This window comes from Pseudopedobacter beijingensis, assembly GCF_042678145.1.
Lineage (GTDB): Bacteria > Bacteroidota > Bacteroidia > Sphingobacteriales > Sphingobacteriaceae > Pseudopedobacter > Pseudopedobacter beijingensis.
On the sequence record NZ_JBHUDG010000017.1, the window covers coordinates 57,672 to 115,342 of the forward strand.

Annotated in this window: 42 protein-coding genes (2 of these 42 cut by a window edge); 38 read left to right on the top strand and 4 right to left on the bottom strand. The window is 36.6% G+C overall.

Translation table 11 applies throughout. The annotated features are described in order from the left end of the window. The 24 genes from ACFSAH_RS11345 to ACFSAH_RS11460 form a co-directional block, all read left to right on the top strand. Window positions 1–303, top strand: partial view of a phospholipase D-like domain-containing protein gene (locus tag ACFSAH_RS11345; protein WP_379662854.1) — the end only. The gene continues 1,458 nt to the left of window position 1, outside the view; only the last 303 of its 1,761 coding nucleotides appear in the window; the start codon falls outside the window, past its left edge; its stop codon occupies window positions 301–303. Window positions 304–409: 106 nt separating this feature from the next. After that, on the top strand, window positions 410–997 hold the full coding sequence (locus ACFSAH_RS11350) for a hypothetical protein (RefSeq protein ID WP_379662855.1): 588 nt from the start codon (window positions 410–412) through the stop codon (window positions 995–997). Between the two features lie 31 nt (window positions 998–1,028). Further along, window positions 1,029–1,916, top strand: a complete 888-nt coding sequence (locus ACFSAH_RS11355) for an endonuclease/exonuclease/phosphatase family protein (RefSeq protein WP_379662856.1) — start codon at window positions 1,029–1,031, stop codon at window positions 1,914–1,916. A 303-nt stretch (window positions 1,917–2,219) separates the two neighbouring features. Next, complete coding sequence (locus ACFSAH_RS11360) at window positions 2,220–2,804, top strand: RNA polymerase sigma factor (RefSeq protein ID WP_379662857.1); 585 nt, start codon at window positions 2,220–2,222, stop codon at window positions 2,802–2,804. A 199-nt stretch (window positions 2,805–3,003) separates the two neighbouring features. After that, window positions 3,004–4,242 carry a FecR family protein gene (locus tag ACFSAH_RS11365; protein WP_379662858.1) on the top strand — a complete coding sequence of 413 codons (1,239 nt, stop codon included), beginning with the start codon at window positions 3,004–3,006 and terminating at the stop codon, window positions 4,240–4,242. Window positions 4,243–4,441: 199 nt separating this feature from the next. After that, on the top strand, window positions 4,442–7,747 hold the full coding sequence (locus ACFSAH_RS11370) for a TonB-dependent receptor (RefSeq protein WP_379662859.1): 3,306 nt from the start codon (window positions 4,442–4,444) through the stop codon (window positions 7,745–7,747). Window positions 7,748–7,777: 30 nt separating this feature from the next. Then, window positions 7,778–9,235, top strand: a complete 1,458-nt coding sequence (locus ACFSAH_RS11375; RefSeq protein WP_379662860.1) for a RagB/SusD family nutrient uptake outer membrane protein — start codon at window positions 7,778–7,780, stop codon at window positions 9,233–9,235. A 102-nt stretch (window positions 9,236–9,337) separates the two neighbouring features. Next, window positions 9,338–10,207, top strand: coding sequence for an endonuclease/exonuclease/phosphatase family protein (locus ACFSAH_RS11380; protein WP_379662861.1), 870 nt, complete (start codon window positions 9,338–9,340; stop codon window positions 10,205–10,207). Window positions 10,208–10,216: 9 nt separating this feature from the next. Continuing rightward, on the top strand, window positions 10,217–10,801 hold the full coding sequence (locus ACFSAH_RS11385; RefSeq protein WP_379662862.1) for a hypothetical protein: 585 nt from the start codon (window positions 10,217–10,219) through the stop codon (window positions 10,799–10,801). After that, window positions 10,791–11,486, top strand: coding sequence for a hypothetical protein (locus ACFSAH_RS11390; RefSeq protein ID WP_379662863.1), 696 nt, complete (start codon window positions 10,791–10,793; stop codon window positions 11,484–11,486). The genes ACFSAH_RS11385 and ACFSAH_RS11390 overlap by 11 nt, the downstream gene beginning before the upstream one ends. Further along, window positions 11,476–13,932, top strand: coding sequence for a DUF5689 domain-containing protein (locus tag ACFSAH_RS11395; RefSeq protein WP_379662864.1), 2,457 nt, complete (start codon window positions 11,476–11,478; stop codon window positions 13,930–13,932). Before ACFSAH_RS11390 ends, ACFSAH_RS11395 begins: the two co-directional genes overlap by 11 nt. Continuing rightward, the gene (locus tag ACFSAH_RS11400) at window positions 13,916–14,893 is read left to right on the top strand and encodes an endonuclease/exonuclease/phosphatase family protein (protein WP_379662865.1); all 978 of its coding nucleotides are present in this window, start codon (window positions 13,916–13,918) and stop codon (window positions 14,891–14,893) included. Before ACFSAH_RS11395 ends, ACFSAH_RS11400 begins: the two co-directional genes overlap by 17 nt. A 51-nt stretch (window positions 14,894–14,944) precedes the next feature. Then, window positions 14,945–17,179 carry a right-handed parallel beta-helix repeat-containing protein gene (locus tag ACFSAH_RS11405; RefSeq protein WP_379662866.1) on the top strand — a complete coding sequence of 745 codons (2,235 nt, stop codon included), beginning with the start codon at window positions 14,945–14,947 and terminating at the stop codon, window positions 17,177–17,179. A 216-nt stretch (window positions 17,180–17,395) separates the two neighbouring features. Beyond that, complete coding sequence (locus ACFSAH_RS11410) at window positions 17,396–18,481, top strand: SGNH/GDSL hydrolase family protein (protein WP_379662867.1); 1,086 nt, start codon at window positions 17,396–17,398, stop codon at window positions 18,479–18,481. A gap of 545 nt (window positions 18,482–19,026) precedes the next feature. Then, window positions 19,027–20,706 carry a GMC oxidoreductase gene (locus tag ACFSAH_RS11415; protein WP_379662868.1) on the top strand — a complete coding sequence of 560 codons (1,680 nt, stop codon included), beginning with the start codon at window positions 19,027–19,029 and terminating at the stop codon, window positions 20,704–20,706. A gap of 22 nt (window positions 20,707–20,728) precedes the next feature. Further along, window positions 20,729–21,301: a gluconate 2-dehydrogenase subunit 3 family protein gene (locus tag ACFSAH_RS11420; RefSeq protein WP_379662869.1), complete on the top strand. Its 573-nt coding sequence runs from the start codon at window positions 20,729–20,731 to the stop codon at window positions 21,299–21,301. Between the two features lie 3 nt (window positions 21,302–21,304). Next, window positions 21,305–22,453 carry a Gfo/Idh/MocA family protein gene (locus ACFSAH_RS11425; protein WP_379662870.1) on the top strand — a complete coding sequence of 383 codons (1,149 nt, stop codon included), beginning with the start codon at window positions 21,305–21,307 and terminating at the stop codon, window positions 22,451–22,453. A 124-nt stretch (window positions 22,454–22,577) separates the two neighbouring features. After that, the gene (locus ACFSAH_RS11430; RefSeq protein WP_379662871.1) at window positions 22,578–23,630 is read left to right on the top strand and encodes a sugar phosphate isomerase/epimerase family protein; all 1,053 of its coding nucleotides are present in this window, start codon (window positions 22,578–22,580) and stop codon (window positions 23,628–23,630) included. A 17-nt stretch (window positions 23,631–23,647) separates the two neighbouring features. Next, the gene (locus ACFSAH_RS11435; protein WP_379662872.1) at window positions 23,648–24,031 is read left to right on the top strand and encodes a c-type cytochrome; all 384 of its coding nucleotides are present in this window, start codon (window positions 23,648–23,650) and stop codon (window positions 24,029–24,031) included. A 2-nt stretch (window positions 24,032–24,033) separates the two neighbouring features. Beyond that, the gene (locus ACFSAH_RS11440; RefSeq protein ID WP_379662873.1) at window positions 24,034–24,723 is read left to right on the top strand and encodes a 3-keto-disaccharide hydrolase; all 690 of its coding nucleotides are present in this window, start codon (window positions 24,034–24,036) and stop codon (window positions 24,721–24,723) included. Window positions 24,724–24,781: 58 nt separating this feature from the next. Then, a complete protein-coding gene (locus ACFSAH_RS11445) occupies window positions 24,782–26,008 on the top strand; it encodes a nucleoside permease (protein WP_379662874.1) in 1,227 nt (408 codons plus the stop codon). Window positions 26,009–26,020: 12 nt separating this feature from the next. After that, window positions 26,021–26,893 carry a hydroxypyruvate isomerase family protein gene (locus ACFSAH_RS11450; RefSeq protein WP_379662875.1) on the top strand — a complete coding sequence of 291 codons (873 nt, stop codon included), beginning with the start codon at window positions 26,021–26,023 and terminating at the stop codon, window positions 26,891–26,893. Window positions 26,894–27,340: 447 nt separating this feature from the next. Next, a complete protein-coding gene (locus tag ACFSAH_RS11455) occupies window positions 27,341–30,103 on the top strand; it encodes a TonB-dependent receptor (RefSeq protein WP_379662876.1) in 2,763 nt (920 codons plus the stop codon). 98 nt (window positions 30,104–30,201) lie between these two features. Beyond that, complete coding sequence (locus tag ACFSAH_RS11460; RefSeq protein WP_379662877.1) at window positions 30,202–31,521, top strand: hypothetical protein; 1,320 nt, start codon at window positions 30,202–30,204, stop codon at window positions 31,519–31,521. Window positions 31,522–32,312: 791 nt separating this feature from the next. Here ACFSAH_RS11460 and ACFSAH_RS11465 read toward each other — a convergent pair. Beyond that, a complete protein-coding gene (locus ACFSAH_RS11465) occupies window positions 32,313–33,617 on the bottom strand; it encodes an OmpA family protein (RefSeq protein ID WP_379662878.1) in 1,305 nt (434 codons plus the stop codon). Between the two features lie 393 nt (window positions 33,618–34,010). On the opposite strand from ACFSAH_RS11465, the gene ACFSAH_RS11470 reads away from it, so the two are divergent. Further along, window positions 34,011–38,096 carry a hybrid sensor histidine kinase/response regulator transcription factor gene (locus ACFSAH_RS11470; protein ID WP_379662879.1) on the top strand — a complete coding sequence of 1,362 codons (4,086 nt, stop codon included), beginning with the start codon at window positions 34,011–34,013 and terminating at the stop codon, window positions 38,094–38,096. Window positions 38,097–38,149: 53 nt separating this feature from the next. Here the strand turns inward: ACFSAH_RS11470 and ACFSAH_RS11475 are convergent, their stop codons facing one another. After that, complete coding sequence (locus tag ACFSAH_RS11475; protein WP_379662880.1) at window positions 38,150–39,172, bottom strand: endonuclease/exonuclease/phosphatase family protein; 1,023 nt, start codon at window positions 39,170–39,172, stop codon at window positions 38,150–38,152. Between the two features lie 194 nt (window positions 39,173–39,366). Here ACFSAH_RS11475 and ACFSAH_RS11480 point away from each other — a divergent pair, with 194 nt between their 5' ends. From ACFSAH_RS11480 to ACFSAH_RS11500, 5 genes are read left to right on the top strand one after another with little or no spacing between them, the layout of a single operon-like run. Continuing rightward, window positions 39,367–40,881, top strand: a complete 1,515-nt coding sequence (locus ACFSAH_RS11480; protein WP_379662881.1) for a sulfatase family protein — start codon at window positions 39,367–39,369, stop codon at window positions 40,879–40,881. A gap of 1 nt (window position 40,882) precedes the next feature. Further along, entirely contained in the window at window positions 40,883–43,927 is a 3,045-nt protein-coding gene (locus tag ACFSAH_RS11485; protein WP_379662882.1) for a chondroitinase family polysaccharide lyase, read from the top strand. A gap of 2 nt (window positions 43,928–43,929) precedes the next feature. Next, window positions 43,930–45,330 carry a sulfatase-like hydrolase/transferase gene (locus ACFSAH_RS11490; protein WP_379662883.1) on the top strand — a complete coding sequence of 467 codons (1,401 nt, stop codon included), beginning with the start codon at window positions 43,930–43,932 and terminating at the stop codon, window positions 45,328–45,330. Window positions 45,331–45,380: 50 nt separating this feature from the next. After that, on the top strand, window positions 45,381–46,856 hold the full coding sequence (locus tag ACFSAH_RS11495) for a chondroitinase-B domain-containing protein (protein ID WP_379662884.1): 1,476 nt from the start codon (window positions 45,381–45,383) through the stop codon (window positions 46,854–46,856). 12 nt (window positions 46,857–46,868) lie between these two features. After that, complete coding sequence (locus ACFSAH_RS11500; protein ID WP_379662885.1) at window positions 46,869–48,953, top strand: polysaccharide lyase 8 family protein; 2,085 nt, start codon at window positions 46,869–46,871, stop codon at window positions 48,951–48,953. Between the two features lie 1,173 nt (window positions 48,954–50,126). Here ACFSAH_RS11500 and ACFSAH_RS11505 read toward each other — a convergent pair. Beyond that, complete coding sequence (locus ACFSAH_RS11505) at window positions 50,127–51,677, bottom strand: M20/M25/M40 family metallo-hydrolase (protein ID WP_379662886.1); 1,551 nt, start codon at window positions 51,675–51,677, stop codon at window positions 50,127–50,129. A gap of 297 nt (window positions 51,678–51,974) precedes the next feature. Here ACFSAH_RS11505 and ACFSAH_RS11510 point away from each other — a divergent pair, with 297 nt between their 5' ends. The 6 genes from ACFSAH_RS11510 (at window position 51,975) to ACFSAH_RS11535 (ending at window position 54,758) form a co-directional block, all read left to right on the top strand. Then, on the top strand, window positions 51,975–52,160 hold the full coding sequence (locus ACFSAH_RS11510) for a hypothetical protein (RefSeq protein ID WP_379662887.1): 186 nt from the start codon (window positions 51,975–51,977) through the stop codon (window positions 52,158–52,160). 8 nt (window positions 52,161–52,168) lie between these two features. Continuing rightward, the gene (locus ACFSAH_RS11515; RefSeq protein WP_379662888.1) at window positions 52,169–52,555 is read left to right on the top strand and encodes a hypothetical protein; all 387 of its coding nucleotides are present in this window, start codon (window positions 52,169–52,171) and stop codon (window positions 52,553–52,555) included. A 178-nt stretch (window positions 52,556–52,733) separates the two neighbouring features. Next, window positions 52,734–53,072 carry a TM2 domain-containing protein gene (locus ACFSAH_RS11520; protein WP_379662889.1) on the top strand — a complete coding sequence of 113 codons (339 nt, stop codon included), beginning with the start codon at window positions 52,734–52,736 and terminating at the stop codon, window positions 53,070–53,072. Between the two features lie 3 nt (window positions 53,073–53,075). Continuing rightward, window positions 53,076–53,489, top strand: a complete 414-nt coding sequence (locus ACFSAH_RS11525; protein WP_379662890.1) for a DUF2752 domain-containing protein — start codon at window positions 53,076–53,078, stop codon at window positions 53,487–53,489. Further along, window positions 53,490–53,921 (top strand): magnetosome magnetite crystal formation protein family, encoded by a 432-nt coding sequence (locus ACFSAH_RS11530; RefSeq protein ID WP_379662891.1) that lies wholly within the window; start codon window positions 53,490–53,492, stop codon window positions 53,919–53,921. It begins immediately after the preceding gene. Between the two features lie 3 nt (window positions 53,922–53,924). Beyond that, entirely contained in the window at window positions 53,925–54,758 is an 834-nt protein-coding gene (locus ACFSAH_RS11535) for a M48 family metallopeptidase (RefSeq protein WP_379662892.1), read from the top strand. A 140-nt stretch (window positions 54,759–54,898) separates the two neighbouring features. On the opposite strand, the gene ACFSAH_RS11540 is transcribed toward ACFSAH_RS11535, so the two are convergent. Further along, a complete protein-coding gene (locus tag ACFSAH_RS11540; RefSeq protein WP_379662893.1) occupies window positions 54,899–55,582 on the bottom strand; it encodes a phosphoribosylaminoimidazolesuccinocarboxamide synthase in 684 nt (227 codons plus the stop codon). A 169-nt stretch (window positions 55,583–55,751) separates the two neighbouring features. On the opposite strand from ACFSAH_RS11540, the gene ACFSAH_RS11545 reads away from it, so the two are divergent. Together ACFSAH_RS11545 and ACFSAH_RS11550 are read left to right on the top strand one after the other, a co-directional pair. Continuing rightward, the gene (locus tag ACFSAH_RS11545; protein ID WP_379662894.1) at window positions 55,752–56,396 is read left to right on the top strand and encodes a TetR/AcrR family transcriptional regulator; all 645 of its coding nucleotides are present in this window, start codon (window positions 55,752–55,754) and stop codon (window positions 56,394–56,396) included. Window positions 56,397–56,407: 11 nt separating this feature from the next. Next, window positions 56,408–57,671 carry the 5' portion of a TolC family protein gene (locus ACFSAH_RS11550; protein ID WP_379662895.1) on the top strand. It continues 122 nt past the right edge of the window, so the window shows 1,264 of its 1,386 coding nt (coding positions 1–1,264); the start codon lies at window positions 56,408–56,410; its stop codon lies beyond the right edge, outside the window.

Sequence of the window (57,671 nt, forward strand, 5' to 3'; positions counted from 1 at the left end):
GTACCTAACGGAGCGTCTAAAGTTTCTTTCTATTATGGAACCTGGGGAAATCAGTCCGGTTCATCTTTAGTAGGAACTCCATCTACTTTCCAACTGGAGTATTCTACCAATCAGGGAACTACATGGACTGCCATTGGAAATCCGGTAACGGAGGCGGCATGGGTGCCTAAATTGCTGACTTATGATGTGGATATTCAGGGAGCTGTGAGATTTAGGATCCATCGTAAAGGGCAAGCTGCAAATGGTACCGGAAATGGACGGTTAAATATAGATGATTTTTCTGTTTACCAGCGGGCTCAATAATCAAAGAAAATATTTTAGAAAACTATTCATCATTTCAGATTTCAAATCTGAAATGATGAAATTTTGAATATTAGACTTAAATAGCGTTATACAACATTTTTAGAATATGGATAATAGATATAATAGATATAATAGGATATTAGCCCTGTTTTTTGTAGTAATGACAGGTGCTTTTGTAAGCAAGGCGCAGGATAAACTATACCCACAATATCCGGAGAGTTTTGAGACCGGTAATAAAATGAATTATCGGATAGATGATATTGATTTGCCTACCGGACGATGGAGACTGGATAATGCAGTTATACAAAATCAGAAATATGATGGAGCGGTATCAGGAGAATATGCCGTACGTATGATATTTAACAATACAGCTTCTGCTTATTTACAAATGATGTACGATTTACCCAAGGGTGCTTCTAAAGTGGAGTTTTGGTATAAAGGCTTTGCTTTGGATAAGCCATGCATGTTCCAGTTAGAATACTCTACAAATAAAGGAAAGAAATGGCAACCCATAGGAGATTTGATTGTAGCAACCGATAAGCAAAAATATACAAAGGCAGAGATTGATATGGATATTGATGGCCGGGTAAGGTTCAGGATTAACAAAATTGGTTTGGGAGACGGAGCTAAAAATCCTGAAATTTCAAATGGTCGTTTAAACATAGATGATTTTGCCGTTTATTACAAAGAATAATATAACTATATTAAGCCTAATCATATAAAAAATGAAAAGAGTTTTATACTTTATGATTGCAGCTATAAGCTTGCAATCCTGTAAAAAAAATGAAGACGAGGAGGAGAAAAAATGGCATTCTCCCTTAAAAATAGCGAGCTATAATATCCAGTATGATAATACAGTTCAGGCACCTGCAAGTGAGTGGAACAATAGAAAAGATTTGTTTAAACAAATGGTAGAAAAGTATGATTTTGATATTATTGGAGCTCAGGAACCTTATTTGAGTCAATTGAATGATATTAAAAGCATGTTGCCCGGCTACGATTATATAGGGATAAGCATTAATGGGGAAACAACGGCTCTTAAAAAGCATTATACACCTATAATCTATAAAAAAGATAAGATTGAAATATTGGATTGGGGAACATTCTGGTTTTCGTCATCAAGTTCACAACCAGGTAGTATAGGTTGGGATGCGCAATCTCCCAGAATATGTACCCGGGCGTTAATTAAGGATAAAACTACCGGTAAAATATTTAATTTTTTTAATGTTCATTTAGATCATATAGGTACTATAGCCAGAGATATGAGTGTACAAATGTTATTATCGCTTGTACCTGTTGCATCAGCCAAATATCCCAGTATTGTAACGGGTGATTTTAATCTTAACCAGAATAGTGCGAATTATAACAGAATAGTGAGTTCAGGTGTCTTGAGGGATAGTTATAAGATGGCACAGGAAAATATTAATGCTGATTATGGTACTTTTAATGATTATGTATTCAATCAAAATCTGGGAACTCGTATAGATCATATTTTCTTATCTACGGGTTTACCCCTAAAAGTGAAAAAACATCATATTATTACTGATGATTTTAATGGTAAATATCCATCAGATCATTATCCGGTAATGATTGAGCTACAGTTACCCAAGTAGCTATCTATTAAAAAGTCTTGTAAAAGGGAGGTGAAGAGAAGTATTTCTTTTACCTCCCTTTTTTGTTTGTTCCATATTTTTAGATCTAACATCATTGTTACATGGATAAATGCAAGAACCATTTTTTTAACATAAAGGTAACTTTTGGTTTTTATTTATGTAATATTATCGGCCCTATTTTGCATTAACGTATAATGAACGTTTTTTGTGAAATGGTATTATTTTTATAATTTAGTTCAGGGTCTATGGGAATTGTGTTATTCAGAGTCCCGATAACCATCATAGATCTTAAATCAATTATATATGTTTTCGGATAAATCTGACAAAGCTAGTTTACTGAAAAATTTTCGTGATGGAGATGAGAAGGCCTTTAGGGTATTTTATGACCAGTACCATCGTAAAGTTTATCGGTTTGCCTATTCTTTTCTGAAAGAAAAAGAACAGAGTCAGGAAGTATTACAGGAAACATTTATAAATCTTTGGGTTAACCGAGAAAAAATAGATATCAATAAGCCTATAGAACCTTATTTGTTCGTAATCTGTAAGCGATTGGTGTTGGATGCTTTTCGAAAAGCAACAAGTACAGATGCTTTACGAGAAGGTCTTATGCGTAAAATATCAGGAGTAGATAATGGAACCGAAGAAAAAATTATTTATACCGATATTATGCATTATGCAGAGACCGCTATATCTAAATTACCTAAACAACAACAGCTGGTGTTCAGGCTTAGCCGGTTTGAAGGGCTTTCTTTTGATGAAATAGCCGAAAGGTTAAGTTTGTCCAGAAATACCGTTAAAAACCATTTGGTTGTTGCTTTAAAAACCTTGAGAACTCAATTAGAGAATCAGCAAGTACTTTATGTGTTTATCTTGTTTTTAATGAGCTAACTTTTTCTTTCTGTATTATACATTTACATGCGTGAGTATTAGGTCAGGTTCGCTATGTTGTTAGCTTTATAAGTGGTTTTTATGTGAATTAAATTATCTGTAAATCAGTATTTTATGTTTTTTGTCTAAAAAAGATGAAGATCAACTAGTCCTTTTTATCCCTCCACACGTAATCTATATATAACCGTATATAATACACTTGGCACAAGAAACTAATATATCGAAAGAACATTTACAGTATCTTCTTGATGCGTTGACAGGAAATACCATTAGTAGGGGTGAATTGGAGGAGCTTACTGGTTATCTTCATAGCCTGAAAAATGAAAACTTACTGGATGCTTCATTAGAGCAGGTGTGGGCTAATATTTCGAATGGAACGGATCATGAGGAAATCAACAGTAATCTGTTGTATGAGAATATTATCTCAGATTCACGTTTTAGAAAATCTGATCATCAACCGCAAAAAGTATCGGTATTGTGGACTTCCAGGATATTACGTTATGCGGCCTCATTGATTTTATTGAGTAGTTTGGGAATATGGTTTTTTCTGAATAAAGACAAACAGAAAACAACAGAGCCTGAAGAAATTGTTACTAGCCTCAAACAGGATACTATTGCACCAAATCAGCATGCGGTGCTGTTAACTTTAGCTGATGGTTCACGAATAGTGTTAGGAAAAGATTCTGATGGAACTTTAGCGCTACAAGGTGATTCGCGTATTGAGCAGGAAGAGGGACAGATAGCTTATAAAGATATAGGTTTGGGGATTTTGGGAGTAAAGCCTTTGATAAATACGGTTACAACACCTAAAGGAAGTGATTTTAAAATTGTATTACCGGATGGCACTAAAGTTTGGCTTAATACCCTGTCCACTATAAGTTACCCTGTTGTATTTGATGGAAAAGAAAGAAAAGTAAAAATAATTGGTGAAGCTTATTTTGAAGTAGCCAGGAATCCTTATCAGCCTTTTATTGTTGAAGCAAACGGAACGGAAGTACGGGTGCTGGGAACGCATTTTAATGTAAGTGCTTATTCAGAAGAAAATACGGTGAAGACTACATTAATAGAAGGAGCGGTAAAAGTAACCAATAAAGGACAAGCTGCTTTGCTAAAACCAGGAGAGCAATCTATAGCCTCTTTATCTAAAAGTAATATAGAAGTTAATAACATAGATGTAGAGGAAGCTCTGGCGTGGAAAAACGGATACTTTTTGTTTAATAATGAAAATATAAAAACAGTTATGAAAAGCATAGCCCGGTGGTATGATATTACTGTTGAGTATGAGGGGAATGTGGGACAAAAAACGTTTGGCGGTACAATAGAAAGATTTGCTACTATAGAGCAGCTACTTAAAAGTATGGAAATGACCGGAGCAATACATTTTAAAATCTTACCATCTGAACCAGGAAAAGAAAGGAGGGTGGTGGTGATGCCATAAGTATAGAGCGTATGAAGTGGAGTAATGAAAACAGGAGCGCTGCAACGCCCCTGGATATTCTAGTACTCGTACTAAAAAAGGTTTCAAATTAATCTTACAGAATCAATCAATTTAGAAAAACCTATATCAAATGTATAAAAAAAATATTGCACTTGTTAAAAAGTGCCCTCCCTCTTTTTTGTCAAAATTTTTATTAATCATGAAGCTCTCGATAATCATACTGCTAGCTACGCTTATGCAGGTCAATGCAGCAGCTCAGAAAATTAATCTGAAACGAGAAAATACCTCATTAGAAGATGTTTTTAAACTCATTAGAAAGCAAAGTGGGTATAATATCTTTTATAACTCGGATATGCTGCGGGGTACAGGCGTTATTTCTGTAAACTTTGTTAATGCTTCTTTAGAGGATGTATTAAATAAGTGTCTGGAAGGTAAAAGTCTCAGTTTTAGGATTGTAGATAAGAATATTATTATCTCAAAAAAAAATGAGAATTCGGCTAATCAACAGGTTAAAGAAATTACTATTACTGGTAAAGTTACTGATGATAAAAGTATTCCACTGGCGGGAGTTAGCGTAAGGATAAAAAATAGTGCAACGGGAACAGTAACCGATCCCTCTGGAAACTATAGAATAAAAGTGCCCGATGCCAATACTGTTTTGGTCTTCAGTTTTTTGGGATTTGCTCCTCAGGATAGAATAGTAGGAAATAATACGAATATCAACATAGCGCTGAAGGAGCAAAATCAAGGATTGAGTGAAGTAGTTGTTGTAGGCTATGGAGAGGTTAATAAAAGAGATCTTACCGGAGCGGTGGCTTCTGTAAATATGAAAGATATAGAGAAAATACCGGTAGCCAGAGTAGATCAGATGCTACAAGGTAGGATTGCCGGTGTCGATTTAGTCTCTACAGGAGGTGAGCCTGGGGCGGGAACTACAGTCCGAATTCGTGGAACAAGATCTATCAATGCCGATAATGAACCGTTGTACGTCATAGATGGAATTATAGACGCTGGAGATTTGAGTGATATTAACCCCTCTGATATAGAATCTATTCAGGTTTTAAAAGATGCTTCGTCAACAGCAATTTATGGATCAAGAGGAGCTAATGGTGTAGTTATCATTACTACTAAAAAAGGTTTACCGGGCAAAGATGTTTTTAGGTATAACGCTGATATGGGGTTTGCCGAACTACCTCGTTACCTGGATATGATGAACGCTACCGAATACGCCCAATTAGTAAATGAGAATTATTATGTAGGTAATCCAAATGGCATAAATCCTCCTTATCCTGATCCGGAAGCATTAGGAGAGGGAACCAATTGGACTAAAGAAGTTACCCAACGAGCAGCTTATCAGAATCACACATTATCTGCATCGGGAGGAAACACCGGATTGCGCTACTACTTTTCTGGTAATTATGCCAATCAACAGGGAATTATTAAAGCCTCAGGATTTGAACGCTATCAAGGTAGGTTAAATCTGGATAAAAACTTCTCATCAAAACTAAAAGGGGGATTAAAAATTAATTACTCCAATACAGCTACTGATAATAACAAAGTAGATATAGGTTCAAATACGGGATGGTGGAACTCTACACTTGCTTTGCCACCAGTCATGAACATTTTTGATACAAACGGTAGCTTCGAAGCCTGGAATCCGGGTTGGTATGCAGGTGGTGTTATCAATAGTCCTGTAGCTTTAGTAGAGAGTGTAAAAGATATTACTTATCGCAAAGTTTTATGGAGTAATATGTTTCTTGAGTATGAAATTCTAAAAAACCTGAAGCTAAAAACATCTTTTAGTAACACCGTTTCTAATTTAAATATTAATAGATACCAGCCCAGTACCTTACCTCGTCGCGATTTTCTAGAGCAGGGTGGATATGCTTATAAATATGGGAACAGATACAATAGTATATTAAGCGAAACCACATTAAGTTATGCTAAAAGCTGGAAAAATAATCACAGGTTAAGTTTATTGGGTGGTTGGACTGCGCAGAAAAAAACATTTGAAAGCCAAACCCAAAGTGGCAGCGGTTATATGCTGGATGAATTGCAGGAAAATAATATGCAGGGAACAGCAACTTCAAAAACATTTGTATACTCAGATCTTTGGCAATCTACCATGTTGTCGGTACTTGGCCGCATTAACTACGATTATAGAAAAAAATACTACCTTACTTTTACAGGTCGTACCGATGGAGCCTCTAACTTTTCGGCAAACCATAAATGGGCCTTCTTCCCTTCAGGTGCTTTTAAATGGGTTTTACTGGAAGAAGATTGGATGAAACCATTAAAGCGTGTACTTAGTGAAGCATCGTTACGTTTAAGCTACGGTATATCGGGTAATCAAGCTATACCTGCTTATGGTTCGTTGGCGAAATTAAATGCCAGTAACAATGGGTATTTACTAGATGGAGCAATACCTTTGGCATATAATCCTGCCAATATTGCTAATGATAATTTAAGTTGGGAAACTTCTCAACAATGGAATGCGGGTTTTGATTTTAAGCTGGCAAACAACAAATTGTCTATCACTTTAGATGCCTATAATACCATTACCAAAAACTTGTTACTTAATGTACAGTTACCGCACCAAGTGGGGTACGCCTCACGGTTAGTAAATTTAGGAGAAACCCAAAACACCGGATTGGAGCTTTTGATTAATTCGGTAAATATCCAAAACCTTTCAGGTTTTAAATGGAGCAGTTATTTAACTTTTTCAACTAATAAAAACCAGGTGCTTAACCTAGGTCCAATGACCCGGGTAACTACAGAGGCTAATTATGCCGCTCCGCAATACTATATGTATGCCTATGAAGTAGGACGTCCTATATCTGGTATATATGGAGTGAAGTATGCAGGTACATGGAAATCACAACAGGAAATTAACGATTTGAGGGGACAATATGTTTCTATGGAATCCTTTTACTCACCCGGACGTCAACGTTATATTGATACCAATGGCGATGGTGTATTAAGTGAAGCTGATGAAGTATATCTTGGCCAAAGTGATCCGAAGATATATGGAGGGTTGGGTAATACTTTTACCTGGAAAGGCTTTGATTTTGATGTTTTTGTACAATACTCATGGGGTGCAAAAATGTACAATCCTTTAGAATTTAAACAGGGAACAGGTTATGTAGGCCCTAATCAGTTCAGGTATATGATAAACAGATGGAATGCGGTAACTAATCCGGATTCGGATATACCAAGGGTAAACTCGCAGGATTATGTAGCTACCGACCGTTTTGTACACGATGCTTCATACTTGCGTTTGGCTACCGTACGTTTAGGCTACAATTTTAGCAAAAAAGATATGCCTATTAAAGCTCTGCAAAACATGAGCTGTTATTTAACAGGAAACAACCTGCTATTGCTGACTAAATATAATGGTTATGATCCTGATGTTAGCAGTAATTCATCATCAACAGTACGCCGTAAAGATGATGGAGCTTATCCTAAAAACAGAACGATAGCCCTAAGTGTAGCACTGAAATTTTAAATCAATCCAAATTTTAATACAGAAACAAACATGATAAAGTTATTTAAAACCGTAATATGTCTGGCATTTTTGACCGTAATGGGTTCCTGTTCTAATTTTTTGGACGAAAACATTAGGAATAGTGCCACTCCCTCCAGTTTTTATAATACTGTAGAGCAAAGCCAAACAGCAGTAAATGGTATATATTCCGTACTGTATGATCTGTTTACAGATATTAACTTCTTTATATCGGCAGAAGGAGCAACCGACTTAATGATAACCAACAGCACGGCATTGCTTACGGGGACTTTTGGTTACTCGGCATCTACTCCAATTGCCGGACAAAATATATGGCAAAGCTCCTATAAAGGGATTATGTACGCCAATAATGCTATAGAGGGTATTAATAACAGCTCTTTAACCAGTACAGAAAAGAAGCCGTTATTAGCGGAAGCTATATTTTTGCGCAGTCTTTATTATTATTTTCTTACCTCTACTTTTAATGATGTACCCTACTGGGAAGAAGCGGTGACTACGGAAGAAGCTGTTCAGCGCGTACAATCGCTTCCACGTACCGATGCTACTTTTATACGCAACAAACTTATAAACGATTTAGAAATATATGCTCCTTTTTTAGTAACCACAAGCAGAGGAAGAGGTACCAAGGGAGCTGCCTATGCTTTGATGGCGCGTATAGCCTTGTTCAACAAAAACTGGGAAAAAGTAGAATGGGCAACAGAACAGGTAATCAATAGCGGTACTTATGCTTTATTGGCTGATTATGCAACAGCAAGCAGCACCAAAAACGGTAAAGAGTCTGTTTTCGAAATACAGTTTACTTATTCGCCAACAGGTACACAGCGATCTAATATTATTGCGATGTACTGTATGCCTACTCCTAAAAATGACACCTATTACGATGGTGTAAACATGGGAAGCAATACGGCTAATACCTATGGTACTATTTTACCTACAAGAAGGCTTATTTCATACTATGCCGTTAATGATAAGCGAAGAAACATAGTACTGGGGTATTCCTATAATGGGCAGGAGTTTAACCGCTACATCAATAAACAATTGCCCTGGCTTGGTCCAAAATTCTGGGATTTTAATGCTGTTAATGTGGCCAGTGGAAAAAACCTGATGTTTATACGTTATTCGGATGTATTATTAATGATGGCTGAGGCGCTGGTTGAGCAGGACAAACTGGACGACGCCAAATATTATTGGGACTTGGTTCGTACGCGGGCAGGTTTAAGTGGTATTCCTGTTACCACTCAGGAAATAATGCGCGAAGAACTGCATAAAGAACGAGGTAGAGAACTTGTGGGTGAATATACACGCAGGTGGGATATTGTGCGCTGGGGAAGTTTTTATCAGGACATTAAATCGGTAGCGTTGGATTATCCTATAGCGGCAAACAACGTACAGCCCTACAATTTGTATTATCCTATTCCATCTTTAGAGATAGCTAAAAATCCGGAGTTGACACAAAATCCAGGGTATTAGTAAAGAAGGTGGAAAGTAAAGAGTTAAAAGTTTGGCACTTGATCATCTACAGCAGATCTGCTAACAAATAACGATTAACGAACAATGACTAACAAACTAATAATGAAACAAAAAATATATCTCGTGGCTTTATTACTCCTTGTATTTTCAGGTAGTGGGGTAATGGCTCAGAAGACTACAGGAGGTGGAGAACTTAAGGTGATGACCTACAATGTACTGAAGGGGTTTAGTGGAGCACAATCGCTTAAAGATAAATTTGTAACATGGATTTCAAAAGATGTTCCTGATATTATAGTCTACGAAGAGCTTTCAAGATTTAATGATGGAATGCTGAGTGACCTTTGCAAGGAATTTGGACACCGTTATACCGCATTCTTTGATACTAAAAGCGGTTTTCCTGTTGGTATCTCCTCAAAATATCCTATTAACAATATCCAACGGATTAAAGAAGATTTCCATCATGGTGTGATGATGGCAAAAGTGCTTGATTATAATATTGTAGTACTGCATTTATCTCCTTTCAGTTGGGAAAAACGTTATGACGAAATAGGCAAGATTGTACAAAGGCTACAAACATTACCAGCTGGCGAAAAAACATTGGTTATGGGAGATTTTAATGCCCGGTCGCCTTTAGATAGTATGGTTTATAATGCTAATCCTGAAGTACTGGAACGAGCGGTAAAAGCCAAAAGCAAAAACATAAATAATGAAGGTAAATATGACTATACCGTAATAGAGCAAATGTCCAAGGCGGGTTTTATAGATTGTCTTAAGCAGCTAAATTCCGCTTTTGAATACACTTGTCCAACCCCTCTTTATGCCAGTGCAAGTATAGATGGTCGCTCAAGAATAGATTATATCTGGGCAAGTCCGGCTTTAAAATCCCAACTAAAAAAATGTGAAGTCAGCCGTAATTGGTACACCGATTTCCTTTCAGACCATTATCCTGTATTACTTACTCTAACTCATTAAAATCACAAGATGAACTTAATAAAGATAAAGTATTTGCTGTTGGTTGTAATAACCTTTATATGGACAATGCCATTACTTGCCCAAAACAATCCCAAGACTCCTAAACAGAAAAGAATATTAGAAACATTTCTTGATGGGCAGAATAAACCTGTATATCCTCCTGCGGATGTTTATACCCCAACAGGATACTGGTTTTTTGACGGAGCTTTGAATACACCCAATGAAAAATCGGATATACGTCCCAAATCTCCACGGGTATTAGCCAGTAACGGAACTGATGAAAGTGGTTTCATTAGTACAAACTATGAGATAAACGGTTTACAAAAAGTAAAGGTAGGTTTTATTGGATTTAAAGCCGATAACGGACCGTTTGCTGTAGAAGTTTTGGTTTCTGCAGACAAGGGGAAAACATGGAAGTCTCTGGGCACTAAAGCTGGAGATCCAACCAAAGAAGAAGAAACCATTGCCGAGTTTGTACTAGATAAACCGTCAAAAGGAAGCTATCGTGTGAAAATAGCTAATGCATCAGCACCTAAACCTAACAGATTAAACCGTATAAACATAACCGAAGTACAATTGATATATGAAGAATAATATGAAAATAGGGACTACCTATAGAAGTCACATTGAGCGGAGTCGAAATGTGTTTGTTCAGTGCAGTTCTGTTGGAGATTCTTCGACTGCGCTCAGAATGACAAAGGGTACTATTAACAAAATCTTAATTTACGCCCGGTTTATCATCTGCCTGATGGGGGGGATAACATTAAACACGCAGGCATTTGCTCAAAAAATTATTACTGAGACTTTTGAAGAAGCAAGTGGAAAAGGTCTTTATCCCATTGGTAAAGTAAATACCCCATTAGGTACCTGGACTTTTGATGGCGCTTTGGTTACAGCTAATGAGCCTACTGATTTCAGACCCAAAGCACCTCGTATGCTGGCGTCTTCTACTCCCGATGAACCAGCAGGGAGTATTACTTCCGATTTTGATATCCCAAATCTTAAATCTGTAAAAGTTGGCTTCATTGGTTTTAAAGCAGATCCCGGTTATTTCCAAATAGAAGTATCGGTATCCAGAGATAAAGGTAAAACATGGGAAAGTTTAGGAACCAGTCGTGGGCGTTACGATAAAGCGGCAGAAACCTTTGCTACTTTTCAGGTAAAGGACGAGGGTAAAAAACAATCGTACAGGTTACGTATCAGTAATGATTCGGCTCCACGCCTTACCAGATTTAACCGTATCAACCTCACTTTAGTAGAAATAGAATATGGAAAATAAAGTAAATCCTATTATGAAGATAAGAAGCATGTTTAGAAAATGTATTTGGAGCAAACTACTTGCTTTTATAATATCAGTGAACTTGTTTTCCTGCAAAAAAGCAGAAATACAGGATAATGTCATCAACAGTTTTTCACGTTTTGGGTCTAATACTACTATTAGTAAAGTAATAGCAGGTAATAGCAATACAGCAAAACCAGTGTTTTGGGCATTTGTAACCGCTAGTGGTGCTGCACAGAATGCGTCTGGTATGATATGGCTACAGGATGAAACAGCAGGTATAGCGATAAAACTAAAAGAAAACCAAAGTACACGGTTTGTTCCCGGCACACTGGTATTGGTACAAACCGATGGCTTAAAGGTGAAACGTGAAGGTTCCTTTTACCTGTTGGGTTTACCAGAAGGTGATAATATTAAAGCACTTAGCGAAACAGAATTAGCAGATTATGTTACTGTTGCTGCGCAGGAACAGTTGGTAGGTATACCCCAAATTACACTAGATCAGGTGGATGCATCCTATAACCAAAGAGTGGTAACCATAAGCGATATTGAGGTTGTTGATGAGCACTTGACCGGGAATTTCGGATCTGATACAGAACAGGAAAAAGCAGTTGTTTTCCAAGATTGTTCGGGAAATGAAATTACGCTGGTCACAAACATAGATGCTGAACTGGCTCCAATAGCTATTAAAACAGGGCATGGTAATCTGACTGGGTTAGTTACCCTTAATAATGGCGTAAAACAAATAAGATTGCTGGATGCGGCGGCAGCAGATGTACTAAAAGGGGCGCGTTGTACCTATTTACAATATGCTGATAAAAAATATTTTGTAACCCCAAATGGAAATGTTCTTAACGATGGAAAAAGTTGGGCAACGGCAAAATCTTTAGAAGCAGCCATTGCCGCTGCTGTTAGTGGCGATAGCATTTTTGTAGCTAAAGGAACTTATGCTGCCGTCAGTGGTAATGCTTTGATTTCGCTTAGCGCTGCAAACGATGGTATTAGATTGTACGGAGGCTTTGCCGGTACAGAAACTTCTCTGAAACAAAGGGTGTTTGGTACTACTGCGGCTGATAGTACTATTCTGGAAGGTAACAATAATAGAGTAATCTTTAATAATGCTACCCCTGCATTACCTATTACCGATATTATTTACGATGGTTTTACTATTACTAATGGTCTTGCTACCGGAAGTACTTCAGGAGGCGGTATGTACAATTATTATGCATCTGTTACTGTTAACAATTGTATTTTTAAGGATAATAGGTCAGGTGGTAGTGGCGGCGGTATGTATAACACATATAATACCATTACCGTAAGCAACTGTAAATTCTACGGTAATATTGCAGATGCAAATGGCGGAGGCGCATTACTTGCCTCTACAGGTTCAAATGCCGTTATTGATAACTGTGTGTTTGATAGTAATGCAGCAACCCATACTTCCAGCGGTATCGGAGGTGGCGTATCTACTTATTCTGATGCCGTTCCAACTACAGTGACTGTTACCAACAGTACTTTCAATCGAAATTCAAGTGCTAGTAGAGGAGGGGGAATGTTCAATTCCAGAAATGTAACTACTACTATTTCGGGCTGTACTTTTACGAACAATACAGCAGTTAACGGTGCAGGAATGTACAACAATACTGATTCTGCTCCTAATATCAGCAATTGTACTTTTACAGGCAACATTGCAACTACATATGGAGGGGGAATGTACAACTTTACGAATTCTGCTCCTGATATCAGCAATTGTACTTTTACAAGTAATGAAGCAAACAGTGCAGCTAGCACTACTGGAACAGGTGGCGGAGGATTGTATAGTGTTGATGCTAATCCTACTATTATTTATTGTGTCTTTTTGGGCAATAAGGCGGCTAATGGCGGAGGGGTGAATATTTCCAATGCTGGTACACTGAAGTTTATTAATTGTCTTTTAGCAGGCAATAAAGCTAATAATGCAGGCGGTGCTGCCTATATTACTAATACTGCAGGTAAAACCTGTACACCAACTTTTATTAACAGTACCATTGCAGGCAATAATGCCAATACAGGTGGGGGAATGTACAATACCGGAACAGCCAGTTCAAATGGTACCAATGCTGTAATTACTAATTGTATTATTTATGGTAATACTACAGGTATAATAAATAGTGCTGCTGCGGGAGCTACGGCTACTGTAACCTATAGTAATGTACAGTATACCGGGGGAAGCGAAACAAATTATGCCAGCGGTACAGGTAATATTAATGCCAATCCATTGTTTGTAAGTTCGCCTGCATATAGCACAGCGCCATTTACCGGGGGGAATTATGCTTTACAGGGAGGAAGCCCGGCAATTAATGCAGGTAATAATAGTGCCATTAATGGCTATGCTACCGACCTTGCTGGTAATCCACGGATTAAGAACACAACCGTAGATATGGGAGCATATGAGTATCAGAATTAACAAAGCTTATCTGATCCCTGTTTACCTAATAATAGGGTTATTGGCTGTTTGCTGTAAAAAGCAAACGGCCAGTATTCCTGTGCCTGTACCGGGTGGTAAAACACCAGAAGAAGATAAGATAACATGGTTAAGTCCTTTGAAAGTAGCGTCATACAATATCGAGTATGACCATGACAATCAGGTAACGGATAATTATTGGACAGATCGTAAGTTATTGGTGAAAAAAATGTTCGATAAATATGCATTTGATATTGTAGGTGTACAAGAACCTTATCTCAGCCAATGGCAGGATATGGCCACTCTGCTGCCTGGTTATGCTCGTATAGGTCAGGCTGTAACCGGAAGTACAACAATTGATAAGAAGCTTACTGTAAATATCATGTATAAAAAAAGCAGGATAGAAGTTTTAAAGCAGGGTGTTTTCTGGTTTTCGGACACGCCGTCTGTTCCGGGTATAGCTGCATCCTGGGGAGCAGAGCAATGGCGTATTTGTACCTGGGCTTTGGTAAGGGATAAGCTCACCAATAAGCAATTCTATTTTTTTAGCGTACATCTGGATTTTATACCTAAAGAACCCGAGTACAAATCTGTGGCAAGTACAAAAAGTGTTGAGCTGTTGTTAAAACAGATTCCGACAATAGCCAAAGGTTATCCTGCGGTGCTTGCCGGTGATTTTAACTTTAACCAGAATACGCTGTATTACCAGCAGCTTACCGCAGGAAATGTGTTTAAAGACACCTATACGTTAACTGATAATATAGCCAATGCTGCGAGAGGAACCTTTAATAATTATGATCCCAACCGGGTAAATGCAAGTCGTATTGATCATATTCTGGTGAATACCACCGAAGAGGTAAAGGTGAATAACTGGGCAATATTACCTGATACTTTTATTGGGAAATATCCGTCTGACCACTCTCCGGTTAGTATAGACCTATGCTTTCAGGAAATAATAAAATGATAATAAAAAATGAATCCAATAATTTTTTAATCCTTAATAAAATTTAACGTTATGAAAAAATTGTACTTTTCGTTTATCGTACTATTTGCGATAACATGGACACAGGTAGTTGCACAAACTACTTATTATGTAAAAACAGACGGTAATAACAGCAATGATGGCCTTAGTTGGGAAACAGCTAAAGCAACGATTGCTGATGCTATTGCACTTGCCAATCCGGCTAATGGCGATATGATTTTTGTAGCCAAAGGAACTTATATCGCCTCTGGAAATAATGCTGTTATTAATCCGGGTGCAAAAGTTGGACTTAAATTTTACGGTGGTTTTGCCGGTACAGAAACTTCTCTTGCCGAAAGGGTATTTGGTACTACCGCTGCCGATAGTACCAATTTGGTAGGGAATAATTATAGTGTTGTTGTTAACTATCTTGCTGGTGGGTCAACTATTACTACTACCCTTTATGATGGTTTTACTATCAAAAACGGTAATAGGACCGGTAGTGGTGGTGGTATGCATAATAATATATCCCTTACTGTTAATAACTGCATTTTTAAAGAAAATATATCGTCTGCTAGTGGTGCTGGTATATACAACAGTAATAACCAAATTACCCTTTTAAATTGTAAATTTTACGGCAACAAAGCGAATACTAACGGTGGTGGTGGGATACTGGTATCTTCAGGTTCATCGGCTACTATTACTAACTGTTTGTTTGATGGCAATATAACAGCCTCTGGCCATGGTGCCGGTGTATCAACTTATCATACCGATGCTAATAATCCAACTACTGTTAATGTGAGCAACTGTACCTTTATACGCAATGAGGCCACAGGCACAGGTGGCGGTATGTACAACTATCAAAATATTAAAATTAGTATTTTGGATTGTACTTTTGCAGATAATACAGCAACTACTAATGGTGGTGGTGTATTCAACAATACTTCTGCCGATGCCACTATTACAAATAGCACCTTTACGAGCAATATAGCAACTTTAAATGGTGGGGGTCTATACAATTCTGCTTCTTCTAATGGCGCTATTACCAATTGTACTTTTACAAGTAACATAGCTAATAATACAACAACCGCTACTGGCGGAGGAGGTTTATTCAGTACCGGTGCCGGTCCTACTGTTAGCTATTGTAAGTTTATGGGCAATAAAGCGGCTAATGGCGGTGGTATGCTACTTACTAACGCTACTGCTACAACCCAGTTTGTTAACTGTCTTTTTTCGGGCAATATGGCAACTAATGCAGGTGGTGCTGGGTATATTAATAATAGTGGTACAGGCAGCTCCAGTACCCCGTCTTTTACTAACTGTACCATTGCGGCCAATTATGCAAAGAATACTGGTGGGGGCCTATACAATACAGGTAGTAACAATGGCACAACTGTTACGGTTACTAATAGTATTATTTATGGCAATAGCGGAGGTATAGCAAATAGTGTCCCCGCCGGGGCTACCGCTACGGTTTCCTATAGTAATGTACAGTACACCGGAGCTACTAACGAAGTAGATTACAATGGTGGTACAAATTTTAACGTTGATCCTAATTTTACCAACTTGCCTGCATTTAGCAGCACTGCGCCTTTTACCACAGGCGATTACACGTTGAGTAGCAACAGCGGCAGTGTTATCAATAAGGGTTTTAATGATGCTATAAATGGTTATAATTTTGATATAACAGGTGTTAATCAACGTATTTATGATACTACGGTAGATATGGGAGCTTACGAATACCAAAGTGTTTTACCCATTAAACTAAGCTCCTTCGAAGCAAGGTATCAACATAATCATGTGCAGTTAACCTGGAAAACAATTTCTGAAAGTAATAATTCACATTTCGAAATACTGCGTTCAGACGGAGTCGCATTTCAAGTAATAGACCGTGTAAAAGGAACAGGTGACAGCAATCAGGAAATAACTTATCACTACACAGACTATAACCCGTTAAGCGGAGTGTCATATTATCAATTACGGCAGGTAGATTTTGACAATCAATCAGAGCTTTCTAAAATTATTCCGGTAAGTATAGCTCCTAAGCAAACTGAAATAAGAATATATACCGGGGAATCGGGAGAAATTACAATTGGTGTTTATGCAATGAAATCGGGTAGAGCCAATATAATCATTACTGATATAAGCGGACATAAGTTGTTAAATCAATCTGTAGAAATAAAAGAAGGCTATAGCACATTTGAAAATCATATCGGATTAAAACCGGGTGTTTATGTTGTCAGTCTACAAATGGAGGGTGAAACTGTAAGTGCCAAATTTGTGAAATAGAGGGATGGGCTTGTATCAAAAATAAAAATTTGTCATTTTGATGAGTACAGCGAAGAGAAATCTTCTTCTTGAGTACTTCTGAAATAGATCCCTCGATTCCGCTCGGGATGACGGAAAAAAGAGGGGGCTGGGATGACAATGCTCTTTTGATACAAGCCCTCTCTTTTGTGTATTTATTAATAGAATTCAGTTTAACAAACCAAAAACAAACAGTAAATGAAAAATACCCTCATTATTTTTTGGGCAATGATGTGCTTATGTGCCTGCAACAAGACAGATAGCTCAGTACCAACCAATAAGCAACAGAACCATACGACCATAAATTTTGATAATAGCAAAATACAATATGAGGGTAGGGTAGAAATAAAGCCCAATGATGCCGCTTATTTATACTGGACAGGTACAGCTGTGAGGTTACGCTTTAATGGTACAGGGATAAGTGTTTCCATGCAAGATTTTAGCACGGGTAATGATAACTACTTTTACGTTATTGTAGACAAGCAGATAAAAGGGAAAATAAAAATAGAAAAAGATTTGCGGTCTTATACCCTTATACAAAATCTGCCAGAAGATAATCACGAAGTTGAACTCTTTAAAATAACCCATATGCACCCGGGGTACAAAAGAAGTTATTCAAAACTTTATGATTTCGAGTTGTTGGGTAAGGGGGAGATATTAGATCCGCCCGCTCCTAAAAAAAGGAAAATAGAATTTTATGGAAACTCCATTACCTGCGGTCTGGCTAATGAAGATGATAGCGGTGCAGACAGGAATGCTAGTATCTACGAAAATAATTACCTGACTTACGGAGCGATTACCGCCAGACATTTTGATGCACAATATTACTGTATTGCCCGCAGTGGTATTGGTTTAATGGCAAGTACATCAAATTTGACTATGCCGCAAATGTACAATTTGCTAAACCCATTCGATACGAAAAGCAAATGGGATTTTACCAAATATACACCTGATATTGTGGTGGTAAATCTATTACAAAACGATGCTTCATTATTGGTTAATCCCGTAACAGGAGAAGTTGTTGAAAACTATCAGGATTTTATTAGAAAAATAAGAACTGTATATCCACAAGCACATATTATTTGTGCATTAGGCAATATGGGGGCTGTAAATATTCCAAAATGGCCACAAATTATCAAAGATGCGGTGGAAGGACTGAATGATAATAAAGTATATACTCATTTTTTTACCTATCGTGGTAAATCAGGACATCCTTCGGTAGCAGAGCATGAAGATATGGCTAACAGTTTGATTAATTTTATAGAAAGCAATATTGAATGGTAAATATAATGTTGATTTCTTTATTTGTCTTTCAATGTATCTGATATAACTACATTTTAATGATTCTTATTATGTAACGGGTATCAGAAATATATCTCATTTTTTAATCTTAATGATTTTATTCTCCTTTAGCAATAAAGGAGAATTCCTGTTTCTAAATAGTATAGTTTATACCTTTCTTTAACTGAAAACCGATCACAATACCTCATATTTAGTAATAAAATAATAAAAACTTAACGGTATGCTTATTAAGAAAGGGTTTTCTTTTGTGATTTTTATGGTTCCTTTTGTTTTTATTTATTTTTTATTAATTTGATTTTTTATTTCTTTTCGTTTTTAAGCTGTTTCAGTCATGTTTTTTGTGGTTCTGTAGGAGAAACCTTCGCTGAGATAATAAATATAGAAGGTTTGTTCTGGTCTGTTTAAAAGAATATTGCTATTGAAAAATCACAAATTCAAGATACTTATTGTAAAAAGTACACTTAGTGTTTTATATTTCATGAATAATTTTCTAACTTCAAAAATTCTAATAAAAAAACCTAAATATAATGGCAAAAAATGTTTATGATGCGATTGTAGTTGGATCAGGTATTTCTGGCGGGTGGGCTGCAAAAGAGTTGACCGAAAAAGGTCTTAAAACTCTGGTTTTAGAGAGAGGCCGAAATATTGAGCATATCAAAGATTATACAGCTGCAACAAAGGCGCCTTGGGAATTTCCGCACCGTGGCCGAAGAACACAGGAGCTTATAGAAGCTTATCCCGTATTAAAGAGAGATTATCCTTTAAATGAGAAAAGTCCTGATTGGTGGGTGAATGAAAAAGAGTCGCCTTATGTAGAGGTGAAAAGATTTGATTGGTATCGTGGTTACCATGTAGGTGGAAGATCCTTGATGTGGGGAAGACAATCTTATCGTTTCAGCGATCTGGATTTTGAAGCTAATTTAAAAGAAGGAATTGCTACTGATTGGCCTGTAAGGTATAAAGAAATTGCTCCATGGTACAGTTATGTAGAGAAATTTGCTGGAATCAGCGGATCTAAAGAAGGTATTCCTCAATTACCTGACGGTGATTTTTTACCAGCAATGGATATGAATTGTGTGGAGAAAGATGTTGCCGCGAGAATAAAATCGCATTATAAAGGAAACAGACACATGATTATGGGGCGTGTAGCACATGTTACCGGGCCGTTGAAAGGTAGAGAGAACTGTCAGTATAGAAATAAATGTGTATTAGGTTGTCCGTTCGGAGGTTACTTCAGTACACAATCATCTACATTGCCAGCAGCAATGGCAACAGGGAAGTTAACCTTAAGACCTTTTTCTATCGTTACCAAAATCCTTTATGATAAAGATACCAAGAAGGCAACAGGAGTAGAAGTATTGGATGCTCAAACCAATGAAACCATAGAATATAAAGCAAAAGTAATTTTCTTATGTGCTTCTACATTAAACTCTACCTGGGTTTTAATGAATTCGGCTACCAATGTATGGGAAGGCGGATTGGGAAGCAGCAGCGGTCAATTGGGGCATAACCTGATGGATCATCACTTTAAAATTGGTGCTTCAGGTATAGCAGAAGGCTATGATGATAAGTATTATTATGGCAGAAGGCCAAACGGAATCTACATTCCACGTTTTCAGAATGTTGGAAATGATAAACGTGACTATCTCAGAGGTTTTGGTTATCAGGGAGGTGCTAGTCGTGATGGATGGAGCAGAAATGTTGCAGAATTAGGTATTGGTGCCGAATTAAAAGAAGCACTTTCAGAACCTGGAGCCTGGAAAATAGGAATGACAGGTTTTGGAGAGATATTGCCTTATCATGAAAACAAGATTACCCTTGATAAAGAAGTAAAAGACAAGTGGGGGTTACCAGTGCTTGCCATAGACGCAGAGATTAAGGAAAACGAGATAAAAATGCGTAAAGATATGGGAGAAGAAGCCAAAGCAATGTTGGAAATGGCAGGTATCAAAAATGTGAAAATTCACGATTCGGGTTATGGATTTGGTCAAGGAATCCATGAAATGGGAACAGCGCGGATGGGACACGATCCAAAAGATTCAGTTTTGAATAAACATAATCAGGTTTGGGATGCGAAAAACGTTTTTGTTACAGATGGATCATTTATGACTTCAGGTGCTTGCGTTAACCCATCATTAAGTTATATGGCGTTTACAGCAAGAGCTGTAGATTATGCCGTATCTGAGTTGAAAAAGAAAAATTTATAGTCCATTATCCAAAAATAAAATCATGAATAGAAGAGAAGCTATATCATCAGTAGCATTCCTTTTGGGAGGAACGATATTGGGTAGTCAGGCTTTCGTTTTGTCAGGCTGTTCATCTTCTGTAAAAGAAACCAATGATCTGTTTTCGCAAAGCGATATTGCCTTAATGGATGAAATTGCAGAAACCATTATCCCAAAAACAAATACTCCGGGAGCAAAAGATGCTAAAACAGGTGCTTTTATAGCAGTAATGATTAAAGATTGTTATACACCTGAAGATCAGAGAGTGTTTATTGATGGGCTTAAAAAGATAGATGAAGAGGCCAAAAAAGATTTCTCAAAAACTTTTATAGAGTGTTCACCCGAAGACCGTAAAAAGTTGTTGGAAAGAATAGACGCCGAGCAGAAGGAATATCAGGATAAAAAGGAAAAGGAAGACCCCAACCATTATTTCAGAATGATGAAAGAGTTGACCTTATTAGGCTACTTTACATCAGAAGAAGGAGGGAATAATAACTTAACCTATGTTGAAGTTCCCGGAAGGTACGATGCGTGTATACCTTATAAAAAAGGAGACCCGGTTTATTTAAACCCATAATAGATGACTAAGAAATTAAGATATGCGATGATTGGCGGCGGTCCTGGCGCTTTTATAGGTGCTGTACATAGGATTGCCGCCAGAATGGATAATTTGTACGATTTAGTAGCCGGATGCTTTAGCAGCTCTATGGAAAAATCTACAGAAACGGGAAACGAGCTGGGGATAGCCAGTAATAGAATTTATGCTAACTATCAGGAACTGATAACAAAAGAAAATGCGCTTCCCGAACAGGAACGGGTACAGGTAATTTGTATAGTAACACCAAACCACTTACATTTTGCCCCGGCTAAAATGGCATTAGAAAATGGATTCCATGTGATATTGGACAAACCCATTACGCTAACATTGGCAGAAGCAAAAGAATTAAAGATATTAAAAGAAAAAAGCGGAAAAGAGCTTTTGTTAACCCATACCTATACCGGTTATCCAATGGTAAAGGAGGCGAAACAACAATTGTTATCCGGAAAGTTAGGTGAAATCAGAAAAGTTTATGTAGAATATCCTCAGGGTTGGTTAAGTAATGCGGTAGAAAGCAAGCAAGCTGACTGGAGAACAGATCCCTCAAAAAGTGGTATAGCAGGCGCTATGGGAGATATAGGTACTCATGCATTTAATCTGGTAGAATACGTAACATCCCTGCAGGTTGAAAAAATTTGTGCAGATATTAATACGGTGGTTCCTCATAGAAGATTAGATGATGATGGTGCTGTTTTGCTAAAGTTTAACAATGGGGCCAGTGGCGTGTTAATGGCAAGTCAGGTAGCTGCAGGGGAAGAAAATAAGGTGAAGATAAGAGTATATGGAGAGAGTGGAGGTTTGGAGTGGCACCAGGAAGATGCGAATTCTTTAGTACTTAAATATTTGGATCAGCCCGCTCAGATACTAAGGACCGGATCGGGTTATTTAAGTTCATTTGCTACTCATAATACCAGAGTACCTGCAGGGCATCCGGAAGGTTATCTGGAGGCATTCGCCAATTTGTACAGAAACTTTGCTTTAACCGTACTGGCTAAAGAAAACGGAGAGCAAGTAGCTGTAGAATGTCTGGATTATCCGGGAGTGGAGGAAGGAATAAGAGGGATGGCATTTATAGAAACAGTCATTTCTTCCGGTAAATCTGATCAGAAATGGATTAAAATGGAAATCTGAAAAGATATGTGAATATGAGTTCAGTAGAACTTAATTGAAGCAGAAGCATTAAAATAGTAAGAACTTAAAAGTACCAGCTGGTTTATTTACTCTTTAGAAAAAGAGCCAGTGGTTAGGCACAAATATGAAAACAATAAAAGGACCCGGATTATTTATCGCCCAGTTTATTGGAGATAAAGCGCCATACAATACTTTGGATGGAATTTGTAAATGGGCAAAAGATTTAGGTTTTGAAGGTTTACAGTTACCTACATTAGACAATAGATTTATAGACCTGCAAAAAGCAGCTGAAAGCAAGACTTATGCAGATGAATTAAAAGGTAAAATAGGCGAATACGGTCTGGAAATAACAGAGCTTTCAACCCATTTACAAGGACAGTTGGTAGCGGTACATCCTGCATATAACGAACTTTTTAATGCTTTTGCTCCAGAACAATACCACAAAGATTTTAAAGCAAGAACAGCATGGGCTATACAGCAACTTAAATATGCCGCCGCGGCATCCAGAAATTTAGGCTTAAAATCTCATGTAACATTTAGTGGGGCTTTATTATGGCCTTATGTATACCCTTGGCCACAAAGATCTCCGGGATTGGTAGAAGATGGTTTTGATGAGCTGGCCAAAAGATGGAAACCTATTCTTGATGTATTTGACGAACACGGGGTAGACCTGTGTTACGAGTTGCATGCAGGAGAGGACTTACATGATGGTGTAAGCTTTGAAATGTTTTTAGAGAGAGTCAATAATCATCCCCGTGCCAACTTACTATACGATCCTTCGCATTTCATTATCCAATGTCTGGACTATTTGGAATACATAGATATCTATCATGAACGTATAAAAATGTTCCATGTAAAAGATGCGGAGTTTAATCCAACAGGGAGACAAGGCGTTTATGGCGGTTTTCAGAATTGGGTAGATCGCGCCGGAAGATTCAGATCTTTAGGAGATGGTCAGGTAGATTTTAAATCTATTTTTTCTAAAATGGCACAATACGATTTTGATGGATGGGCCGTTTTGGAATGGGAATGTGCATTAAAACACCCGGAAGATGGAGCTAAAGAAGGTGCTAAATTTATAAAAGACCATATTATCAGAGTAACAGAAAAACCGTTTGACGATTTTGTGAAGTCGGGTGGAAACAGTGATTTTAACAAGAAACTATTAGGAATTTAGAAAATACAATCAATAAAATGAAGAAGAATATTTGGGCACTTTCATTAGTAGCAGTTTTTGCAGTGGCATGTGGTGGCAATCAGAATAATCAGACACAAGCAGATAGTACAACACAAGACGTTACCACAAAACAAACAGCGGAAGAGCCTTTAGGTAAACAATTGATGTCAAAAACAGATTGTTCTGCCTGTCATACAGAAAAATCTAAGATAGTGGGGCCATCATATGTCCAGGTAGCCGAAAAGTACGAAAACACAGAGGCTAATATCACTATGCTGGCAGATAAAGTAATAAAAGGAGGAGTAGGAGTTTGGGGAGAGGTTCCAATGACACCACACCCACAATTAAGCGAGGCAGATGCTAAAGAAATGATAAAATACATATTCACCTTAAAGAAATAACAATGAGAAATCTCATGATAGCCTTGGTAATGATGTTGGCTACAACATCTTGCGCCTCAAAGAAAAACAACGAAGGTTGGGAGAATCTTTTGGCCGACGGAACCAAAGCATGGCATACCTACGGAAAAACCACTGTAACTAGTGCCTGGGCTTTAGAGGATGGCGGAATATTACACTTTAGTCCAAAAGGGAAAGTTAAAGCAGATAAGGGAGATTTGGTTACCAATCAGGAGTTTGAAAACTTCCACTTACAATTGGAGTGGAAAATATCTAAAAAAGGGAATAGCGGAATTATGTTTTTGGTAAATGATGATTATGCCAAATACAAACAGCCCTACCTTACTGGTCCAGAAATGCAGGTTTTAGATAATGATGGGCATCCGGATGCTAAGATTCATAAACATAGAGCAGGAGATTTATACGATCTTATTCCATGTAAGCGAGAAACCGTAAAGCCAACAGGTGAATGGAATAAAGCAGAGATTATTTTAAACAAAAGCAAGTTACAGCTTATCCTCAATGGAGAAAAAGTTGTAGAAACAATGCTTTGGGATAAAAATTGGAACGAAATGGTTGCTGCCAGCAAGTTCAAAAACATGCCTGACTTTGCTAAATATAAAAAAGGAAAAATAGCCCTTCAGGATCATGGTGACGAAGTATGGTATAGAAATATCAGAATTAAAAAGTTATAACTTTAGTATCAGGTCTTGAGAACTTAAAATATAAAATCAACTAAACCAAACCAAAATTATGACAAGTACCACCCGATTTAAATTGTCTTTCATGATGTTCCTGGAGTTTTTTATCTGGGGATCATGGTTTGTTACCCTGGGAACATTTCTGGGGAGCAATCTACAGGCTACTGGCGCGCAAACCGGCGCAGCTTTTTCAACACAATCTTTTGGAGCTATTATAGCACCATTTATTATCGGTTTAATTGCCGATAGGTTTTTCAATGCCGAGAAAATTCTTGGAGTATTACACTTGATAGGTGCTTTTTTGATGTATCAAATGTTTAATACGCAAGATTTTACTGCATTTTATCCTTATGTGTTTGCTTATATGGTGGTTTATATGCCAACGCTGGCATTGGTAAACTCTGTGTCTTTCAATCAGATGGGCGATCCTGAAAAGGAATTTTCCAATATCAGGGTATGGGGAACCATAGGCTGGATTACTGCAGGCTTGATGATTAGTTTTATATTCCATTGGGATTCTGCAGAAGGTATTAAAGAAGGGTTTCTGAAAAATACGTTTATGCTGGCGTGTGTAGCCTCTCTTATCTTGGGTGTTTTTAGTTTTATCCTACCCAAAACACCTCCTAAAGTAAATAAAGGAGAGAAAGTAACCGTAAGTGGAATTTTAGGTTTAGATGCCTTAAAACTATTAAAGAGCTCTGATTTTCTGATATTCTTTCTTTCTTCCATTTTAATATGTATACCCTTGGCGTTCTATTATCAAAATGCCAATCCGTTTTTAACAAACATAGGGTTAGAAAATCCTACCGGAAAAATGACGATAGGGCAAATCTCAGAAGCATTTTTCTTATTGCTTTTGCCTGTGTTCTTTAAGAAATTTGGTTTTAAGAAAACCCTGATGGCAGGTATGCTTGCCTGGGTAGTTCGATATACACTTTTTGCTTATGGTGATGCAGGAAGTTCGTCATGGATGCTTATTCTGGGGATTGCATTACATGGAATCTGTTATGATTTCTTTTTTGTTTCGGGACAAATTTACACCAATGCCAGAGCAGGTGAAACTGTGAAAAGTGCCGCTCAGGGAATGATAACCCTGGCAACGTATGGGGTAGGTATGCTAATAGGTTTTTGGGTAGCCGGTGAAATAACAGATAGCCATAAATTGGCGGAAGGTTCTTTTGACTGGAATATGATCTGGTTAATTCCTGCAGGTATTGCAGCCGTAGTATTAATCCTTTTTGCAGTTTCTTTTAAAGAGAAAAAAGAACTGAAAGCCTAGTAAATGTGTATTATGACAAATAGAAGAGAAGCCATAAAAAATGTAGTAGGTGGAGCAATAGCAGTAGGTGCAACAGGTTTGCTTTCATCATTCGATACCAAAGAACAAAAAATAACAAAGTTGAAAGGTAATGTCAATCACTCCGTTTGTAAATGGACTTATCAATATCTTGGATTGGAAGAGCTTTGTATTAAAGCCAAAGAAATAGGTATTAAAGCTATTGATTTGGTTGGACCAAACGAATGGGATATTTTAAAGAAACATGGTTTGGATTCCAGCATGTGTAATGGAGCCGAGATTAATTTGGTAGATGGTTTTGCTGAACCAAAGTTTCATCAGAAACTAATAGATAGTTATACCGATATGATTCCGAAGGTAGCCAAGGCAGGTTATAAAAATCTGATTTGCTTTAGCGGAAACAGACGTGGTATGGATGATGAAACAGGGATAAACAATTGTGTCGAAGGATTAAAAAAAATCATCTCGCTTGCCGAAAAACACAATGTAACGTTAGTTATGGAGCTGTTAAATAGTAAAATAAACCATAAAGATTATTTTGCCAGTAAAACACATTTGGGCGCCGAGATAGCCAAGCGTCTGGGCTCAGAGAACTTTAAGCTGCTATACGATATTTACCATATGCAGGTTGATGAAGGAGATGTAATCAATACAATCCGAACTTATCATCCATATATTGGACATTATCATACAGCAGGTGTACCTGGAAGAAATGAGATCGATGAAAATCAGGAACTTTATTATCCTGCAATTATGAGAGCAATTGTAGCTACAGGATTTAAAGGATACGTGGCACAGGAATTTATTCCCAAAAAGAAAGACAAGCTGGAATCGTTGAGAGAAGCAATTCGGATTTGTGATGTTTAGAATAATTTAACCGCAAATGACGCAGAGAATACACAAAGTATGCAATGCAAAGTCCTAATGTTCTTTGTGAAAAGCTTAGTGCTCTTTGTGGTTTTCTAGATATTAAGATAATATTTAGGGGTTGTATCAAAAGGACCTTGTCATCCCGAGCGTAATCGAGGGATCTCTTTCAGAAGTACTTAGGGAAGAGATTTATCTTCGCTATACTCATCGAAATGACAACGTTTTTATTTTTTGATGCACCCCTTTTTTTTCATTATGCACCCCTAATTTTTTAATCGTCAAAGCTCCGGAATGTTGTTAATATTATTTTAACACATTAGTTATGTATAGTTAATTGTTTCGTAACAAGCGGGTAATGTACCCGTAATACTTTTGCAACAATTAAATAACATAAAAGTGAATAAAAGACAATTTAACACATTTAGTATAGTCGTTCTTATACTAATGCTTTTTACCTCGGGTTTAACATTTGCTCAGAATGCCAAGATTACTGGTAAAGTTGTTGATAAGGCTAATGGAGAGACTCTTATTGGACTTTCAGTAGGGATTGAAGGAACAACCAAAGGAACCCTCACCGATGTAGAAGGAAGGTTTACTTTAGGAGGACTTGCGGCCGGAAAATACAATTTAACTTTTAAATATTTAGGATATCAGCCTAAAACAATTACAGCTGTAGATGTTAAAACCGGACAGGTTACTACTTTGGATGTTCAGATGGAGCAATCTGCAACACAAGCTTTAAAAGAGGTAGTTGTTACAGCATCTTATAGGCAAGAAACAGTAGGGGCTTTGTATGCTAGACAGAAGAATAATATTAGTATATCTAATGGTATTAGTTCCGATCAAATAAAAAAATCTCCAGATAGAAATACTTCAGAGGTATTAAAAAGGGTAAGCGGTACTAGTATTCAGGATAATAAATTTGTTGTGATTAGAGGGTTGTCTGACAGATATAATTCTACACTATTAAATGGAGCAGTTTTACCAAGTACAGAACCTGATAAAAAAGCTTTTTCATTTGATATTATACCCTCTAACCTAATAGATAACCTTATCATTAGTAAAACTGCTTCACCAGAGCTCCCAGGCGAGTTCGCCGGAGGAGTAATTCAAGTTGTGACAAAAGATATACCAGACCAAAACTATGTGTCTTTAAGTGTTGGAGCGGGGTATAATACCCAAAGTACTTTCAAAGATTTTAATTTAGGAGAGAAGAAAAGTGGCGAGTTTTTGGGGTTTGCAAATTCAGCGAGAGATATTCCAAGAGGTGTGCCAAACACAGTAGAATTTCGCATTTCAGGGGCTCAGGAGAAAATTAATGCAGGAAAATTATTTGATAATTCATTCAATACAAAATCATCAAAGGGATTACCTTCACAGAACTATCAACTAAACTTAGGATTTCAAAAAAGATTTGAGAATGAAGGTAAGCTTGGTTTGATATTTTCTCTTTCTCAGAGAAATGGTGAGTCTATTTCGAGCTCTGAGAGGTATGATTATGAGTCAAACTACAAACAATTTGATTTCAATGATAAAATATTTAAATATAGTACTTCAAGTGGAGCATTATTGAATTTAGCATATGTGAAAGGAAATAATAAGATAGCCTTAAAAAATCTATACAATATTTCTTTAGATAACTCCTATACTTCTAGATATGGTGTACAATTCGCTGAGCAAGATTCTATCAGAGGTAATTCACTTGATTTGGTGAGTAAATCTTTATTGAATAATCAATTGGAAGGAGACCATAAATTAAACTGGAAAGATATAAAGGTAAATTGGAACCTCAACTATTCTTATACCGAGAGGGATCAACCAGATTTAAAATCTTTAAATTACAGATTGGATTATGATCAAGGTGCAACAAAATATGAAGCGATAGTACCTAACGGGACAGCATCCCGTACCGATGCCAGTAGGTTCTTTTCGAATATGACGGAAGATAGTTATGGAGGTGCATTTAATTTTACTATTCCATTTAACTTATTTGATGAGAAAAGTACAGCAAAACTTGGGGTCTTAAAACAATATAAGTTAAGAGATTTTGCTGCAAGAAAATTTGGGTATATACGTAGTAGTTACGGAGCTTTTGATCAGGACATGTTGTATTTACCTATGGATAAGATTTTTGAGGATCAAAATCTTAATCTTAATGGTTTTATTATGGACGAGGGAACTGAGAATGCGGATAAGTATGATGCAACATCAGATTTAAATGCAGGTTATATTCAATTTGATAATAAGATAGGATCTAAAACCAGGGTTATTTGGGGAGTTAGACTGGAAGATAGCTATCAGTTAGTGAACACATTTGATCCTTCGGGTAATAAGTTAAAAGTAGAAAATACATATTTAGATATATTACCCAGCTTAAATTTGACTTATAGTCTTAATAATAAAACAAATATTAGGATTGCCGCTTCACAGACTGTTACCAGGCCAGAATTAAGAGAGATGTCTAGGTTTGGATTCTTTGATTATATTTCAAAAAGGATATTACAAGGAAATCCTGATTTAAAAAGAAGTCAAAATACCAATCTTGATTTTAAATATGAGATCTATCCGAGTAACGGTCAAATACTTTCATTCTCTGCTTTTTATAAAAATTTCCAAAACCCCATTGAACAGATTGTTTCATCAGGAAATGGAGGTAAAAACGTGAGTTTTCAAAATGCTAACTCGGCAAATACTTACGGATTTGAAATTGAAGCCAGAAAAAACTTAAATTTCCTGGGAGATCAGGACTATCTCAAAAACCTGACAGTTTATACTAATGCATCTTTCATTATATCAACGGTAAATCTGAACTCTTTAGTTTCAGAGGTGACTTCAAGAGCTCTGCAAGGGCAGTCGCCATATTTATTAAATGCAGGTCTGCAATATGCTTCTCCTAAAAATGACATGGCTTTTAGTTTATTATATAATAAGATTGGTTCAAGAATAGCGGAGGTTGGATATGAAGGTTATGCAGATATTTATGAAAAAGGGAGAGATATGTTAGATTTTCAGATTAGCAAGAATTTTTCGAAAAGGTTTGAACTTAAATTGAATGTGTCAGATATTTTGAATCAAAAACAAATATTCTATCAAAATAACGATAACAAAAAGACTTACGATGCATCCAAAGATAATTTGATGAACGCTGTTAAATATGGATCTGGAATATCATTGGCTTTGAAGTATGATTTTTCTCTAGGTAAATAATTTAGTTGTCAATTTCTTAATAAAGATTTTATTGAAGCATAACAGATTGTAAATATTTAGGAAACATAAGAGGTATATTTTTATAAAAAAAACAAAACATGAAAAAAATTAAATTTTTAGCGCTTCTAGCAGTTTTAGCAATTTCTTTTTCATCTTGCAGGAAAAATGATGAGGATGAACAAATCGTAATTAAAGAGCCGCAAGAGATTTCTGGAGATATAACTTCTAATTTAACATTGACAGCTGATAGAGTATGGATACTAGATGGCTTTGTCTTTGTGAAAAATAATGCTATTTTAAAAATCGAACCAGGTACATTAATTAAAGCTAAAGTTGGACAAAAAAGTGCTTTAGTAATTACTCAAGGAGCAAAGATTATGGCAGAAGGTACGGCTCAAAAACCTATTGTTTTTACATCTGGAAGACCTGTAGGGGAAAGAGCACCTGGTGATTGGGGAGGTATAGTTTTAATTGGAAGAGCATCTACAAATAGAACTACACCACAAGCAATCGAAGGCGGTTTAGGATTAACTTACGGTACAGAAAAAATAGATGATGACAATTCTGGTGTATTAAAATATGTAAGAATAGAGTATGCAGGTATTGGAACTAATGATAGTGAAATTAATGCACTTACATTTTATGCCGTTGGTAGCGGAACAACTGTAGAACATATTCAAACATCTTATGCAAATGATGACGCGTATGAGTTCTTTGGTGGTACGGTAAATGCTAAATATTTAGTAGCATATGCAACTGCGGATGATGATTTCGATTTTGATTTCGGATATAATGGTTCAATCCAATTCGCGGTGTCACTAAGAGATCCTAAATTTGTTGATGCTGGAGACGCTGGTAACGGAATAGAGTGTGATAATGATAAAGATGGTACAACTGCAACCCCGGTTACCAAACCAAGATTGTCTAACTTTACTATTATTGGTCCAAACAATGCCACAGGTACAGCATCAAACCACAACTATGGTAATAGATGGAGAAGAGGAACTCAGTTTATATTCAATAATTCAATTCTATTAGGAAATCAAAAAGGTGGTTTCTCTATAGAGTCTGATATTACAGCTAATTCGTATAAAAACGGGACCTCAGAATTTAAAAATAATATTATTTCTGTGGTTACTGCCCCATTTTTGAGCACTTCAACAGCTTTTAACGCTACTGATATGCAAACAAAAGCATTGGCAGAAGGAAATGTAATTGTACCTACAGCAGAAATTAAAATCAATTCTCCTTTTAGCTTAACTACACCAAACTTTCTACCGTTAACTGGTTCATTGGCATTATCTGGTACTTTCGCAGCTACACCTAATGCAACTACTGTAAACTACAGAGGAGCTTTTGGTACAACTGACTGGACTACAGGTTGGGTTAGTTGGACTCCACAAACTAACGTATACTAAAACTTTTATAAGTTATATATTAACAATGAAAATCCGTTCCTTAATAGGGCGGATTTTTTTCTTTCAATAAGAAAGGCTCCCTTTTTTTAGAAATAAATACTTTGTTGATTATTTAATATGTAATTCTATTTGTGTTAATATATCTATTGTAATTTGCAGTCAATAAAGGTAGGAGAGGCCATAAACTCTTCATCTCATACAAAATATATATACGGCTGTCCCTATTTACTTTAGCGGGCAGCTTTTTTGTTTTGGATAGATGGGGAAGATGCTCCCTGAACAGAAATATTTATCTTAGACACTATAATTAATACCCGGTTCTAAATTTTAAAGTCAAGGACTAGACCCAAGGCGTCTTTTGCTCTGCCTTTGTTACACAAAGGACTCTCCCAAGCAGGGGGGATTTAATAGTTTAAGATAAAGGTTCGTTGAAGGGCAAGCTGTTCTTATAAAAGTGGTCAGGAGTGTTAAAAATTCCCATTTATTGACTAATATGGAGTGATGTTTTGGTGAAACCTCCAAAGATTACCACAAAGATAAGTGAAGCATTCTTAAAGCATCTCCAAAGTACCTCATAACGGAAGATGAACGAAGGATGCCCAATTGTATATTAATCCTTCTCTATAGCAGATGTTTATTTCTATATTTTTCCAGATGTTGCATTAAACTTGCAGGATTATCTGTGTTTAGTTGTTAATAGAATTGTTCGATTCCTCCTGAAAAAGTTTATACTAAAAAGCCACACCCAAATAGAGTGTGGCTTTTTGCTTATTGTATGATGATGAATGAATTTAATACAATGTAAATTCAACACGTCTGTTTTGCTGACGACCTTCGGCAGTTTTATTATCTGCAATAGGTTGGTTTGGTCCGTAACCTGTTGCTTCAATTCTGGATGGGTTAGCGCCTTTGCTTACCAGATAAGCTTTAATAGCTTCTGCTCTGTCTTTAGATAATTTTAAATTCAAGGCCATAGAACCTGTATTATCTGTATGACCAGCCAGTTTCAGACTAAAATCTTTCTCTACTAAAAGTGCAGCTACTTTATCTAGAGTAGCATAAGATGTAGATCTGATGGTTGATTTACCTAAATCAAATTCCAGATTTTTGATGGCTTCATCAACAACTCTACGGTCAGCTTCAGTAACCACTATTTTTTCCTTAATAATTTGAGTAGGTGTTTTTAATGGACATCCTGATCCATCTACAACAGTATTAGCAGGTGTATTAGGACATTTATCAAATTTGTTAGCTACGCCATCACCGTCATCATCGGCCATGTCTTTAGCATAAACCTGACGATCTCTGGCAGCGTTTTGCTCAACTGTAGACAATGCTCTTCTTAAATCTTCACTTTCAGCCTCTGTACGTTTTCTTAAATCGGCAATGGGACTGTAATGAATTAATTGCGGATTGTTTCGGTTGCCTATTGCAAACTCTAGACCAGCATGTCCGTAAGCAAAATTATCGTACTTTCTGGTGTCCAGACCGTCAAAATTAGCAGATTTTACAAAGTTTACGTCATATCCTAAATCCAGGTTAATCCCCTTGGCGATACCAATTTTAAAGCCGGCACCTACAGGGATAAACCAATCTTCGGAGTAGCCTCTTGAGCCTGGTGCATTGGTTACTGTAGAATTAGAAGACATATAACCAGCTCCTGCTTTTAAGTAAGGAGAAAAATAACCATTTTCCTTATTCATACTAAAGTTAGCAAGTGTTAAGTTAGCAGTTAAAGCAGCAGACCACTCAATGTGAGATTTGAATTTTGAGTTAGGAATGTAAGAGTTGGTTGCAGCATTCCATTGTCTTATGCCTTCTACGTTACCAGCAAGGAAATCTGCCTGAAGACCAAATGCAGGAATAAACTGTTTTTTAATGTAACCCCCATAACCCCAATTCTCTGTTGGAGTTTCATAATCATTGTTAGCACCTCTGAATATAGTGTGAGAAGTTAATACACCACCATGGGCTCCAATAGACCACGTCCTGAAATTCTTGGTAGAAAACCTATCCGTTTCGATAGGTGTAGTTTGTGAAAATGCTTGCGACAATCCGCAAATGGAGAGTAACAAAGCTAGTTTAGTTGTTTTCATAGCATGTATAATTTTATAACTACATTATTGCAGTTTACAGATTACTATGTGAATATTTTGCCAAAAAATAGTTGTATGTGTTTAAGTTATTGATATTGTGCTGTTTGTGGTTTTTTTGGAAGTGCCGTATGATTCGTTTTTTGTATAGTTAATAGGACAGTTAGGGGGGCCTGCATTTAGTGAAAGCTTAATGTTTGTTGGAAAAGTCTGCCTTGGTAAGAGGTGATTTTTCTGTTATAATTAACAAATGCAGAAAAGATGTAGGATAGGTAAATGTTTTAATTAAATGATGTTTATATGCAGGAAGCAATAGATTAATAAGGTAGAATTTTATTAAAGACTGAAATAAGCCAACATAATGATTATTTTTATGGCTATAACCAAAAGATAGATATGAAGCGCCTGTTTTACTTATTGTTATTTTTGATATCCGGCCTAAACGTATTTTCGCAAACCTATTTTGATCATTATTCTGTATCAGATGGTTTGTCGCAAAGCACCGTTTTAACAATATGTAAAGATAACAGGGGTTTTATGTGGTTTGGTACCCGTGACGGACTCAATCGTTTTGATGGAAGAACATTTAAGCAATACCGTCATGATCCGGATAATAAAAATACCATCTCAACAGACGATTATATCTACTCAATAGTAGAAGACTACGATAAAAAATTATGGATTGGCACACAAGATGGCTTGAATTATTATTCGCCCGAAACCGATTCATTCGAACGCATAGACAAAAAGACGGTTAAGCAAGCGGGGAATGATAAGTTTGCTATTCTAACTATTTGTGTTGCCAAAGACGGAAAGGTATGGTTTGGTACCAATAATGGTATCAGCTATATAGAAAATGCAAAATCAAGAGACTTTAAAAATATTTACAAAAAAGATGGACTGGCAGATAATGAAGTCTATTCAATTATTGAAGACTTAAAAGGAAATATCTGGGCCGGTACAACCAATGGACTCACAAGAATCACGTACGATAAACAAACCAAAAAATATATATATCAGAGTTTTAAAAACAATAAAGAAGACCCTACTAGTATTAGTGGTAACTACATCAAAACAATTTGTGAAGATAAAAAAGGTCGGATATGGATTGGTACAGAGAAAAACGGAATCAGTATGTACGACGCTACTACCAATATCTTTAAACGTTACAATACTTTAAATAGCCGTTTAACAAACGATATTATCCGCAAAATTATCTTTACAAAAGACGATAAAATGTGGGTAGGTACTATGGTAGGGGTAAATTTAATTAACCTCAAAACAGACAAGTTTGAGGTTTATAAACACGAGTTTGATAACGACAAAAGTCTGAGCGATAATTCTATCAAAGATATTTATGAAGATGATCTGGGGTCCGTATGGATTGGTACCAATTTCGGAGGGATTAATGTAACCCACAGAAATACATTGGTTTTTGATGTATTTAAGCACAACGATTTTAAGAATAGTATCAGTGGAAATATCATCAGCTCAATAATACAGGATAATAACGAAATCTGGATAGGAACAGAAGGAACAGGTCTGGATAGATATAATAAATTGACCAAGACTTTCAGGTTTTACAATCATAATCCGGCAGATCCTGCCAGTATAGGATCAAATACTATAAAATCTATTTTTAAAGATTCAGAAGGATACGTCTGGGTAGGTTTATTTGAAAGAGGTTTGGAGCGGTTTGATCCCAAAACACAAACATTTAAACACTATCGTCCAAATCCTAACCATCCTAATTCTTTAAATCATGGCTATGTAAGTGCCGTGGCAGAAGATCAGGAAGGGAACATACTTATAGGTACATCAAACAAAGGCCTAAATATTCTCGATAAAAAAACAGACCACTTTTCGTATATAACAGCTACCAGTCCGACAAAGAAATTGTCTAGCGATTATATTCGTAATATACTGGTAGATTCTAAAGGTAATACTTGGATAGGAACGGTTTATGGGCTGAACTTACTTAGAAAAAATGCAGCTGATTTTCAGAAGTTTTATAGGGGAGAGAATGGACTTACCTCAAATTATATTAATTGTATAGAAGAGGATCAGTTTGGTAATATCTGGATAGGAGCACACAAAGGGGGCTTAAGTATTTATCAGGCAAAAGATAATAAGTTTAAAAACTATACCATAGAAGATGGATTAGTGAGTAATAACGTAGTGGGGATAAATTTTGATAACAATGGAAATATATGGGTAAGTACAGATAATGGACTGTCTAAACTTAATAGAAAAACGCAATCTTTTAAAAACTTTGATGTTAATGATGGTTTACCTAGTAATGAGTTTAGTGTCAACTCAACTTTTAAAGATTCAGGTGGCAACCTGTATTTTGGTACCTATAATGGTCTGGTGTTTTTTGAACCTAATGATTTAACCTATAATGCTTATGCTCCAAAAATAGCTTTTACCAATCTTAAATTATTTAACAAAACGGTAGAAGTAAACGGTTCAGATGGTCTGTTAAAGAAAGATGTGTCTTTTGCTGAAAAAATAGTTTTTAAAGCCAGTCAGAACATTTTTTCATTAGATTTTGTGGCTTTCAATTACATCAATACCCAACGTAATAAATATGCCTATAAATTGGAAGGTTTTGAAAAAGAATGGAATTATGTAGATAATCCAACGGCGACTTATACCAATCTTCCGGCAGGGACTTATAAACTAGTAGTAAAAGCGGCAAATAATGATGGTGTTTGGACAAAACAACCGGCAGAAATAACCATTAAGGTATTACCGCCGTTATGGAAAACATGGTGGGCTTACCTCATTTATTTGGCAGGTTTTGTGGTTGTATGGTTCCAAATAAATAAGTTTCTGCGAAAGCAACAGAAGCTGGAAACAGATCTTTATTACGAGCATATTAACAGCGAAAGGCAAAAAGAGCTGTATCAAAACAAGCTGGACTTTTTTACAAAAATCTCTCATGAGATCAGAACTCCGCTAACATTGATTTTTGCACCTCTGGAGAAATTGATAGATTCTACCAAAAAAGACAATGCCTTAAATAACCAATTGCGGAGCATTAAGAATAATACAGATAGACTATTAAGATTGATTAGCGAACTGTTAGATTTCAGAAAAATAGAAACCGGTAATTTAAAATTGCAATTGTCTCTTGTAGATCTTGATGGTTTCTGTTCCGATATTTATGAATCCTTTAAATATCTGGCTTCCACGAAACATATTCATTTTGAGTACGAAGCATTAGCTAAACCTTATGCCCGGATAGACAAAAATCAAATGGAGAAAGTATTGTATAATTTATTGACTAATGCAATTAAGTATACAGACGAGGGAGGAACTGTTAAATTACGTTTGCGTACTCAGAATAATAGGGTATTGATTGATGTTGAGGATAATGGTGTGGGTATTTTAGAGCAGGATCAGGAAAATATATTCAGCAATTTTTATCAAAGTAAGAACGAAAATGGACATATAGTAGGTTGGGGAATAGGCTTAGCGCTGGTGAAGAATATAGTAGAACTGCACCACGGCGAAATTAGTTTACAAAGTATCCAAAGAACCGAGGAAACTCCGGGATTTGCCCGTTTTACATTGAGTTTAGCTGCCGTAGAAGTAGACGAGGAAACTCTAGAAGCGTTAGAAAATGAAGAGCATACTCCGTATGGAGTGGTAGAGCCTGAGCAAGCTGTAGAGCAAGTAGACGAACAACTTGTATTAGAAGAAAAAAGAGATAAAAAACATTCGATATTAATTGTAGAAGATAATACCGAGCTCAGAAACTTTCTGGTACAATCACTGATTGATAAATACCATATTTATGAAGCACAGGATGGAGAAGAAGGCTTAGAATCTGCATTGAAAAATATTCCTGATTTAATTATATCAGATGTAACCATGCCTAATATGGACGGTTTCGAGTTCTGCTCAAAAGTGAAAACTAACGAATCAACCAATCATATTCCGGTTATTATGTTAACGGCTATGGCGTCGCACCTGCATCAGGTAGATGGTTTACAGGCAGGAGCAAATGTGTACATCACCAAACCATTTAGTTTGCAGTTACTAGAGTTGCATGTGAATAACCTGCTCAGATCTGCTGACGCACTAAGGGAGAAACTAAGTCGTAAGATTATGCTGATGCCGAGGGATATTGAATTGGAAAATCCGGAAGAAAAATTCTTGCAAAAACTGGTTTCTCTGGTAGAAAAGTACATGGAAGATTCGGAATTTAATGTGTCTGTATTGGTAGATGAGATAGGAATGAGTCAGACAGCACTCTATAAAAAATTAAAGGCATTGACCGGAATGACCATCACCGACTTTATAAAATCTATCAGGCTGAAACGAGCGGCACAATTGCTGAAACAAAAGAAAATAAATATAGCAGAAGTAGCTTATTCTGTAGGTTTTAATGACCGTAAATATTTTAGTAAAGAATTCAGAAAACAGTTTGGTAAATCTCCTACAGAGTATATGGAAGAAGAGGGAGATTCCTAATTTTGTTTGGTACAAATCCAGGAGAATCCCTCTTTTTTATTTCAAATAGATGTTTAATCTACAGTAAAAGTAGCCAGAACAGCCATGTGGTCTGTGGGCCAGCCATTAATGGGGAGTATAATTTTGTCTTTAGAAAGTTTGGGAACAACCTTATTGAAAGCAATAGATTCTTCAGGGCCTACTAATACTATATCCTTAAGTTTTACAAAAGGCAGGGGGGAGAAGAAAATATAATCAATTCTGTCCCGGTCATCAGAAGTTGGGGCCCAAACCAGTTTTTTAAATTCTACATCAGGATTAAAAACCGGAAAGGTAATTCCGGGATAATTAATGGCATCCGGGTACTTTAATCGGTAAGCATCAGTAAAACCGGCATTTTCCAGAAGAGAGGTAACAGGCCAATGTACCGCTACTTTTCTGTCGTAAAGATGTTTGGCATTTGTAGTCCAGTCTTTGTGAGAAGGTTCGTTAAAATCGCCACCCAATATTACCAGATTGCCATTCTTTATCTCTCTTTTTGCATCATCAATAAATAAAGCAATAGCTGTTTCACGCATAGACTTGGCATTGTCAGCTAAAATAGAATCTGCATTGACTACGGGTTTAGCTAGCTTTTTCCAGGTAGATCCGTCATAACCTCTGGATAAGTAATTGGCAGCATGTTTATAGTCCAGATGAGCCGTGTATACCGCAATGGTTCTTCCCTTAAAATCAACTTTGGCTTTATAGAGAGAACCTTTATCGTCTTTTTCTGGGAAAATTGTTTCGGTAGAAATAATAGGAAACCTGGATAAGATACCGGAATCATAACTATAAAAAGAATAGAATGTTTTACCTTTTTGGGCAAGGGCTTCTACTATACGGTCGTTAAAACGGGTATGGTTATAATTCCGAACTTCGCTGAAAGTTACGATATCAGCCTCGAGGCGTAAAATCTCATCAACAATCATATCAAAGCCGTTTTCTATTATAGAACCTTCCTGCCATATATTAAACTGTAAAACTTTAAGTTCTTTGTCTTTAGCGCTAACCATAGAAAAGCATAGGCATAAAATCAGTAAAAGTCTGTATTTCATAAATTAAACGGGTTTATATTCAAATGAAAAATATCCAAAAGACTTTTATCAGTCAATAATATCAGATAAAAGAATAGAAACTACCCCTAATTCAACCAATTTTTCTCCCTTATTTCGGTCAAATACCAGAATATTTGAAAATAAAACCAGATAAACACAGGATCTGGGTAAACCTATTTTAAGAAATGATACAGATGAAAAGGATTGTTCAGCTATTTATCTTCTTGTTTTGTACAACATTGTTTGCACAGCAGAAGCCTAATATTGTTTTAATATATGCAGATGATTTGGGTTTTGGTGATGTAAGCTGTTATGGTGCTACAAAAGTGAAAACGCCAAATATAGATGCATTGGCCAAAAAAGGATTAAAGTTTAATCAAGCCTATGCAACTTCATCAACCTGTACACCTTCGCGCTTTTCTTTGTTGACAGGGAAATATGCATGGCGAAAATCTGGAACAAACATAGCTCCGGGAGATGCATCATTAATTATTCCTACCAACATAACAACACTTCCCGGTATGTTGAAAGCATCGGGTTATAAAACTGCCGCCATAGGAAAATGGCATTTGGGTTTAGGAGGAAAAGAAGGACCTAACTGGAACGGTGAAATAAAAAAAGGACCACTAGATATAGGTTTTGACTATTGTTTTGTAATTCCTGCAACAGCAGATAGAGTGCCTACAGTGTATCTGGAAAATAAACATATTGTGAATCTGGACTCTAAAGATCCTATTCTGGTAAGCTATCATCAAAAAGTAGGTAATGAACCAACAGGAGCAGAAAACCCAGAACTGCTAAAAATGAAATTGAGTGAAGGCCACGCACAAACAATTGTAAATGGAATCAGTCGGATTGGTTACATGTCCGGAGGGCATTCCGCCAGATGGAAAGACGAAGATTTAGCTGTAGATATTACCCGTAAATCTATCAGTTTTATTGAGGAAAATAAAAATAAGCCATTCTTTTTATATCTGGCAACCAATGATATTCATGTTCCTCGTTCTCCAAATACAATGTTTGTAGGGAAAAGCGGATTAGGACCTCGTGGTGATGTGATTTTACAGCTAGACTGGACGGTAGGGCAGATTATGAAAACTCTGGATAGTTTGCAACTCTCAGAAAATACGTTGGTTATATTCAGTAGTGATAACGGGCCTGTTTTAGACGATGGTTATGTCGATTTTGCTAACGAAATGTTGAACGGACATAAACCTGCAGGTATTTACAGAGGAGGTAAATATAGTGCTTTTGATGCGGGAACCCGTGTTCCTTTTATCGCCTCGTGGCCCGGTGCTATTGGTGCCGGTGTGTCAGAAGCTAAGCTAAGTCAGGTAGATTTATACCATTCACTGGCTCAATTGGTAGCATACCCGCTTAAAAAAGAAGATGCTCCGGATAGTTTTAATCAACTACCAGCTTTAATGGGAAAAGATAAAAAGGGAAGAGCATACATCATTCAACACGCACTAAACGGAACGTTGTCCTATATCAAAGGTGACTGGAAATATATAGAGCCTGGTAAAGGGCCTAAAATACAGGCTGTAACCCACATAGAGCTGGGCAATTCAGATCAACCTCAGTTATACGACATGAAAAAGGATCCAACGGAAAGTAAAAACCTTTCTTTAAAAAATGTAAAGAAAGTGCAGGAAATGGCGAGAGAACTGAATAAAATTAAAAACAACCAGGAGAGCAGATTTTTATAGTATGATGACGTATTTATTGAAGTATAAGTTCTTGTTTCTTTTTGTTTTGCTTAGCATACAGCAAAGTAATGCGCAATTGCAAAAAGATATTTGTGAATATCAGGTTCCATCTAATTGGAAAGCAGTTAACGGAACTTTAAAAATAACAGGGCAACATTATAAGTTGGGTAAACAGTCTTTTCAATGGAAGTGGAATAAATCAAATGCCTATTTACAAATAGACGATAGTGTATTGAAAGATGTAATCAACGATCCGCGAAGTACTTTTGTATTTTGGGTATACAACGCAACACCTCTAAAAGATAAATTACATTTTGTGTTTTTGAACGGCGAGGAAGAAGTTTATAAAGCAGATTTTGCACTTGATTTTAATGGTTGGCGTACCGCATGGATGATGTATCATCGTGATATGCAGAAGCTGAAAGAACAGGGTATAAACAGGTTAAGAATATATGCACCAAAGTCGGTAACCAAAGGAGAACTGTTTTTGGATCAGGTGATGTTAAACGTAAATATTAATCCGCGTTCTCCTATGCGCGATCAGCAGGTACCTTATGTAAATTTGGGAGGAGATAAAGCTGCAAATGCCCATTGGACATCGCTGTATAAATTTAGTCAGAACAAAGGTTATTTACTACAAAAGGAAAGCAATGCAGCAGTTTTTAATGATATAGATTCTGTACAAAATAAATACCTTAAGCTTATAGCAAATCCTAAAGTTAACACTCAAAACTTGCAACAAATAAGAACAGAGTATGATTTTTGGAATATCAGCTATAATAAAGGTGTAGTAACGGGACGACCAATTTTTTCGGTAAATGACATAGAACTGGTAGATATAAAGCTATTAGATAGCGTTAAAAAAGAGAACGAAAAGTCTAATATTAAACGTTATTCTATATTAATGCTCCAGGTGGCACAGGCCTGGAACAATATATCCGATAAGGTTGTAAAAGCAGAACTGGAACAGAAATTTATGAATCTGTTAAACCATCTGGACGATCAGGGTTGGAGTTATGGTAGCGGAATGGGCGCCTTACATCATTTAGGATATAACATGGGAGATTTTTATAGTGCCTGTCTGATCATGAAGCCCGTTATCAAGAAACAAGGTCAGTTAAACCGCACATTTAATACAATGAATTGGTTTAGCGGATTAGGACGTACATTAGAGCAGCCAGATCAGTTTCCTGTGTCTAATATAGATGTATTCAATACCTTGTTGGGAGGTATGTTAAGTTCGGTTCTTATTTTAGATAATGTCCCACAAAAACAATGGTATTTAGAACATTACAGTAAGTGGATAGGTAAAAATATAGAACCTAATCTGGAAATCACCGGCGCCTTTAAACCAGATGGAGCTGTTTTTCATCACGGCCACCTGTATCCGGCTTATGGAGTAGGCGGTTATAATGGTCTTGCACCTATTATATACGTACTAGGCAGAACCAGTTTTAAAGTAGAAGAAAAAGCACATCAATCATTTAAAGAAAATATGTTGATGATGCACTATTATACCAATCCCACCCGTTGGCCCTTAGGAGTTGCAGGCAGGCACCCAACAGGGAATTGGCGTATTCCTGATATGCCTTTTGCTTATATGGCGTTAGCGGGAACTCCGGATGGAAAACAACCCGTTGATAAAGAAATGGCTGCGGTTTATTTATTGGTAACCAAAAATGCAAATACAGCTCTGGCAAAGCAGTTTAGTAAACAAGGGATTTTACCGGCGAAACATCCCGAGGGACATTGGAACCTTAATTTTGGTTTGCTGGATATTCATAGAAGAGCTGATTGGTTATTGACAGTTAAAGCGCATAATCGTTATTTTGTTAGTCACGAGTCGTATCCCAGAGCAAATATGTTTGGACGGTATTTAAGTTATGGACAGGTAGAAATAGCATTCCCAGAGAGCCAGAAGAATGCCAGTGGATTTAAAGATCTGGGATGGGACTGGAATCGTATACCCGGAACAACAACATTACATGTTCCGCTAAACGTGTTAAGGGCAGATATCAAAAATGTAGATGATTTCAGTGGAGTTGAAGAGATGTTATTAACGGATGAAGTTTTTGCAGGTGGAACAAATTTAGATAAGCAGGGCGTATTTGCTATGAAACTTCATGGTCACGATAAATACAATATGGGAAGCTTTAGAGCCAATAAATCATGGTTTACCTTTGACAATTTGTTGATAGCACTAGGGTCAGATATCAACAATAATATAGATAGTTATCCTACAGAAACAACTCTGTTCCAAAATTACCTTAAAGATAAGAACGAAGTTTTTCAGGTAAATGGAGAGAAAAATATTACGTTTCCTTTTGTCCTGAAGGAAAACCTGAAACAGGATCTTGTTGTTACAGATAATAGAGGTATTACTTATTATGTTCCCCGAAACCAGCAGGTGAATTTATATAAAAAGACACAGCAATCGCGTAATCAGAAAGATTTGCAGGATACCAAAGGGAATTTTGCCGGATTAGTATTGGATCATGGTCGGGCACCACAGCAAAAAAGTTATGAATATGCTATAGCTATAAAAGCAAATGACGGGCAAATAGAAGCCCTCCAAAACAGAGATAAAGCAAAACCGGGTATTTATCAGGTGCTGCAGCAAGATAGTCTGGTACACAGTGTTTATTACGCAAAAGAAAAAATGACGGGTTTGGCAATATTTACCAGTAAAAAACATTTAACAGATAAAATCATCAGAGAAAACAGTACACCTTGTTTAGTTCTTTATAAAGAAAATGGCAATCAGCTGGAGCTCTCTGTAACCGACCCGGATTTGAGATTTTACCAAGGTAAAGATGATACGCCTTTAAATGCCGATGGAACAAGAAAAGAAGTAAGTATATATTCCAGATATTGGTTTAAAACACCTGCGCAACCCTCAGTAGTAGAGTTAAAGATAAATGGAGCATGGGAAAAGACCGATAACAGTGAAGTTTATTCCCTTACAACAGATAAAGAAGGTAACACTATAGTACAAATTAACTGTAAGTATGGTTTGCCCTCAAAAATTAACATAAAAAAGAGATGAGTATGAAGAAATTATTAAGAACCACCGTTTTGTTAGCCTGTACATCACTAACTACCAATCTCTATGCACAAAACAAATCTAATGTGATAGTTATAGTAGCAGACGATGCCGGTTATGCAGATTTTGGCTGTTATGGAGGTAAAGAAATTCCAACCCCAAATATAGACCAGTTAGCAAAAAACGGAGTTTTATTTACAGATGGTTATGTGTCAGCCTCGGTATGCGCTCCTTCAAGAGCAGGTATATTGACGGGAATGTATCAACAGCGTTTTGGTTTTGAGCATAATATCTCGAAAAAACCGGTAGAAGGATATACGCAGCAAGATGTAGGTATGGATCCTAAAATAAAGACTATTGGAGACCAGATGAAATACAATGGTTACCGCACCATAGCTATAGGAAAATGGCACCAGGGCGATTACGAGCAATATTTTCCAATGAACAGAGGGTTTGATGAATTTTATGGATTTGTAGGCGGGCATCGGAACTTTTTTGGCTATAAAGGAAAAGCTCCGGCACCTGAATTGGTATTGTATAATAACAGAAATATTGTACCAGAAAATACCATAACCTACACCACGGATATGTTTACAGACAAGGCCATTTCTTTTATCAAAGAGAATAAAACAAAGCCCTTCTTTATGTATTTAGCTTATAATGCAGTACATGTACCTATGAATGCTAAAGAAGAGCTGATGCGAAAATTTAGCCATATTACAGACCCCGGTCGTAGAGCTTATGCCGCAATGATGGTTTCTTTAGATGATGGAGTAGGGCAGTTGGTACAAAACTTAAAAGAACAAGGTCTTTATGATAATACATTGATAGTATTTATTAACGACAATGGGGCAGCAACAGGAAACTATGCCGACAATGGAAAACTAAGAGGATTAAAAGGTTCGAAATGGGAAGGTGGTATCAGGGTAGCTTATATTATGCAATATCCAAAACATATTCCAGCCGGAAAAATCTATCATAATATGGTTTCGTCCTTAGATATATTACCAACAGCTGTGGCCGCTGCCAATGGTAAATTAATAGAAGGTCAGCCAACAGATGGAGTAAACCTTATTCCATATCTCAATAATAAAGTTAAAGGCGAACCTCATAAAGATCTTTTCTGGCGAAGAGGTATAGCTGCGGCAGTAAGAAGCGGAAATTGGAAACTGATTAGAAGTGGAGATAATCCTGTATTACTTTTTGATCTTAAAAAAGATATTTCAGAAACAACCAATCTGGCAGATAAATACCCCGCTAAGAAAAAAGAGTTATTGACAAAGCTGGAAAACTGGGAATCAACAGTAGATAAGCCGCATTGGATAAGTGATTACGGAGATTATAATCAGATTATGAAGCACCGTATGGAGGTTAAAGGCAGAGAAATGGAATTAAAATACCCTTAATATTGAAAGCTATAATCAGGACATATCTCTTCGTTGTTATTTTGTTTGCGATGCCTCAAGCACAAGCAACGGAAATTGTAGCATCTTCTGTAGAAGAAGTTTACCATAAGGTAGAAAAACTTAGAGCAGGAGATACTTTGTTATTGGATGATGGTGTTTATAAAGACATCAAGCTTATAATTAATCATTCGGGAACACCGGGAAAGCATATTGTTGTCAGAGCAAAAAACGGAGGTAAGGTTTTCTTTACCGGAGATGCTAAAGTAGAATTAAGAGGGCAATATATCGTTCTTCAGGATATTTATTTTAAAGATGGTAACAGAGATAGGACTCAATGGAAATCACATGGTCCGGGTCTGGTCGCTCTATACAATAGTTATAATCGTATAACAGGATGTGTATTTCATGCATTTGATGAAGCCAATTCTGCATACATAACCACATCTATACCCGAAAGTGGAAAAGTGCCCCAACATTGCAGAATAGACCATTGTGTTTTTACAGATAAAGTTACTTTTGATCAGGTTATTAACCTAAATAACAGAACGAAAGCAGAAAAGACAGCAAAAGAAGAAGCTGTAGCCATGTATCATCGTATAGACCATTGTTTTTTTTCTAATCCGCAGAAACCGGGGAATGCAGGTGGAGGAATAAGAATAGGTTATTATAGAAATGACGTCGGACGATGTTTAGTAGATTCTAATCTTTTTGTAAGACAAGATTCGGAGCCGGAAATCATTACCAGTAAATCGCAAGAGAATATCTATTATGCCAACACATTTCTAAACTGTCAGGGGACACTTAATTTTAGACATGGCGATAACCAGATTGCACTTAATAATTTTTTTATAAGTACCGATAATCTTTTTGGTTATGGTGGAATGTTTATATGGGGCAGTGGACATACCATAGCCGGTAATTATTTTAGATTAAATAAAACCCTGAACTCAAGAGGGAATGCGGCACTTTATCTTAATCCCGGACCAGAAGCTTCAGAGCATGCTTTAGCATTTAATATCCAATTACTCAATAATGTATTTGATGACAATAACGGCTATGCCATTAACTTTGAGCCGCTTATAGAAAGACGTAAAGAGTTTTCGGCAACCAGTAATTTACCATTTAAACAACCTTATGCTATTACCATTAGTGGCAATGTGTTTAAACGTCAACAATACAACTTTCCAGTTTTTTTAGGAAGTCCCAAAGAAAGCAGATTAAGCAATAATTATGCAGTTGGATATCCTGAAGCAGAAAACAGTGTGTATGGAATGTTGCGTTCGCCAAAAAACAATGAGTATTATCCTGTTAATTATAAGTCCGAAAACTATCAGGTAAAAAATATAGATGGAATACCTTTAAAAGTAACCGAATTGGTTAACACAGGAATTAAGGGGAAACCGCTGACCTGGGAAGAGGTGAAACCTTTATGGTTAGATGAAATTCCATCAGAATATTATAAAAAGGCAGAATTAAGCAGCAGATCTAAAGCAATGCTGACAAGAGTTATACATCAAACAAACTAAACCAGACAAACGATGAAAAAAGTTAAATTATTACTGGTATTTACCTTTGCTTTAACCACCTATTGTTGGGCACAGGCTACTTATCCTTTTGGAACAATACTTAAAAGAGTGTATGAGGATGAGTCTAAAAAAGGAACAAAAATAGAGGAAAACGGAAAAAAATGGTTAAGTACATTACAATCCGATGGTAGCTGGAAAGATATCAATTATTCGGCAACAGATATTACCAATTGGGAACCTGTAACGCATATAGAAAGACTTCAAAGTCTGGTGAATGCGTATAACAATCCCGAAGGAGGTTTGAAAGATGATAAGCGTTTATATCAGGGCATAGTAAAAGCCTTTACTTATTGGTATGATAAAGACCCACAGAGCAAAAACTGGTGGCATAATGAGATAAGTGTGCCTCAGAAGTTAGGACTTACCTTAATATTGATGCGTTTTGGAACCGAAAAATTACCCCACGAATTGGAAGAAAAGTTGATTGAGAGAATGAAGCGTGGCAATATGGAAACTAAAACAGGCGCTAACAAAACCGATATAGCTACCCACTACTTTTATCGCTCCTTATTGGTAGAAGATAAAGGCTTGTTACAAAGATCTTTAAATGAACTTTTTTTACCTGTAGCATTAGTGTACAAAGAAGAAGGCTTACAATACGATTATTCATATTTGCAACATGGTCCGCAATTGTATGTTTCCGGCTATGGGAACGTTTTTGTATCTGGAATTGTTAAAGTGTCCAAATATGTAGTGGGTACACCCTACGCTCTTAGTGAAGAGAAAATGCAGGTATTTTCTACTTTCTACAGAGATACTTATTTAAAAGTTTTTCGCTCCAAATACATAGATTTTAATGTAGAAGGGAGAGGGGTAACCCGTAAAGGGAACCTGGAAAAAAACTCAGAAAAATACAGATTGGGGCAAATGGCTAATCTGGATACAAAAAATGCAAAAGAACTGGAAGATGCTAAAATGAGATTTGATGGTTCTAAAACAGCAGAGTATGAAGTAAAGTCTTTTCATAAACACTTCTGGAATGGCGATTATACCGTACATGTAAGACCTGAATATACTTTTAATGTAAGGATTGCCAGTACAAGAACCAATAGAAGTGAAACCGGGAACGGAGAAAACTTATATGGAAGGTACCTTTCAGATGGAGCAACAAACATACAGGTTAGAGGACCCGAGTATTTTGATATTATGCCTATTTGGGAATGGGATAAAATACCGGGAGTAACAGCTGCAGACCATAACGAAAATGTTAAAATAGACAAAAGCTGGGGTGTACCGGGAAATAACGAATTTGCTGGAGGAGTATCAGATGGTATTTATGGAGCAACTGCATATCAATTAGATTACGATGGCGTAAGCGCAAAAAAAGCTTGGTTCTTTTTTGATAAAGAGATTGTAGCCTTAGGTTCAGATATTAGTGCCAATGGACCTGAGAATATTACAACTACAATTAATCAGTCGTGGCTGAATGGATCAGTGAAAACATCAACTAATGAAAGTTTAAATAAAAATGCAGAGACAAAGCTAAGTGCCGGAAAAAGTTGGGTGCTACATGATGGTGTCGGGTATTATTTCCCAGAACAGTCAGCTGTAGAAATAAGCACACAGGAACAAAAAGGAAGCTGGCATTATATTAATAACTCTCAACCAAAAGAAGAGATAACGGGAAATGTATTTAAAATGTGGATAAACCACGGACAATCTCCAAAAAAATCCAAGTATGAATATATTGTTTTTCCTGGTGTTAAAGGAGCCAAAGAAATAGATACAAAATCGATTAACATACTGTCAAATACAGAGACAATACAAGCAGTTTACCACCAAAACCTAAAAATGATGCAGGTGGTTTTTTATGCAGCCGGAAATGTAGAAAATAGTGAAATGGCTATAGCAGTAGATAAACCTTGTGTAGTGATGGTAAAGAATACAAAATCCGGGCAGGATATATACCTTGCAGATCCTTTGCAAAAAGCAGAAACTATAAAAATTACGGTAAAGGATAAGAAAAATGGAAAAGATAAAAACCAGGAAGTCAAAATGCCTCAGGAAGCGTATTCCGGTTCGAGTATAAAATTATAGGAATCAGATGTAGCTGTCCGAAAAAGTGTCTGTCATCCTGAACAGAGTTGAAAAATCTCTTTCTTAAGCGTTTTTGAAAGAGATTTTTCCTTGTTCGAAATGATAGCATTTTTTGACTTTTCGGCCAGTCTCTTTATCTTGTAAGATGAAGAGACTGGCCCCTTTTTAATGTTTATAGCACAAACATCCAAAAGAGGCCAGTCATTTCACTTTTTCATATCAATTCCTTTTTCTCCTAATCCCGATTTCCCTTTTCTGTTATTCCAATTACCCTCTTTCTATCATTCAGATCTCCTTTTTCCATCATTCCAACCATCCCCTTTCTGTCATCCCGAGCGGAGTCGAGGGATCTCTCAAAAACGCCCTACAGCCTCGCCATTTTACTTCTTTTTCCTGTAATCCCGAAGGGAAGGATCTCATCCGCAAAATATACTTTTATAAAAAGAATTATTAGCTTGACGAAGTACTCCGTATGACGAGAAATTGAAGGGCAAGGAACTAAGCTCTAAGAGATTTTTAAACGATGAACTGTTAAATTTAATTTTCATTTATCTGAATCACGGATTATGCAGGATTATTGGATTTCACGGAGTTAATTGATATAGTACACTTGCATCAGTGTAATCTTTTGAATCCGTGATTCTGACAAGAGTAGTACCACAGCACTGTTCGGGGTTAAGTTTAATTACCTTTGTCTACTGACTTACGCCAAGACAGGTGTCCTCATGCTAACCATAATGAAGAATCTTACGGGCATAAGATAGATTTGCTTTGATTATGAGATGATTCCCTTTTTGGTCAACAAAAACTGTATCCCTCAACCTTTTTAACACATCTTTAGGAGAATCCCTAACCCCTGAAATTTATGCGATGTTTTGTCTTGAAAATACACTAAGTCCCCTTTGCTATAGTTTGACTATAGCTATGTTGGAGCTAGACTATAGCGATACACCAGAAAGTTTTAACTGAAAACCGCCTTTACAGCCTTTAAATAGGGGGTAGAATTGAGTTATTTTGCTAAAGAAATACACTAAGCTCTAATAAAACAAGAGTCTGAATCCATCATTTTATAGCTTTAATCAGAAGACCGAAGTTCAAGGTTCTTTGTTCATCATCAATAGAATATTATTGGAAACCCCACCTCCGGTTTTCTGACTTTAATTTCCTTTTTATTTATTCTGGCATATCGTATTCTTTCATGATAGACCCAAAGTATTTAATCATTCGGCCATAATTCTCAATACTAATATATTCGTTTGTACTGTGTATGCTTTGTTGCTCGTAATTGTTGATTGCAAAAGGTATAAAACGATAAACATTATCGCTCACAATTTCGTATTTGTAAGAATCTGTTCCTCCCAGAGTTAAATAGGGTGTAATCAAGGCATCAGGGTAGATGGATTTGATGGTTTTTGCAATAATCTTGTATCCTCTGGCATTGGTAGGAGATACTTTGGATGCCTTGCGTGTGTTGTCTATTTCCTCCACTTCAGTATCAAAACCTTCGCAAGCCTTGGCTATATGTTTTTTAACCTCTTCAATGGTATTTCCCGGTAATATCCTAAAGTTTACCACAAACTCTACCTGTGGCGAAAGAACATTGGTACCATCGCTGCCTTTCATCATTGTTAAAGCAGTAGTAGTTCTTATCAATGCGTTGGTCGTATTGGTTTTGGTCAATTGTTTTAATAATATAGGTTCTAACAACCAGGTGTTGGCTATAGCCATTCTAGAAGTAAAAGGCATTTCACCACCTACATTCTGGAAAAAATCTTTGATTAAAGGGGTTAATGTCGGTTTCATCTGTTCTGTCTCCAGACGTTGCATAATTACTGCAGCTTTACCAATGGCGCTTTGTAGCGGAGGTATAGAAGAGTGTCCTCCAAGTCCGTTAACTTTAATTTTAGCAGACAAAAATCCTTTTTCAGCCAAACCAATAAGTGCTACATCAGTATTTACACCATCTAAGGCTCCTTTTTGCATAACCACACCGCCTTCATCAAAAACAGCATCAAAAGTTAAACCTTTACTTTTAAAATCTTCTGCAATCTTTTTAGCACCTCTAAGGCCGCCCACTTCTTCATCGCAACCTAATGCCAGATATATATCCCTTTCTGGAACAAAACCGGACTTCATTAAAGCAGTCATAGATTCCATTAAAGAAAACAACATTCCTTTCATGTCCATTGTGCCCCTTCCGTATATTCTACCACCAGCAACGGCGCCAGAAAATGGACCATATTCCCATTCTTTAGCAATTTCGGTGGGCGAAGGAAGTGGTTTGTCCTGAGGTTGAAAAATATTATCGCTGGTTTCGTTTTTTACAGGTGCATCCCCCGGAGTAACAACATCTATATGAGATAGAAAAAGAATAGGTTTTAGACTGCTGTTTTTACCTTTCCAGATATATACATGGCCAAAGCCATTGTTTACGGTATATTGTTGGGTGTTACGGTGTACTTCGGGATACGCCGATTTTAGATAGGTAACCAATTGCTCAAAAGGTTCGAAATTAAATACCCCAAGTTCGCCAACTGATACGGTGGGAATTTTAATACCCTGCGAAAATCTGTAAAGAGCAGAATCACTAACAGATTCTACAATAGGTTGGGCAGACTTTTCCTCGTCCTTTATTTTAACAAAAGGATAGGTTATAGTTTTGATAATTAATATACCGGCTAAGATTAAAATCAGAATCAGTATAATCAATATTAGTTTTTTCATTGTTGTAAGATGTTTGTTTGAGTTGTTTTATGCGATTCAGTAGTTTACATTGAATGATGAATTTATAAATTTATTTCAAATATTTTAAGAATTCGCTTTTCAGATTAAGAACAAGATCTGTTTTATTTTGTTTGAAGAAGTCCGGATAAACTACATTCCTCTTTATTAATGATTTGCTTATAGCATATATGATGTAGCCTTACCATACTCTTTTAAATTTTTTATTTCACTTTTATATGGAAATAGAACATTTGTTCTATTTTTGTGGAGTGTATTAATTTTAAACAATGAGAGGATATGGATGCTAAGAAAAAGAATATGATTAGCCGAAATCTGGATGATATACGGAATACCATATTTCCATATAATGAAAATGACAGTGCTTCAAAAAAAGCGACTAAAAAGTTGGGATGGGTTATGTTTTTATTGTTAATGTCATGCGGTATCTTAGCCATGCTTGTAGCGGTATCTTTCGCACATTAATATACCTGTTGTTTGATAGGTATTTCGTATTCTATTGTTTAGCCTGGTGTATAATTCGTGGGTTAAGAAAACATGATGTCATTATTCCATATATCAATAGCTGGTTAACAGATTTTGTATTTGTTCCTTTAGTGGCGCATTTTGCACATGTTGTAGGATTGGTCCTACTCAGATTAACAGTTCCTTATAAATTTCCCTTATATCAACTTTTGGCATTATCCGCATTAACTTCTGTGGTTTTCGAATATATAGCCCCTATGTATACCCCGTACAATAGAGCAGATTGGGGAGATGTTATTGCATATTTTCTGGGAGGTGTTTTTTACTGTTTCGTACATCAGAAACTGCTCTTGAAAAATATGATTGTCTGGAAATGTAAATTCCAGTTGTTTTAGCTTAAAGTTTTTTAAACAACTATCTTTTTTATAAATTTTTAAACAAGGGCTAGGAATCATCAATAAAAAAATTATTTTTGGAACTTCGGAACCCTATGAAATATTGCTGATACCTGACTGGAAAGTCTTTGTTTAAAAGAGAACAATCATAATAACATACAAATTAAAATAATAGAAAATGGATGCACAAAAGGTAGACATGTTTATCATGACTAATAGCAAGTTTTTTGAAGGTCATCAGCTGCCTATGATCAGAGAAAGACTACTTGAAATGGACGATTCTAAATGGGTGATGATACAAACCCTTCAGTTTAAAGATCCTACTACAAGCTTAATTGTTTCATTGTTGGCAGGTGGATTTGGAATAGACCGTTTCATGATTGGAGATACTGGTTTAGGTGTCGGAAAACTTTTAACCTGTGGAGGTTTAGGTATTTGGGCAATTGTTGACTGGTTTATGATCATGGGTGCAACCAGACAAAAGAATATAGAAAAACTTCAACAAGTATTATATTAAAAAATGTTGCTGACGAGGAATAAACTTTACCTGTTATTGTTTATATCCTGTTGTTTAGGGTATATCTGGTTGTATGTAAACTTAACAGGTCCGGGAGGGCAATCTTCTTTTGATCTCTGTTTGGTAAAGCATGTAACCAATATACCCTGTCCATCTTGTGGTGCTACAAGGTCGGTGCTATCCATTATGAAAGGACAAATGGAGAAAGCGTTCATGATCAATCCTTTGGGTTTTTTAGTTGCCATTATTATGTTACTTTCTCCAATATGGATTATTACAGATTGGTTAAGAAAAGAAAATACCCTGTTTAATACATACCAGAAAATAGAGGTTATACTCAGAAAACCACTATTTGCGGTTCCAGCCATTTTACTTGTTATTATTAATTGGCTATGGAATATTTCTAAAGGCTTATAAATGCATACCGGAAAAACATTTGAATACGTACCTGGGGAACACGAGACAGAGAAAGCTTCTAACAGCTATTTAATGTCTATGGTAGCTCTTATAGCAGGTTTACCTTTACCTATTATTAATCTTTTTGCCACATTGGTTTTTTATTTGGGAAACCGAAAAGGTAGTTATTTTGTCCGTTGGCATTGTACACAGGCATTGTTATCACAGGTTTCTATCTTATTTATCAACAGTTTTGGTTTTTGGTGGACTATTTCTATTCTTTTTGGAGATAAAAATATCAGTAATGATTATATAGCCTATATATTATCTGTCGTGCTGTTTAATATTGTAGAGTTTATTGCAACTATTTATTCGGCAGTACAAACCCGAAAGGGGAACCATGTTTCCTGGTGGTTTTATGGTGGTCTAACCGATTTAATTTGCAAAAAGTAAGAAATGAGAAAAATTGTTTTACAAGGAATTATTATTGTCGTTTCTTTTTTTTGTTGCTGGGCGGTTTTGTCTAAAGTAGATTGGATGGATTTGCTTCAGGTAAAAAAAGCAACTGTAAAAACGGAACAGAAGCTGGGCGAGCTATTTTGGGATTTATTCAGGAAAAAAGACAAAGAAATAAAATCACCGAAGATTGTTGGCCCAATAGATAGTTTGGTGAGCAAAATCTGCAAGGCAAATGGCATTGATTTGTCAAAAGTAAAGTTGCATATTCTAGAAAAAGATGAAATTAATGCTTTTGCATTACCAGATGGACATCTGGTGGTGTATACAGGACTGATAGAAGAGGCAGACAATGCAGAAGAGTTATGCGGAGTGTTGGGACATGAACTGGCACATATTGAGGGGAATCATGTGATGAAAAAGCTGATTAAAGAACTGGGACTAACTGCACTATTGTCTGTAACCACAGGTCAGCATAATCCTGAGTTAATTAAGCAGGCTGCTAAATTATTGTCTTCCACAGCTTTTGACAGGCAAATGGAAAAAGAAGCAGATGTAAAATCTGTTGATTATTTGCTAAAAGCAGGAATAGATCCATTACCTTTTGCAGATTTCATGTATAAATTGGCAGAAGGAAACGCTGATGCTGATAAATATTTTTCATGGATAAGTACGCATCCTGAATCTAAACAACGAGCTGAGTATATTGTGGAATATAGTAAATCTCAGAAAAAGAAAGGTTTTAAAGTAAGGCCTATCATGACCAGAAAAAGCTGGGAAACCCTTCAGGATAAGGTGAAAACTGAAAAGAGTGATTTAGATACTGAATTATAGAACACTTATTATGCGGTTAAGAATCTAGCATATAGTAGAGAAATCCATTGAAAGGAAGAAAAGGAGTGGAGCCGAATTAAAAACCGACTCCACACCATATTATACCGATACCGATGTTTAAACCATCAGATAAATGAATTTTACCCTAAAAAGTCTTTTTCAAGGTCCAAAGGTGCAATATATTCTCCGTTTTTATACACGCGCATATTTCCACCAGATATTTCATCAATCAGAATAATTTCGTTTGTAACGTGATCGCGGCCAAACTCCAGTTTAATGTCATATAGCTCCAGGTTTTTCTTAGCCAGTTCCGCCTTAACAATAGCACAAATCTGCTGGGTTAAGCTTTTAAGTTTTTGATATTCTTCATGAGATAAGATACCCAGCATAGCCAAAGCATCTTCAGATATGGTAGGGTCGCCTCTTTCGTCATCTTTAATTGTCACTTCAACAAAGCTGTCTAAAGGTTGTCCCTGCTCACAGTAAGCAGCGTATCTTCTCAGAAAGCTTCCTACAGCACGGTATCTGCAAATTACTTCCAAACCTTTCCCAAATACTTTAGCTTGTTTTACCACCATGCTTACCTCATCAATATCAGCAGATACATAATGAGTAGGTATACCCATGCCGTTCAGGATTTCGAAGAAATGTTTGGTCATTTTAAGACCCGATTTTCCGGCACCGTCAATGGTTAATCCAACAGTGTTGGCTCCAGGGTCGAAAACACCGTTTTCTCCGGTAACATCATCTTTAAACTTTAATAATACTTGATTGTTTTCCAGGCTGTATACGTCTTTGGTTTTGCCTGTATAAATTAATTTCATGCGAAAAAAGATTGGGTCATTGAAAGCCCAAAAATAATACAATTGCCGGTAAGGAAAAGACAATCCTTCATAAAAAAGTAAAAAAATAGTATAAATGCTTGAATGGAATAAAAAACTTTGAATAGTTAACAGTGTTAATTATTTTTGTTGCGATTTAAAATAATACTATATGGGTATTGCTGAACGAAAGCGCCGACACAAAGAGGATTTAAGGGGGCGGATATTGGATGCGGCAAAAAAGCTATTTCTAAAAGAAGGTTACGAGGCTACATCTATCCGTAAAATTGCAGCTGCAATAGAATTTAGTCCAACCACCATTTATCTCTACTATAAAGATAAGAACGAGATTGTTTCTGCCTTACAGCAGGAAGGGTTTAAATTGCTGGCTTCTAAGTTTGAAACATTATCATTGGTAGAAGATCCGTTTGAGCGTTTAAAAGCTATGGGGCGTACTTATATGAAGTTTGCTAACGAAAATATTGAGTTTTATGAGCTGATGTTTGTGATGAAACATCCTGCAGGTTACGATGAGCATTTTTGCGATGTGGAGGATTGGGAAGAGGGTTTGCAGGCATTTGGTTTTTTATTGCAGACGGTAAAAGACTGTCAGTCTAAAGGCTATTTTCAGGGGCATGCCCTGCAAGGGCTTTGTTTAATGATATGGTCATCTATGCATGGTTTGTGTACTTTAAATCTGAATGGACAGTTAGATATGGTGATGTCTAAGCTGGAGGTCAACGTGTCTAAAGAACAATCTGTGCTGGAACATACCTTCGGTTATTTTATCAATATGTTAGAAAAGTTTAAAGAATAATTTTTTTATCCATGAAGTTAACACTGTTAATAATTAAAACACTGTTCGTTGCTTTGTTGTTTGTGTGTGTAGGTACTGTAAATGTTGCTTTTTCGCAAAGCGGAATATTAGATAGCTATATAGAGGAGGGATTCAGGAATAATCTGGTGCTTCAGCAAAAGAATGTTTCATTGGATAAGGCTACACTGGCTTTAAAAGAAGCCAAAAGTTTGTACCTGCCTAATATAGATGTACAGGGAAGTTATACCACAGCAACAGGTGGGCGAAGTATACAGCTACCCTTAGGCGATTTAATGAATCCGGTATATGCTACCTTAAACCAGCTAACGCAAAGTAATAACTTTCCGTTCCTCGAAAATCAGTCCATAGATTTTTTACCGAAGAACTATTACGATGTACATGTAAGGGCTTCTGTACCTATCCTTAATACAGATCTTTCATTTAATAAGCAGATTAATGCACAGCAGATAGCTTTAAAAGACTTTGAAGTCACCATCTATAAGCAAGAGTTAATAAAAAATATAAAACACGCTTATTACAATTATCTGAAAGCACAAAAAGCATTAAGTATTTACCGCTCAGCATTGGACTTGGCCGAAGAGTCTAAACGGGTAAACGAAAGGCTTTTGGCTGCGGGTAAAGGATTGCCTGCTTATGTTTTAAGATCCAACAGTGAAATAGAGCAGGTAGAGGCCGAGCTTACACAAGCTACTCAGAATGTTGAAAACTCCAGGCTCTACTTTAATGCCTTGCTAAACAGAAATCAGGCAGCAGTTATAGATACATTGTATAATGCAGATTTAGCCTTGTCAGCAGCTAAGCAATTATTGGTGACAGCTACAGACGTATCTGACAGGGAAGAAATTAAATCTTTGGAAAAACTGGTAGATATTCATGAAAACCTGATCAGTATGAACAAGAAATTTAGCGTCCCTAAAGTAAATGGTTTTATTGATTTGGGTTCACAAGCAGAAGATCTGCGTTTTAATAAACAATCCCGTTATGCGATGTTAGGTGTGCAAATGAATATGCCATTGTTTAACGGCAACAGAAATCGTTTTAAAATACAGCAATCTATGCTGGATCTCAAAGATAGTCAGCTAAACCTGGAGTGGTCTAAAAACCAGTTAACATTAAGTGCGCAGGTAGCGCAGAACAACTTACGGTCCGTTTATAAAAAGTACGAATCGTCATTAAAACAATTAGAATCCGCATCAGCCTATCAAAGGTTAATAGATAAAGGCTATAAAGCAGGAACACATACTTATATAGAAA

What these genes read in the sequence shown, in the direction of transcription:
- ACFSAH_RS11350 (WP_379662855.1), top strand. Translation starts at nt 410, where the DNA reads ATGGATAATAGATATAATAGATATAATAGGATATTAGCCCTGTTTTTT.
- ACFSAH_RS11355 (WP_379662856.1), top strand. Translation starts at nt 1,029, where the DNA reads ATGAAAAGAGTTTTATACTTTATGATTGCAGCTATAAGCTTGCAATCC.
- ACFSAH_RS11360 (WP_379662857.1), top strand. Translation starts at nt 2,220, where the DNA reads ATGTTTTCGGATAAATCTGACAAAGCTAGTTTACTGAAAAATTTTCGT.
- ACFSAH_RS11370 (WP_379662859.1), top strand. Translation starts at nt 4,442, where the DNA reads ATGAAGCTCTCGATAATCATACTGCTAGCTACGCTTATGCAGGTCAAT.
- ACFSAH_RS11375 (WP_379662860.1), top strand. Translation starts at nt 7,778, where the DNA reads ATGATAAAGTTATTTAAAACCGTAATATGTCTGGCATTTTTGACCGTA.
- ACFSAH_RS11380 (WP_379662861.1), top strand. Translation starts at nt 9,338, where the DNA reads ATGAAACAAAAAATATATCTCGTGGCTTTATTACTCCTTGTATTTTCA.
- ACFSAH_RS11385 (WP_379662862.1), top strand. Translation starts at nt 10,217, where the DNA reads ATGAACTTAATAAAGATAAAGTATTTGCTGTTGGTTGTAATAACCTTT.
- ACFSAH_RS11390 (WP_379662863.1), top strand. Translation starts at nt 10,791, where the DNA reads ATGAAGAATAATATGAAAATAGGGACTACCTATAGAAGTCACATTGAG.
- ACFSAH_RS11395 (WP_379662864.1), top strand. Translation starts at nt 11,476, where the DNA reads ATGGAAAATAAAGTAAATCCTATTATGAAGATAAGAAGCATGTTTAGA.
- ACFSAH_RS11400 (WP_379662865.1), top strand. Translation starts at nt 13,916, where the DNA reads ATGAGTATCAGAATTAACAAAGCTTATCTGATCCCTGTTTACCTAATA.
- ACFSAH_RS11405 (WP_379662866.1), top strand. Translation starts at nt 14,945, where the DNA reads ATGAAAAAATTGTACTTTTCGTTTATCGTACTATTTGCGATAACATGG.
- ACFSAH_RS11410 (WP_379662867.1), top strand. Translation starts at nt 17,396, where the DNA reads ATGAAAAATACCCTCATTATTTTTTGGGCAATGATGTGCTTATGTGCC.
- ACFSAH_RS11415 (WP_379662868.1), top strand. Translation starts at nt 19,027, where the DNA reads ATGGCAAAAAATGTTTATGATGCGATTGTAGTTGGATCAGGTATTTCT.
- ACFSAH_RS11420 (WP_379662869.1), top strand. Translation starts at nt 20,729, where the DNA reads ATGAATAGAAGAGAAGCTATATCATCAGTAGCATTCCTTTTGGGAGGA.
- ACFSAH_RS11425 (WP_379662870.1), top strand. Translation starts at nt 21,305, where the DNA reads ATGACTAAGAAATTAAGATATGCGATGATTGGCGGCGGTCCTGGCGCT.
- ACFSAH_RS11430 (WP_379662871.1), top strand. Translation starts at nt 22,578, where the DNA reads ATGAAAACAATAAAAGGACCCGGATTATTTATCGCCCAGTTTATTGGA.
- ACFSAH_RS11435 (WP_379662872.1), top strand. Translation starts at nt 23,648, where the DNA reads ATGAAGAAGAATATTTGGGCACTTTCATTAGTAGCAGTTTTTGCAGTG.
- ACFSAH_RS11440 (WP_379662873.1), top strand. Translation starts at nt 24,034, where the DNA reads ATGAGAAATCTCATGATAGCCTTGGTAATGATGTTGGCTACAACATCT.
- ACFSAH_RS11445 (WP_379662874.1), top strand. Translation starts at nt 24,782, where the DNA reads ATGACAAGTACCACCCGATTTAAATTGTCTTTCATGATGTTCCTGGAG.
- ACFSAH_RS11450 (WP_379662875.1), top strand. Translation starts at nt 26,021, where the DNA reads ATGACAAATAGAAGAGAAGCCATAAAAAATGTAGTAGGTGGAGCAATA.
- ACFSAH_RS11455 (WP_379662876.1), top strand. Translation starts at nt 27,341, where the DNA reads ATGCTTTTTACCTCGGGTTTAACATTTGCTCAGAATGCCAAGATTACT.
- ACFSAH_RS11460 (WP_379662877.1), top strand. Translation starts at nt 30,202, where the DNA reads ATGAAAAAAATTAAATTTTTAGCGCTTCTAGCAGTTTTAGCAATTTCT.
- ACFSAH_RS11465 (WP_379662878.1), bottom strand. Translation starts at nt 33,617, where the DNA reads ATGAAAACAACTAAACTAGCTTTGTTACTCTCCATTTGCGGATTGTCG.
- ACFSAH_RS11470 (WP_379662879.1), top strand. Translation starts at nt 34,011, where the DNA reads ATGAAGCGCCTGTTTTACTTATTGTTATTTTTGATATCCGGCCTAAAC.
- ACFSAH_RS11475 (WP_379662880.1), bottom strand. Translation starts at nt 39,172, where the DNA reads ATGAAATACAGACTTTTACTGATTTTATGCCTATGCTTTTCTATGGTT.
- ACFSAH_RS11480 (WP_379662881.1), top strand. Translation starts at nt 39,367, where the DNA reads ATGAAAAGGATTGTTCAGCTATTTATCTTCTTGTTTTGTACAACATTG.
- ACFSAH_RS11485 (WP_379662882.1), top strand. Translation starts at nt 40,883, where the DNA reads ATGATGACGTATTTATTGAAGTATAAGTTCTTGTTTCTTTTTGTTTTG.
- ACFSAH_RS11490 (WP_379662883.1), top strand. Translation starts at nt 43,930, where the DNA reads ATGAAGAAATTATTAAGAACCACCGTTTTGTTAGCCTGTACATCACTA.
- ACFSAH_RS11495 (WP_379662884.1), top strand. Translation starts at nt 45,381, where the DNA reads ATGCCTCAAGCACAAGCAACGGAAATTGTAGCATCTTCTGTAGAAGAA.
- ACFSAH_RS11500 (WP_379662885.1), top strand. Translation starts at nt 46,869, where the DNA reads ATGAAAAAAGTTAAATTATTACTGGTATTTACCTTTGCTTTAACCACC.
- ACFSAH_RS11505 (WP_379662886.1), bottom strand. Translation starts at nt 51,677, where the DNA reads ATGAAAAAACTAATATTGATTATACTGATTCTGATTTTAATCTTAGCC.
- ACFSAH_RS11510 (WP_379662887.1), top strand. Translation starts at nt 51,975, where the DNA reads ATGGATGCTAAGAAAAAGAATATGATTAGCCGAAATCTGGATGATATA.
- ACFSAH_RS11520 (WP_379662889.1), top strand. Translation starts at nt 52,734, where the DNA reads ATGGATGCACAAAAGGTAGACATGTTTATCATGACTAATAGCAAGTTT.
- ACFSAH_RS11525 (WP_379662890.1), top strand. Translation starts at nt 53,076, where the DNA reads ATGTTGCTGACGAGGAATAAACTTTACCTGTTATTGTTTATATCCTGT.
- ACFSAH_RS11530 (WP_379662891.1), top strand. Translation starts at nt 53,490, where the DNA reads ATGCATACCGGAAAAACATTTGAATACGTACCTGGGGAACACGAGACA.
- ACFSAH_RS11535 (WP_379662892.1), top strand. Translation starts at nt 53,925, where the DNA reads ATGAGAAAAATTGTTTTACAAGGAATTATTATTGTCGTTTCTTTTTTT.
- ACFSAH_RS11540 (WP_379662893.1), bottom strand. Translation starts at nt 55,582, where the DNA reads ATGAAATTAATTTATACAGGCAAAACCAAAGACGTATACAGCCTGGAA.
- ACFSAH_RS11545 (WP_379662894.1), top strand. Translation starts at nt 55,752, where the DNA reads ATGGGTATTGCTGAACGAAAGCGCCGACACAAAGAGGATTTAAGGGGG.